General features: G+C 68.1%; 55 protein-coding genes (1 of these 55 only partly in view). 36 read left to right on the top strand and 19 right to left on the bottom strand.

The genetic code is table 11. The annotated features are described in order from the left end of the window. From AB0333_RS14455 to AB0333_RS14445, 3 genes are all read right to left on the bottom strand, one after another. Positions 1–377 carry the 5' portion of a transporter substrate-binding domain-containing protein gene (locus AB0333_RS14455; protein ID WP_366219394.1) on the bottom strand. The gene continues 124 nt to the left of window position 1, outside the view, so only the first 377 of its 501 coding nucleotides appear in the window; the start codon lies at positions 375–377; its stop codon lies beyond the left edge, outside the window. A 68-nt stretch (positions 378–445) separates the two neighbouring features. After that, positions 446–1,765: a histidine kinase gene (locus AB0333_RS14450; RefSeq protein WP_366219393.1), complete on the bottom strand. Its 1,320-nt coding sequence runs from the start codon at positions 1,763–1,765 to the stop codon at positions 446–448. Positions 1,766–1,770: 5 nt separating this feature from the next. Beyond that, positions 1,771–2,454 (bottom strand): sensor domain-containing protein, encoded by a 684-nt coding sequence (locus AB0333_RS14445; RefSeq protein ID WP_366219392.1) that lies wholly within the window; start codon positions 2,452–2,454, stop codon positions 1,771–1,773. A 101-nt stretch (positions 2,455–2,555) separates the two neighbouring features. Here AB0333_RS14445 and AB0333_RS14440 point away from each other — a divergent pair, with 101 nt between their 5' ends. Beyond that, positions 2,556–3,257 carry a response regulator transcription factor gene (locus AB0333_RS14440; protein ID WP_366219391.1) on the top strand — a complete coding sequence of 234 codons (702 nt, stop codon included), beginning with the start codon at positions 2,556–2,558 and terminating at the stop codon, positions 3,255–3,257. Between the two features lie 88 nt (positions 3,258–3,345). Here the strand turns inward: AB0333_RS14440 and AB0333_RS14435 are convergent, their stop codons facing one another. After that, positions 3,346–4,731, bottom strand: coding sequence for a M14 family zinc carboxypeptidase (locus AB0333_RS14435; RefSeq protein ID WP_366219390.1), 1,386 nt, complete (start codon positions 4,729–4,731; stop codon positions 3,346–3,348). A 137-nt stretch (positions 4,732–4,868) separates the two neighbouring features. Here AB0333_RS14435 and AB0333_RS14430 point away from each other — a divergent pair, with 137 nt between their 5' ends. The 5 genes from AB0333_RS14430 (at position 4,869) to mftF (ending at position 11,349) form a co-directional block, all read left to right on the top strand. Further along, the gene (locus AB0333_RS14430; protein ID WP_366219389.1) at positions 4,869–5,933 is read left to right on the top strand and encodes a hypothetical protein; all 1,065 of its coding nucleotides are present in this window, start codon (positions 4,869–4,871) and stop codon (positions 5,931–5,933) included. A gap of 229 nt (positions 5,934–6,162) precedes the next feature. Further along, entirely contained in the window at positions 6,163–6,444 is a 282-nt protein-coding gene (locus tag AB0333_RS14425; RefSeq protein ID WP_366219388.1) for a DUF4282 domain-containing protein, read from the top strand. Positions 6,445–6,614: 170 nt separating this feature from the next. Beyond that, on the top strand, positions 6,615–8,174 hold the full coding sequence (locus tag AB0333_RS14420; protein ID WP_366219386.1) for a DUF222 domain-containing protein: 1,560 nt from the start codon (positions 6,615–6,617) through the stop codon (positions 8,172–8,174). 29 nt (positions 8,175–8,203) lie between these two features. Beyond that, on the top strand, positions 8,204–9,832 hold the full coding sequence (locus AB0333_RS14415) for a GMC family oxidoreductase (protein ID WP_366219385.1): 1,629 nt from the start codon (positions 8,204–8,206) through the stop codon (positions 9,830–9,832). Further along, positions 9,829–11,349, top strand: coding sequence for a mycofactocin biosynthesis glycosyltransferase MftF (gene mftF, locus AB0333_RS14410; RefSeq protein WP_366219384.1), 1,521 nt, complete (start codon positions 9,829–9,831; stop codon positions 11,347–11,349). Before AB0333_RS14415 ends, mftF begins: the two co-directional genes overlap by 4 nt. A 28-nt stretch (positions 11,350–11,377) precedes the next feature. Here the strand turns inward: mftF and mftE are convergent, their stop codons facing one another. Beyond that, entirely contained in the window at positions 11,378–12,064 is a 687-nt protein-coding gene (gene mftE, locus AB0333_RS14405) for a mycofactocin biosynthesis peptidyl-dipeptidase MftE (RefSeq protein ID WP_366219383.1), read from the bottom strand. Further along, the gene (gene mftR / locus AB0333_RS14400) at positions 12,051–12,797 is read right to left on the bottom strand and encodes a mycofactocin system transcriptional regulator (RefSeq protein ID WP_366219382.1); all 747 of its coding nucleotides are present in this window, start codon (positions 12,795–12,797) and stop codon (positions 12,051–12,053) included. Before mftR ends, mftE begins: the two co-directional genes overlap by 14 nt. Positions 12,798–12,950: 153 nt before the next feature. On the opposite strand from mftR, the gene mftA reads away from it, so the two are divergent. The 18 genes from mftA to AB0333_RS14310 all read left to right on the top strand — a co-directional run bounded on the left by mftA (position 12,951) and on the right by AB0333_RS14310 (position 30,308). Continuing rightward, on the top strand, positions 12,951–13,052 hold the full coding sequence (mftA, locus tag AB0333_RS14395; RefSeq protein WP_366219381.1) for a mycofactocin precursor MftA: 102 nt from the start codon (positions 12,951–12,953) through the stop codon (positions 13,050–13,052). Positions 13,053–13,078: 26 nt separating this feature from the next. After that, positions 13,079–13,375, top strand: a complete 297-nt coding sequence (gene mftB / locus AB0333_RS14390; RefSeq protein ID WP_366219379.1) for a mycofactocin biosynthesis chaperone MftB — start codon at positions 13,079–13,081, stop codon at positions 13,373–13,375. Positions 13,376–13,391: 16 nt separating this feature from the next. Next, positions 13,392–14,648 carry a mycofactocin radical SAM maturase gene (gene mftC / locus AB0333_RS14385; RefSeq protein WP_366219378.1) on the top strand — a complete coding sequence of 419 codons (1,257 nt, stop codon included), beginning with the start codon at positions 13,392–13,394 and terminating at the stop codon, positions 14,646–14,648. A 108-nt stretch (positions 14,649–14,756) separates the two neighbouring features. Then, positions 14,757–15,593: a mycofactocin-coupled SDR family oxidoreductase gene (locus tag AB0333_RS14380; protein ID WP_366219377.1), complete on the top strand. Its 837-nt coding sequence runs from the start codon at positions 14,757–14,759 to the stop codon at positions 15,591–15,593. A gap of 18 nt (positions 15,594–15,611) precedes the next feature. Continuing rightward, on the top strand, positions 15,612–16,460 hold the full coding sequence (locus tag AB0333_RS14375; protein ID WP_366219376.1) for a mycofactocin-coupled SDR family oxidoreductase: 849 nt from the start codon (positions 15,612–15,614) through the stop codon (positions 16,458–16,460). 78 nt (positions 16,461–16,538) lie between these two features. Continuing rightward, a complete protein-coding gene (locus AB0333_RS14370; protein ID WP_366219375.1) occupies positions 16,539–17,369 on the top strand; it encodes a mycofactocin-coupled SDR family oxidoreductase in 831 nt (276 codons plus the stop codon). A gap of 7 nt (positions 17,370–17,376) precedes the next feature. Continuing rightward, positions 17,377–18,366, top strand: a complete 990-nt coding sequence (locus AB0333_RS14365) for a MoxR family ATPase (RefSeq protein ID WP_366219374.1) — start codon at positions 17,377–17,379, stop codon at positions 18,364–18,366. A 27-nt stretch (positions 18,367–18,393) separates the two neighbouring features. Then, positions 18,394–19,338: a VWA domain-containing protein gene (locus AB0333_RS14360; protein WP_366219373.1), complete on the top strand. Its 945-nt coding sequence runs from the start codon at positions 18,394–18,396 to the stop codon at positions 19,336–19,338. Positions 19,339–19,393: 55 nt separating this feature from the next. Next, on the top strand, positions 19,394–20,674 hold the full coding sequence (mftD, locus tag AB0333_RS14355) for a pre-mycofactocin synthase MftD (protein WP_366219372.1): 1,281 nt from the start codon (positions 19,394–19,396) through the stop codon (positions 20,672–20,674). Between the two features lie 121 nt (positions 20,675–20,795). Next, a complete protein-coding gene (locus AB0333_RS14350; RefSeq protein WP_366219371.1) occupies positions 20,796–21,536 on the top strand; it encodes an IclR family transcriptional regulator in 741 nt (246 codons plus the stop codon). A gap of 109 nt (positions 21,537–21,645) precedes the next feature. Continuing rightward, positions 21,646–22,719: an ABC transporter substrate-binding protein gene (locus AB0333_RS14345; RefSeq protein ID WP_366219370.1), complete on the top strand. Its 1,074-nt coding sequence runs from the start codon at positions 21,646–21,648 to the stop codon at positions 22,717–22,719. 26 nt (positions 22,720–22,745) lie between these two features. Continuing rightward, complete coding sequence (locus tag AB0333_RS14340; RefSeq protein WP_366219368.1) at positions 22,746–23,594, top strand: ABC transporter ATP-binding protein; 849 nt, start codon at positions 22,746–22,748, stop codon at positions 23,592–23,594. Continuing rightward, positions 23,584–24,378: an ABC transporter permease gene (locus tag AB0333_RS14335; protein ID WP_366219367.1), complete on the top strand. Its 795-nt coding sequence runs from the start codon at positions 23,584–23,586 to the stop codon at positions 24,376–24,378. The genes AB0333_RS14340 and AB0333_RS14335 overlap by 11 nt, the downstream gene beginning before the upstream one ends. Then, a complete protein-coding gene (ilvD, locus tag AB0333_RS14330; RefSeq protein WP_366219366.1) occupies positions 24,379–26,094 on the top strand; it encodes a dihydroxy-acid dehydratase in 1,716 nt (571 codons plus the stop codon). It abuts the gene before it with no gap. Further along, on the top strand, positions 26,094–27,473 hold the full coding sequence (locus tag AB0333_RS14325; RefSeq protein WP_366219365.1) for an FAD-dependent oxidoreductase: 1,380 nt from the start codon (positions 26,094–26,096) through the stop codon (positions 27,471–27,473). The genes ilvD and AB0333_RS14325 overlap by 1 nt, the downstream gene beginning before the upstream one ends. Then, on the top strand, positions 27,460–28,740 hold the full coding sequence (locus AB0333_RS14320; RefSeq protein WP_115931144.1) for an aconitase X catalytic domain-containing protein: 1,281 nt from the start codon (positions 27,460–27,462) through the stop codon (positions 28,738–28,740). Before AB0333_RS14325 ends, AB0333_RS14320 begins: the two co-directional genes overlap by 14 nt. Beyond that, a complete protein-coding gene (locus AB0333_RS14315) occupies positions 28,737–29,180 on the top strand; it encodes a DUF126 domain-containing protein (RefSeq protein WP_115931145.1) in 444 nt (147 codons plus the stop codon). Before AB0333_RS14320 ends, AB0333_RS14315 begins: the two co-directional genes overlap by 4 nt. Before the next feature lie 66 nt (positions 29,181–29,246). Further along, positions 29,247–30,308, top strand: coding sequence for an alcohol dehydrogenase catalytic domain-containing protein (locus AB0333_RS14310; protein ID WP_366219363.1), 1,062 nt, complete (start codon positions 29,247–29,249; stop codon positions 30,306–30,308). A 15-nt stretch (positions 30,309–30,323) separates the two neighbouring features. Here AB0333_RS14310 and AB0333_RS14305 read toward each other — a convergent pair whose 3' ends face one another. The 7 genes from AB0333_RS14305 to AB0333_RS14275 all read right to left on the bottom strand — a co-directional run bounded on the left by AB0333_RS14305 (position 30,324) and on the right by AB0333_RS14275 (position 37,242). Next, positions 30,324–30,842, bottom strand: a complete 519-nt coding sequence (locus tag AB0333_RS14305; RefSeq protein ID WP_366219362.1) for a GTP-binding protein — start codon at positions 30,840–30,842, stop codon at positions 30,324–30,326. A 166-nt stretch (positions 30,843–31,008) separates the two neighbouring features. Continuing rightward, positions 31,009–31,776: an ATP-binding protein gene (locus tag AB0333_RS14300; RefSeq protein ID WP_366219360.1), complete on the bottom strand. Its 768-nt coding sequence runs from the start codon at positions 31,774–31,776 to the stop codon at positions 31,009–31,011. Beyond that, positions 31,776–33,383, bottom strand: a complete 1,608-nt coding sequence (istA, locus tag AB0333_RS14295; protein ID WP_366219359.1) for an IS21 family transposase — start codon at positions 33,381–33,383, stop codon at positions 31,776–31,778. The genes AB0333_RS14300 and istA overlap by 1 nt, the downstream gene beginning before the upstream one ends. A gap of 128 nt (positions 33,384–33,511) precedes the next feature. Next, positions 33,512–34,021, bottom strand: a complete 510-nt coding sequence (locus AB0333_RS14290) for a hypothetical protein (protein WP_366219358.1) — start codon at positions 34,019–34,021, stop codon at positions 33,512–33,514. 101 nt (positions 34,022–34,122) lie between these two features. Beyond that, positions 34,123–35,628 carry a tripartite tricarboxylate transporter permease gene (locus AB0333_RS14285; protein ID WP_366219357.1) on the bottom strand — a complete coding sequence of 502 codons (1,506 nt, stop codon included), beginning with the start codon at positions 35,626–35,628 and terminating at the stop codon, positions 34,123–34,125. A gap of 1 nt (position 35,629) precedes the next feature. Beyond that, positions 35,630–36,235 (bottom strand): tripartite tricarboxylate transporter TctB family protein, encoded by a 606-nt coding sequence (locus AB0333_RS14280; protein WP_366219355.1) that lies wholly within the window; start codon positions 36,233–36,235, stop codon positions 35,630–35,632. Continuing rightward, positions 36,232–37,242, bottom strand: coding sequence for a tripartite tricarboxylate transporter substrate binding protein (locus AB0333_RS14275; protein ID WP_245952065.1), 1,011 nt, complete (start codon positions 37,240–37,242; stop codon positions 36,232–36,234). Before AB0333_RS14275 ends, AB0333_RS14280 begins: the two co-directional genes overlap by 4 nt. Before the next feature lie 133 nt (positions 37,243–37,375). Here AB0333_RS14275 and AB0333_RS14270 point away from each other — a divergent pair, with 133 nt between their 5' ends. Continuing rightward, positions 37,376–37,768 (top strand): universal stress protein, encoded by a 393-nt coding sequence (locus tag AB0333_RS14270; protein WP_366219353.1) that lies wholly within the window; start codon positions 37,376–37,378, stop codon positions 37,766–37,768. Between the two features lie 10 nt (positions 37,769–37,778). Here AB0333_RS14270 and AB0333_RS14265 read toward each other — a convergent pair whose 3' ends face one another. Next, positions 37,779–38,558, bottom strand: coding sequence for an ABC transporter permease (locus AB0333_RS14265; protein ID WP_115931150.1), 780 nt, complete (start codon positions 38,556–38,558; stop codon positions 37,779–37,781). Continuing rightward, a complete protein-coding gene (locus AB0333_RS14260) occupies positions 38,558–39,343 on the bottom strand; it encodes an ABC transporter ATP-binding protein (protein WP_366219352.1) in 786 nt (261 codons plus the stop codon). Before AB0333_RS14260 ends, AB0333_RS14265 begins: the two co-directional genes overlap by 1 nt. A gap of 121 nt (positions 39,344–39,464) precedes the next feature. Between AB0333_RS14260 and AB0333_RS14255 the strand changes: the two genes are divergently transcribed. Together AB0333_RS14255 and AB0333_RS14250 are read left to right on the top strand one after the other, a co-directional pair. After that, complete coding sequence (locus AB0333_RS14255; RefSeq protein ID WP_366219350.1) at positions 39,465–40,706, top strand: histidine kinase; 1,242 nt, start codon at positions 39,465–39,467, stop codon at positions 40,704–40,706. Next, the gene (locus AB0333_RS14250) at positions 40,703–41,347 is read left to right on the top strand and encodes a response regulator transcription factor (RefSeq protein WP_366219349.1); all 645 of its coding nucleotides are present in this window, start codon (positions 40,703–40,705) and stop codon (positions 41,345–41,347) included. Before AB0333_RS14255 ends, AB0333_RS14250 begins: the two co-directional genes overlap by 4 nt. A gap of 206 nt (positions 41,348–41,553) precedes the next feature. Here AB0333_RS14250 and AB0333_RS14245 read toward each other — a convergent pair whose 3' ends face one another. Continuing rightward, positions 41,554–42,942 (bottom strand): aromatic acid/H+ symport family MFS transporter, encoded by a 1,389-nt coding sequence (locus AB0333_RS14245; protein WP_366219348.1) that lies wholly within the window; start codon positions 42,940–42,942, stop codon positions 41,554–41,556. A 48-nt stretch (positions 42,943–42,990) separates the two neighbouring features. On the opposite strand from AB0333_RS14245, the gene AB0333_RS14240 reads away from it, so the two are divergent. From AB0333_RS14240 to AB0333_RS14230, 3 genes are all read left to right on the top strand, one after another. Then, positions 42,991–43,788: an IclR family transcriptional regulator gene (locus AB0333_RS14240; protein ID WP_366219347.1), complete on the top strand. Its 798-nt coding sequence runs from the start codon at positions 42,991–42,993 to the stop codon at positions 43,786–43,788. Positions 43,789–43,863: 75 nt separating this feature from the next. Beyond that, positions 43,864–45,152, top strand: a protein-coding gene (locus AB0333_RS14235; RefSeq protein WP_366219346.1) for an IS3 family transposase whose coding sequence is annotated in 2 segments (ribosomal slippage) — positions 43,864–44,137 and positions 44,137–45,152 — 1,290 coding nt in all. Because the reading frame shifts where the segments join, the coding sequence is not laid out codon by codon here. Between the two features lie 66 nt (positions 45,153–45,218). After that, entirely contained in the window at positions 45,219–45,326 is a 108-nt protein-coding gene (locus tag AB0333_RS14230) for a DUF4282 domain-containing protein (protein ID WP_245952067.1), read from the top strand. Between the two features lie 73 nt (positions 45,327–45,399). On the opposite strand, the gene AB0333_RS14225 is transcribed toward AB0333_RS14230, so the two are convergent. Both AB0333_RS14225 and poxB read right to left on the bottom strand, forming a co-directional pair. Continuing rightward, positions 45,400–45,651, bottom strand: coding sequence for a TM2 domain-containing protein (locus AB0333_RS14225; protein WP_366219344.1), 252 nt, complete (start codon positions 45,649–45,651; stop codon positions 45,400–45,402). A gap of 24 nt (positions 45,652–45,675) precedes the next feature. Beyond that, complete coding sequence (gene poxB, locus AB0333_RS14220; RefSeq protein ID WP_366219343.1) at positions 45,676–47,397, bottom strand: ubiquinone-dependent pyruvate dehydrogenase; 1,722 nt, start codon at positions 47,395–47,397, stop codon at positions 45,676–45,678. A gap of 130 nt (positions 47,398–47,527) precedes the next feature. On the opposite strand from poxB, the gene AB0333_RS14215 reads away from it, so the two are divergent. Continuing rightward, positions 47,528–49,120, top strand: a complete 1,593-nt coding sequence (locus AB0333_RS14215) for an NAD(P)/FAD-dependent oxidoreductase (RefSeq protein ID WP_366219342.1) — start codon at positions 47,528–47,530, stop codon at positions 49,118–49,120. Here AB0333_RS14215 and AB0333_RS14210 read toward each other — a convergent pair. After that, entirely contained in the window at positions 49,083–49,514 is a 432-nt protein-coding gene (locus AB0333_RS14210) for a cupin domain-containing protein (RefSeq protein ID WP_366219341.1), read from the bottom strand. The genes AB0333_RS14215 and AB0333_RS14210 overlap by 38 nt on opposite strands. Positions 49,515–50,073: 559 nt before the next feature. Here AB0333_RS14210 and nrdH point away from each other — a divergent pair. From nrdH to AB0333_RS14185, 5 genes are all read left to right on the top strand, one after another. Continuing rightward, positions 50,074–50,319 carry a glutaredoxin-like protein NrdH gene (nrdH, locus tag AB0333_RS14205; RefSeq protein WP_188806757.1) on the top strand — a complete coding sequence of 82 codons (246 nt, stop codon included), beginning with the start codon at positions 50,074–50,076 and terminating at the stop codon, positions 50,317–50,319. A 16-nt stretch (positions 50,320–50,335) separates the two neighbouring features. Further along, the gene (gene nrdI, locus AB0333_RS14200; protein WP_366219340.1) at positions 50,336–50,806 is read left to right on the top strand and encodes a class Ib ribonucleoside-diphosphate reductase assembly flavoprotein NrdI; all 471 of its coding nucleotides are present in this window, start codon (positions 50,336–50,338) and stop codon (positions 50,804–50,806) included. After that, positions 50,803–52,971, top strand: coding sequence for a class 1b ribonucleoside-diphosphate reductase subunit alpha (gene nrdE / locus AB0333_RS14195; RefSeq protein WP_366219339.1), 2,169 nt, complete (start codon positions 50,803–50,805; stop codon positions 52,969–52,971). The genes nrdI and nrdE overlap by 4 nt, the downstream gene beginning before the upstream one ends. 132 nt (positions 52,972–53,103) lie before the next feature. Further along, entirely contained in the window at positions 53,104–54,078 is a 975-nt protein-coding gene (gene nrdF / locus AB0333_RS14190; RefSeq protein ID WP_366219414.1) for a class 1b ribonucleoside-diphosphate reductase subunit beta, read from the top strand. 265 nt (positions 54,079–54,343) lie between these two features. Then, the coding region (locus AB0333_RS14185) for an N-acetylmuramoyl-L-alanine amidase (protein ID WP_366219338.1) at positions 54,344–56,626 on the top strand (2,283 nt) is incomplete at its 3' end.

Below are 56,626 nucleotides of genomic sequence, written 5' to 3'. Positions count from 1 at the left end.
GCATAGGAGCGGGTCAGGGCCGCCTGGGAGGACCAGGGCGACTGGTCGGTCAGCCCGCCGGCCATCAGGTCCACGTCCCCGGTCTCGAGGGCCGTGATGAGGGCCTCCTCGCCGGAGACGGTCCATTCGATCTCCGCGTCGATCTCCTCGGCGAACGCCTGGATGAGTTCCACCTCGCTGCCGGAGGGCTCGGCGCCGGTGGCGTCCACGTACGGGGGGTGGTGGACCACCCCCACGGACAGCGTGCCACCCGAGACATCGTCAAAGGTCCCGTCCGGGTCGGCCGGATAGGCCGAGGACGTGCAGCCGGTCACCGCCAGGGCCACCGCGGCCCCGAGGAAGCCGCTGGTCATGGCGGCTTTCCTGGACATGTTCATGGGTCCTCCTTCTCCTGGGCCCACTGTAAGGAGAACCGTCCCCCGGTGGCTAGTTCCGGCGCAGGCGGCTACAGCGGCAGCCGGGCCTTCACGGCGAAACCGCCCTCCGGCGTCGGGCCGGCCTTGACCGTGCCGCCCAGCGCGGTGACGCGCTCGCGGATGCCCTTCAGGCCGAGGCCGGCGCCCGGCGAGGCGACGAACCCGCCACGGGCGGCCGGTCCGTTGGCGATGCGGATCCCGATCTGGTCTCCCACCGAGACCTGCACGCGGATGGCGGCGCCGGGCGCGTGCCGGAGGGCGTTGCTGATCGCCTCCTGCACCACCCGGTAGGCGGTCAGGCCCGTGGCCGGAGGGACGACGGCGGACCAGTCACCGGCCGCGCTCGCCGCCCCGAGGACGCCGGTGCCGGGTTCCGCGGTCGCCCCGCCCTGCGGAAGGAGTTCCGGATCGATCTCCAGTCCCACCTGGGCCCCGGAGGAACGGGTGGTGGCCACCAGCCGGGGGATGTCTGCGATGGTCGGCTGGGGTGCGGTGTCGGCGGCATCGTCGCCGCGCAGGATGGCGAGCAGCCCGCGCATCTCGGTCAGCGCGCGGCGGGAGGAGTCGGCGATCGAGTCGAACTCGCCCCGCGTCGGCTCATCCATGCCGGGTAGACGGTAGGGGGCGGTGGTGGCCTGCACGGAGATCACGGACATGGAGTGGGCCACCACGTCATGCAGTTCCTGGGCGATGCGGTTGCGCTGCTGCAGTTCGCGGCGCTTGGTCTCCTCCTCGGCCGTGAGCTGGCGTTCATGGTCCAGTTGATTGCGGCTGGCCAAGAGGACCCGCAGGGCGCTGCCGACGGCCAGCGCGCCGCCGGTGAGGGAGGCCACCATCGTGACGTTGGAGAGCACCCTGCCGGGGGGAAGCCCTGTGTCCGGGATCAGTGCGAGTCCGAGCCCCCCGACCACAGCACCGGCGAGCCAGGCCGCGGCCCCGAGCCGCCAGGGATGGCGGAGCGCGAGCACTAGGACGAGCAAGACGTAGGCGATCAGGGTGGTGACGGGCCACGGCCACGGGCCGGAGTCCGGGTCCACAGCGGACATCGTGCCCAGGGCCGCCGCCAGTCCCACACCGATCGCGGGCAGGGGGCGCCGCACCGCGAGCGGGAGTGCGGCGGCCTGGGCTACGGCGAGCACCATGGCGATCGCCACGTGGGTGTGGTGGACGGCGGCGAGGACGGGCCAGCCCGTGGCGATCAGGATCACGGCGGCGCAGGACGTCAGCAGCCAGGCCCAGCCACTGCGCGAGAAGCTGGCCCGGGCGGGTGACGATCCAGGGGGACGTGCCTCACCCGAGAACGGCGTGGAGGAGACGGACGAGGGAGCAGACGGCTCGGCGGCGCGCATGGCGTTCACGCTACCCGGGCGCCGGACGGCATCGGATACCCCGACGTCGGCCCGGCGCCGAGTGCGGCCGTCGTCGTGGTGGCGTCCAGCAGGGCCAGCCCGCGCATGACGGCGGGCAGGGTGAGCAGGAAGAGCACGCCGACCAGGAAGTTGAAGACGGACTCGACCGCAAAGCTGGTGGCCACGGCATCCGGGATGGCCCCGCCGGTCAAGGCCTCGAGCATGCCGGCGGCCAGGGGATACTCCTGCTCGCCGCGGGGAAGGTAGTGGCCCCACAGGACGTAGGTGGTCCCTCCGAGGGCACCTGCCGTCCAGGTCACGGAGACCACGAAGGTGAAAGTGCGCACCGGGAAGGCGATGAGGGTCTCGAAGAGCAGGTCCAGCCAGCGCCGCGGGTCGGTGAGGTAGCGGAGGGAGCCGGTGACTCCGGAGCCGCCACGGCGGTAGTCGGGCTGGTCAATCCGGCCGCCCCAGACCCGCACCCTGCGGCGGGACAGCTCGGCGAATCCGGTGGCCATCAGCAGCGCGAGGGGCAGCAGCCAGACCCCGATCCAGATGACGGCGGTGCCGAGGGCGAGCGTGAACAGGGGAACGAGCAGGACGAAGGCGAACAGGGAGACGAAGAATCCGGGCAGGACGAAGGCGTAGTCACGGCCGAGGCGGGTAAGGACGGAGCGTGTGGTGTTCATGGTGGCGAAGCTACGGAGCCGGCCGTGCCGGGACATCACCCAGCAGGGTGAACGTGGGGGCTACGTGAGGGCTACGTCGGTGTGCCGGATACCCTGGTCGGGTGAGCCAGAGACCTGCGGAGCCGTTCTCCGCCAGACACCCGATCCGCATCCTCATTGTGGATGACCAGGCCATGGTCCGCCAGGGCTTCGGGGCCCTGCTGGACGCGCAGGAGGACATGACCGTCGTCGGGAGTGCACAGGACGGTGCTGAGGTGGTGGACCTGGTCAAGCGGTCCCGGCCGGATGTGGTGCTGATGGACATCCGGATGCCGGTGGTCAATGGGCTGGACGCCACGCGTGCGGTCTTCGCGATGCCGGGGGACACTCACCCGAAGGTGATCATGCTGACCACCTTCGACGCGGACGAGTACGTCTTCGCCGCCCTGCAGGCCGGCGCCAGCGGTTTCCTGCTGAAGGACGCCACCGCCGAGGACCTCGCGAACGCCGTGCGGGTGGTCGCGGCCGGGGAGGCCCTGCTGGCGCCGTCGATCACGCAGAAGCTGATCGCGGACTTTGTCAGCCGGCCGGTGGCGCGTCAGCCGGATGTGACCGTGCTGGGGGAGCTGACCGAGCGCGAACTGGAGGTCATGCGGCTCGTGGCCACCGGACGGTCCAATGCGGAGCTGGCCGGCGAGCTGTTCCTCTCGGAGCAGACCATCAAGACCCATGTCTCCCGGATCCTCGCCAAACTCGGCCTGCGGGACCGGACGCAGATCGTGGTCACCGCCTATGAGTCGGGGCTGGTCAACGCGGGGCAGTGAAGGACCGCAAGAACGGGTCCGCCCGATGCCGGCCACCCGGGTGGGTGGCCGGCATCGGGCGGCACTATCACCAGAGGACCGACTCGTCTCAGCAGTCGTCCAGCGGGGTGGCCTCCGTCAACCCGTACTCGGCGCGCTCATCGAGCAGCAGCGGGATGAGCGTCTTGCCGGGCTGCGCCATGGTGACGAAGGCGCCCTCGGCGTTCTCCTCCCACGCGATCTCGTGCAGGTCCAGGGTGGACCCCACCTCGGACAGCTGCGCCTCGGTCAGCTGATATCCGCACATGGGGTGGGGCTCCGCGCCGTCACTGGTGGTCGGGAGCATATTGTCCTGGCCGCTGAAGTAGACGACGCCGGCCTGGTCGGCACCGGCCTGGGTGGCACGTTCGGCGGCCTGGGCCGACTGGCGGGCGAGCCGGTTCCGGTTCTCCGAGATCATGGCCAGCGAGCCGACGGCGCTCGAGTACTGCACATCCACGGCACGGCGGTTCGCCAACAGGGGATCGTTCTCCTCCTCCGGGGTCACCGGGCCCTGCGCCGCCTCCGTCAATTGCCCGGTGATGTGCTTCAGGCCCGTGTAGTTGCGCAGGATCCTGGCCTGGTGGTCACCGGCCACCTGCTGGAACGGCTCACCGTCCTTGACCAGGAGGCCGTAGATTCCGCTGGTCATGCCATTGGCCTCGATCTGTGCCCCCGTGTAGTTGTTCACCATCCGCTCGGACAGATCATGGATGGTGGAGTCCACGTTCCGGTTCCGCGGCCACAGGATCAGGGCCTGCGTGTCATAGAACTCGCGCGGGCCGAACTCGTGGAGGTCGTTGAGGACGTCTGGGTTCCAGTCCCGCATGACCGTGGCCAAGGCCTGAGCCTCCGGTGTGGCCAGAGCAAGGAAGTCCCGGTTGATGTCCACATCGTCGGCGTTCTCCCGGGTGTCGGCCTCCCAGCCGTCCGGGTTGATGAAGGTGAAGCCCACCGTGGTCTTGTTCAGCAGCCGCTTCCACGCCGGATCCTTGGTGGTGCTCAGGTCCCGGGCCAGCTGGAGACACCCCTCCCGCCCGGAGGGCTCATCACCGTGGATCGAGCAGTTGAACAGGATCATGGAACCGTCGGCGACCTCCTCCTGCGAGGCCGGTGCCGGGGAGCCGACGGTGACGAGGTTGAGGGGCCGGCCCTCCACCGACTCGCCCACCTGCTGCAGGGCGACGCGCTTGCTGGCCGCATCGAGGTCCTCCAGGAAAGTCTGCGCCTCCTCGACCGTGGTCCAGTTCGCCCCGTTGCTGGCCTCGAACGGTGTCTGCAGGCCTCGTGATGGAGCCGCGGTCAACGACCGTTCCAGAGCTTGAGAGTCGGCCGTGGCGGCCGTTGCCGATGCCTCGGACGCGTCCGGTGCGGCGGCCGTTGGGCCGGCCACCAGTGCCGTGCCGGCCAGGGCCAGCACGCAGCCGACAGCGGTGAGTCTTTTCTTGTGTCCCATGGGAAATGCCCCCCTCCTTGGTTGAGCCCGGGCCCGGTAGGACGTCCTCGCCCCCGGGCTCAGCCTCTTGAACCCGGCCAGTAGATGTGACGCGTTCAGGGAACGTCAAGGTTTAGTCTGTGGCGAGGAGGCAGACCATGACCACGTTGTTCCTCATCCACGGGCGGGGCCAGCACACTGCTCCAGGTATCCCGCCTGGTCAGGTCGCAGAGCATGCGGAGGCCCTTCGCCGCCGGTGGCTGCAGGCCCTGAACACCGGCCTTCACGACGCCGGCCGGCCGCCGATCCCGGACCTCGCCCCGGTGCTGTTCCCCTTCTACGGCAATGCGTTCCGCGACGCGGTCGCCGAACGCGAGGGCTCCGGCCCGGGGCCGGACCTCGCCCGCTGGAGTACCGGCGAGCCGTTGCCCGCCGACGTGCAGGCGGTCTGCGAGGTCAAAGCCGGCTTGGTCCATGACGTCACCGAACACCTGCGGTTCGACCCGGACTCTGCATCCCTTCACACCGAGTACCTTCACTCCGAGTCCCTCCACCCCGCGGCCGGTGAGCCGACCGACCGGGGTGTCCCGGCCGGCGTCGGGCGTCCGTGGTGGGAACTGGACGAGCTGCTGAGGGTGCCGTGGTTGCGAGCGGCGCTGCAGTTCCTGGCCGAGAGGGCGGGGGTCTCCGCTCGGGTGATCGAGGAGTACTTCACGGACGTGGCCTACTATCTGGGCTGCGCCGAGGTGCGTCAGACCGTGCTGGCGATCGTGGAAAGGGCGCTCGCGGCTGTTCCACAGGGCGAGCCCGTGGTGATGGTCGGGCACAGTCTGGGCAGCGTGGTCGCCCACGACGCGCTGACCCGGGGCGCTCAGGGACGACCGATCACCCTGGTGGCGACCACCGGTAGTCCGCTCGGACTGCCAGTAGTACAACGGCATCTGCTCGGGGGTGCGGTCAGCGTGGACGAGGGACCCGCACCCGTGCCCGCGGTGGTCCCGGCCCGGCGTTCAGCCTGGGTGAACGGCTATGACGTGCGTGATGTGGTGGCGATCCTCAACCCGCTGGGCCCCCGCCTGCGGCAAGCCGTGGCCGGGCAGGTCCGGGACGTGCGGGTCAGCACCGGTGACGAGCCGCATGCGGTGATCGGGTACCTCGAAAATGCGGCGGTGGCGGAACCGATCGGCCGGGCCGTGCTCTCCGGATCGCCAGCTTCCCGGTGAGCGTCCACGGCGCCTTCACACTGCTGAACGGCAGTCCTAGGGTGAGGGTATGCGGTGCACCTGATGCACATGATCTCCCTGATCCGCCATGGTGCACCCGGTTCGTTACTGGAGGTGCGAGATGGTTGTCTCCCATGATTCGCGGCCGGCAGCTGGCCGGCAGGATCACACCAGCCACGTCAGTCCGTATCGCCACCCCGGGCAGGCTCCCCCAGAGACGCATGGGCCGATGACCCTGTTCCGGGCCCTCTTCGAACTGGACGGCGACCAGCGGATGTCGAGGGGTGTGGCCCGTGCCATCTATGCCGTGGTGGTGGTGGGGATCGTGGTGACCTGGGTGGCTGCGGTGGTCCTCGGGTTCAGCCAGGGGACCACGCTGGGGATCCTGGCCCTGCTGCTCGGCTGGGTTCCCGCCGTGCTCTGGATAGCGTGTGCCCGGATCATCCTGGAGTTCTCGACGGCCATGGACGCCCTGATCGAGCGGCCCGCCGGCGGCCGTGCCGCGCACTAGAAATCGCTCTCGATTCTGCGCCCTTCACGCGAGTCTGCGCCCTTCACGCGATTCTGCGCCCTTCACGCGAGGTCCATCACGTGGCGCCCATGAGCGACCAGAAGACGCGGATGTCCACAGGCCCGCCGGGTCCGGCTTAACGTGTCCGGGCCTACTCATAGGGTCAGAACATGGAAGAACTCCCGTGCATCGCCTCGACCCTCGGCTCCGCCGACGCGGACGTCGGTGACGCCTGCGCGAGTACCAGAAGCACCCGCAGCGAACCACCGGCGGAGGTGACCGGGACTCTGTTCGGGCAGGTGAAGAGTTCCGAACAACTCACAGAAATCCGGGAGACCCTCGCGGGGATGGCCTCTGCCGGAACCGAGGTTGAGGCCATAGACCGGATCCGGGTCCTGGAGTCCCTCAAGGCGACGTGCGCGGCACTCCAGGCCCGCGAGGCGGTGGCCTTGGACCGTCTGCGCCGGACCCGGGAATCGGCAGAAGGAATGCCGGCCGATCAACAGGGTCGCGGAGTCGGAGATGAGGTGGCACTCGCCCGGCGGGAACCGGCACAACGGGGCGGGCGCCACATCGGCCTGGCCCGGGCCCTCTGCCATGAGATGCCGCATACCCTCCGCGCCCTGACGGACGGTGAGATCTCCGAGGAACACGCCACGGCCATGGCACGCGAGACGGCGTGGCTGCCGGTGGAACACCGCCGGACCGTGGACGCGCTGATGTCCTGCCGCCTGGGTCCTATCGGCGTGAAGAAGCTGGCCGCTGAGGCCCGGGCCCATGCCCAGCGTCTGGACCAGGAGTCCGCCGTCGCCCAGCTGGAGCGGTGCAGGACCGAACGCCGGGTCTCCGTCCGTCCGGCCACCGGCGGCATGGCCTACCTGACGGCCTTGCTGCCGATGCCCCAGGCCGTGGCGGTGTACGCGAATCTCCACCGGGACGCCAGCACCGCCGTGGGGGTGGGCGATGAGGCGGGGCGGACGCGGGACCAGATCATGGCCGACCTCCTGGTGGAACGCGCCACCGGGCAGTCTTCGGCGCCGGCGATCCCCACGGAGATCCACCTGGTGATGACGGACGCCTCGTTGTTGGATGGTGACCCTACCTCCGGCTGGTTGCCCGGCCAGGGGCCGATCCCAGCGGAACAGGCCCGGCAGATGGTGGCTGACCCTGAAGCCGAGGTCTTCCTCCGTCGGCTGTTCACGGCACCGGAATCCGGGCAATTGGTGGCCATGGACTCGAAAGCCCGGGTGTTCCCGCCGCTCCTGCGCAGGATGCTCGTCCTGCGGGACGACGTCTGCCGCACGCCGTGGTGTGAGGCGCCCATCCGGCACGCCGACCATGTGAAGCCGCATAGCGAGGGCGGCCCGACGGGCTTCAACAATGGCTCGGGACTGTGCGCGCGGTGCAACTACACCAAGCAGAACGCCGGCTGGCGTCACGAGGCCACCCCTGACGGACTGGACGTCATCACCCCCACCGGCCACCGCTATGGGAACCGGACATCGCCCCTCCTCAGCCGAATGTATCGATCTCGTCATGAGAGACCAAGGCATTCGAGTGTCCCCGAGGCGCGTGCCGCTGCCGTCCTGTCCGGCTGGAACACCGCGAGGACACTGGCGCGACTCTCCATGGCGGCCGCCCTGTCCGGGCCTGACCATCGGCTGGAACTCCGTGGGGTCGGCTCCAACCCGACCGGGCACGATTTCTCGGGTAGGAGGCTGCGGTTCTGAGTCTCCTCCATGACTACGATGAACGCACTATGACATCACGTCCCGTGGGCGCTCGCGCTGGATCCCCTGACCCACCCGAGGCGGCACGTGGACTGACCGCCGATGTCATCGTGGTCGGTGCCGGCGCGGCCGGATGTGCGGCGGCCGCCGCCCTCGCTGAGGATCCGGACCTGCGGGTCCTGCTCGTGGAGGCCGGCCCGAGGAACCGCAACCCCCTGGTGGCCGTGCCGAAGGGCTTTGTGCGGACCATGTTCGACCCGCGGATCAGCCTCGAGTACCCGGCGCTCGCGGCCCAGGAACCAGGCCCCGCGGACGTGTGGCGGCGGGGCCGGGGCGTCGGCGGCTCCACGCTCATCAACGGCACCATGTACCTGCGCGGCGAGTCCCATCTCTACGGCGGCCTGGCGAAACGCCTCGGCCCAGACTGGTCCTGGTCTGCCTTCGGACGGGCCTTCGATCACCTGGAAGAAGCCCTGCCCGTCCCCGCGCCCCGGGCCGAACCGTCGTCTGGACCGCCGTCCGAGGTTCTGCGGGCCCTGATCGCCGGCCTCGGGGAGACCGGGGTGCCGTTCGTGCCGGACGTGCGCGCCGCCGTCGGGCCCCGGGTGGGACGCACCCCAGCCACCATCAGCGGCGGGATGCGGCGGAGTGCAGCCACGTTGTTGCGACCAGGACTCCGTGCGGGAAACCTGAGAGTGCTCACGGGGCAGACGACCGTGCGGGTGCTGACCGCCGGTGACCGCGCGGTCGGCGTGGAGACGGCCCTCGCAGACGGCAGTCGCATCCGTCACAGTGCCCGGCGTCAGGTGGTCCTCACCGCGGGGACGTTGGAGACACCGCCGCTCCTGGAGCGCTCGGGCATCGGGGACCCGGACCGGTTGCAGCACCTCGGGATCGACACTGTCGTCTCAGCGCCGCGGGTCGGTGAAGGTCTCAAGGAGCAACGCGGGGCCACCGTTAAGGCTCGGATCCGCCCCGGACTCGGGCTCAACGGCCGGCTCGGGACCACGCGAGGACTGCTCGGTGCCACTGCCCAATACCTGGTGACCCGATCGGGGCCCCTCGCCTCCGGCCCCTACCCCCTCGCCGCCTCTGTGGACTCGACCGGCGGGAACCGGCCGGATCTGCAACTGCTGCTGACTGACATCTCGACGGACGGCACGGGCCTGGCGCCCGCGGACCATGCCGGACTGATGATCCAGGCCTATGCCCTCAGCCCGTACTCCACCGGCTCGGTCCACGCGGTGAGCACCGACCCCCACCGGTCCCCGCACGTCCGTGCACCTTTGCTCGAGGATTCCCGCGACCGGGCGGCCGCCGCCCGTGCCCTGACGGCGGCCCGCGCCGTGCTCGCCGCACCGGCGCTCTCGGGCGTGGTCCTCGAGGAGGAGTTGCCGGGTGCCAGTGCCCCCGACGGTGACGACGAGGCCGCCGCCTCCTTCGTCCACACCTCCGGCGGCGGGATTTACCACGCCGTGGGGACCTGCGCGGCCGGTGGATCGGACGCGGTGGTGGATGAGCGCCTGCGCATCCGGGGCATCGACGGCCTGCACGTGGCCGACCTCTCCGCCGTGCCCACGCACCCGTCCGGGGGGACAGCCGCGGTGGCCATGGCACTGGGGCTCCTGGCCGGGATCCGGATCAGGGAGGGCCGATGACGGCCATCGTCCGGACCCAGGGCTCCTATACCCGCCGCCACGGCGAACTGGTGTTCGGCGGGTCGCCGTGGGGATTGGCCCGACTGTCCGCTCCGGCCCGTCCCTTCGCCAAGACGGTCCTGAGTCGCGGCTCGGGGGAGGCCGAGCCGGTCGACGATGTGGAACGTGCCACCGCACGACTGCTCGTGGACCGCGGTCTGGCCCTGCCTGTCCACCCGCCTCGGCGGCCCCGTCCGGACGAGGTGGAGGTGATCGTGCCGGTCCACGGTTCGGCCGTGCCCCTGGCGCGTCTCCTCCCGGCCGTGCACGGATATCGCGTGACCGTGGTGGATGACGCCTCGGCCGTGGCCGACGCCCGGGACATCGCACGGGTCTGTGCGGACCACGGCGTGCGCCTGGTGGTCCTGCCCGAGAACGTCGGACCCGGGGGCGCCCGCAACGCCGGTCTGGCCGCGTCCAACGATTCACCGGGGGCGCCGGCCGACTTCGTCGCGTTCCTGGACGCGGACACCGTGCCCACCGAGGGCTGGCTGGACGTCCTGCTTCCCCACTTCGACGACCCGGCGGTGGCCGTCGTCGCTCCCCGGGTCCGCGGCACCGTGACCGGGGCCGGCCGCGGCACCGTCCTGGAACGGTTCGAGTCCCGGCGCGGCGGACTCGACCTCGGGTCCCAGGCGCGGCGCGTCGCTCCCGGTGGCCAGATCGGCTATGTCCCCACCGCCGCCCTGCTCGTGCGGCGCTCGGCTCTGCCTGATCCGCCCTTCGAACCCGGGCTGCGAGTGGGGGAGGACGTCGACCTGATCTGGCGCCTCGTCGCAGCCGGCCACACCGTCCGGTACCTGCCAGCCGCCGAGGTCCATCATGGGGTCCGCTCTGGACTGGCGGAGTGGTCACAGCGTCATGCCGCCTACGGGACCTCGGCCGTCCCGCTCGAGGACCGGCACCCTGGCCGGCTCGCCCCAGTGACCTGGGGCTGGCCCGGCCTGGTGATGCTCCTTGGGAGCCTGGTGGCTGTTGGTGGTCGGGGGCCGGTGCGCCGGATGGGCGTGGTGGTCGCCGCGGGCGGTGCGGCGGTCCAGCTCGGCACCAGCGTCCGCCGCTTCCACCGCCAGGGTCTGCCCGTCTCCGGCGGCGCCGAGGTGGCCCTGCTCGGACTGCGGTCCGAGGTCACTGCCGTCGGCAACGCCCTGCGCCGCGAGTGGTGGCCGCTCGGGGCCGCAGCGCTCGTGGTGTCCGTGGCGCCGGCGAGCCGGGCGCGGCAGGTGGCGCGCGCCGTCGTCGTGCTGGCCCTGGTTCCGACGATGCCGGACACCCTGCAGGCCGCCCGGCACTGGGTTCATGACCGTGTCAGCCGGGACGGCACGGCGCGCGACGCCGGTGCAGCCCTCGATCCCGTGCGGCACCTGGTCCTCCGACTCGTGGCGGACGCGGCCTACGGTACCGGCGTGCTCCGCGCCGCGGTGCGGTCCCGGCGGTGGGCGGTGCTGCGCCCGCGGCTGCGCCAGCGGGCGACTTAGGCTCTGCTATCCCGGCGGCTGCTGCGGCCTATCCCGTGAGGCCGTCGAACGCGGCGAGGGCCCGGTCCCGGAGCCGGGCGAAGAGGTCCGCTCCCTCGATGGCGCTGGCTCCGGTCGGATCACCGAGCACGCCGTTCGGGCTGACGTCACGCACCCCGTGCGCCATCATCTCGGCGAGGAGCTCTCGCACGGGCGTGGTGTTGCCGGGTTCGGCGTGCTCCAGCCGCACCCGATCCGGGGTCAGGTGCAGCATCAGCGAGGTCTCCGTCCGTCCGGCGTGGGCGTCCATTCCCGGCAGGCCCAGATGGTGGGGGAGGAGTCTGCGCCCTTCGGCCGTGCACAGTTCGGCTGCGGACCGGAGGGCTTCCACATTGCCGCCGTGGCCGTTGACCACCATGACTGCTGAGAACGTCGGAGTGGAGCTGCGGACCGCCTCGACGATGAGCTGACGTAGGGCGTCGCTGCCGATGGACAGCGTGCCGGGGAAGTCGGCATGTTCCCCACTGGCGCCGATCGGGAGGGTCGGGGCGAGGGCCGCACGAGGCCGGGCAGCCGCCACGGCGGTGGCCACCGCCGTGGCGGTGACGGTATCCGTGTCCAGGGGAAGGTGCGGACCGTGCTGCTCCAGCGCTCCGACGGGGAGCACGAGCACCGGGGCCGCGCCGCCGAAGGTCTGTGGGTGGATGTCCGGCCAGGTGGCGTCAGCGAGTCTCATCGGCGTTCTCCTCGTGAAGGGTCGCGGTGCCCGTGGTGATCCGGTGCTGCTGTCCGTGGGCGGGTGTGCGTGCGGACGCGTGGACAGGCGTGGTGGAGAGGTGGGCGGTCAGTTGCGCGGCGACGCCCTGCTCCAGCCGGTCCAGGTCCACGATCGCGGCGAAGGCGGTGTCGATGAAGGTCGAGAGGTCGGTGTCGGGCGAGGGAATCCACTGTCGATAGGCGGCGACGGCCGCGCTCAAGGCGACCTCACCGACCAATTCTGGAACGAAGGACGTGGGATCCAGATCGAGGCGTCGAGCCGTGAACTCCGCGATGACCCGCCGCCAGTCCAGGAATTTCACGAGCGACCGGGCGATCAGCTCGGGCTCTGTGAGGATGAGTCCCAGGCGCGCGCGGTGCTGGTCGACGGCGTCCGGCGGGACGCGGTTGAAGTCCACGACGGCTTGGCGCACGGCGGCCATCAGGGGGATGTCATCCGGCATCAGGGCCAATTCTCCGCGCAGCCGTTCGACCTCCCGGCCGAAGTCGCCCCAGGGCAGGTCCGCCTTCGTTGGGAAATAGCGGAAGAAGGTCCGGCGGGACACTCCCGCCGCCTCGGCGATCTGTTGGACCGAGACGTTCTCATACCCGAGGCGGGTGAAGAGCTCCACGCCGATCTCGGCCAGCACGTCATGCGTGGTGGCACGGGGACGGCCCAGCGCACGGTCAGGCGTCTCGTGGTTCTCGGTCAAGGTCCCTCCTCTCACGTCCAGGAACTCTCACTTCCAGGAAGATTGTTCACCAGGTTGTGAACGATCCATTGCTTTGGCACCCAGTGTCATTTAGTCTCCCATCATGTGAGTGATTCAGCTCACATCTTTTCAGTACTTTCCCGGGAGGAATCTATGGATCAGTCCAGCACCCACGCCCAGAGCACTGACCCCGAGGTCACAGCGGACGACCTCGTCGAGGACGTCTCGATCGACGGCATGTGCGGGGTCTACTGACCTTGGCCACCACTACACACCCGGCTGTGGATCCGGGATCGGGGCTCGGCCTCGATCCCGGGAAGGCCTGGATCCTGAATCCTCGCGTGGCGGTGCGGCCTGAGCCCTTCGGGGCCCTGCTTTACCACTTCGGCACCCGCCGCCTCAGCTTCCTCAAGGACACCCGACTCGTCGACCTGGTCACGGCCTTGGCCGACTTCCCGAGCGTGGACGCGACGTTCACCGCCCTGGATATCGAGGAGAAGGCACGTCCCGGCTACGTGTCAGCCCTGCAACGACTCGCCGACACGGACATGCTGCTGCCGTCCACCGACCACGACTGAATCCCTGGAGTTTGCCTTGACCCTCGCGCCCGAGCGCCGCCCGACCCTCACCGACCACTTCGAACGCGGTCTCGATTCCCCGATCTGCCTGACCTGGGAACTGACCTACGCCTGCAACCTGAGCTGTTCGCACTGCCTCTCCGCCTCCGGGCGCCGCGATCCGAACGAGTTGTCCACCGAACAGTGCAAGGAGATCATCGACGAGCTCCAGCGGATGCAGGTCTTCTACGTCAACATCGGCGGCGGCGAGCCGACCGTCCGCTCCGACTTCTGGGAGATCGTCGAGTACGCCACCAGCCACGACGTGGGCGTGAAGTTCTCCACCAACGGGGTGCGCATCACGCCGGAGGCCGCGCAGCGGATCGCCGACAACGGCTACATCGACGTGCAGATCTCCCTCGACGGGGCCACCGCGGAGGTCAACGACGCCCTGCGGGGCAAGGGCTCCTTCGACCTCGCGGTCCGGGCGATGCAGAACCTGAAGGATGCCGGGGTCGAGGGGTTCAAGATCTCCGTGGTCATGACCCGGCACAACATCCCGCAGCTCGACGAGTTCAAGGCCCTGGCGGACGAGTACGGTGCCACGCTGCGCATCACCCGCCTGCGACCCTCCGGACGTGCGGTGGATGTCTGGGATGACATCCACCCGCGACCCGAGCAGCAGCGCGAGCTCTACGACTGGCTGGTGGCCCACGGCGAGGGGGTGCTGACCGGTGACTCGTTCTTCCATCTCTCGGCTTACGGACAGACCCTGCCGGGCCTGAACCTCTGCGGTGCCGGGCGCGTGGTGTGCCTGATCGACCCGGTCGGTGATGTCTATGCCTGCCCCTTCGCGATCCACGATGAGTTCAAGGCCGGCAACACGGTGACCGACGGCGGCTTCGCGGCCGTCTGGCGGGGTGCCGAGCTGTTCACCGAGCTGCGCGAGCCACAGACGGGCGGGGACTGCGCGGGGTGTGAGTTCATCGACACCTGCCGCGGCGGATGCATGGCCGCGAAGTTCTTCACCGGCCTGCCGCTCGACGGACCAGACCCTGAATGCGTGCGCGGTCTCGGCGAGGACCTCCTCCAAGGTCGGGAGGCGGACCTGGAGTTCCCACGGCCCAGCGTCGACCGGTCACACCGGACCTCACCGCCCCGCCCACGCTCGAAGTCCCGCCCGGTGCCGGTGAGCATCGGCATGGGCGCACCCGCACGCCCGCCAGTCAGTGCCTGCGAGATCGACCCCCTGGCCGGATTCGTGCCCCCTGCCTCCGAGGCCTCCTCGTCCTGACCGGATCCCCCTCCGCCATCACCGCACATCTGAATCACATCCAGCTCCATCCACCGTCACACCACCCCCACGGCAATCAGAACGGCAATCAGACTAAGGAGTCACATCATGGGTGCACGTCTCGAAGGCAAGGTCGCGTTCATTTCCGGAGGAGCACGGGGGCAGGGCAGAAGCCATGCCGTGCGTCTCGCGGAGGAGGGCGCCGACATCATCACGTTCGACATCTGTCAGGACGTGGAATCGAATCCCTATCCCGGCCCGCGTGCCGAGGACCTGGCGGAGACGGTCCGTCAGGTCGAGGCGCTGGACCGGCGCATCATCGCCCGCCAGGCCGACGTCCGCGACTTCGCGGCCGTCAAGGCCGTCGCGGACGAGGGTTTCGCTGAGTTTGGGCGACTCGATATCGTCTCCGGCAATGCTGGCATCCTGGGCGAGGTCAATCAACTGGCGGACCAGTCCGAAGACGGCTGGCAGGAGATGATCGACATCAACCTCACCGGCGTCCGCCACACGGTCAAAGCTGCCCTTCCGCACCTTCGTGTCGGTGGCAACGGCGGCGCGATCATCCTCACCAGCTCGACGGCGGGTATTAAGGGCTACGCCAATATGGCGCACTACGTCGCCGCCAAGCATGGCGTAGTCGGCCTGATGAAGACACTGGTGCTTGAACTGGGCAAGGAAAACATCCGCGTCAACACGATCCACCCCACCCAGGTGGACACGGACATGATCCAGAACGAGGCGATCTACAAACTGTTTGTCCCCGGTAAGGACAATCCCGGCCGGGAGGACTTCGCAGAGGTCTCCCGGACTATGCAGGCGCTGGACGTCGACTGGGTCGAGGCCCGGGACATCTCGAACGCGCTGCTATTCCTCGCCTCCGACGAGGCCCGCTACATCACCGGTCAGCAGCTCAAGGTCGACGCCGGCCAGACGAGCCTCTAAACAGAAGGGAAATTGATCATGGGTGCACGTCTCGAAGGCAAGGTCGCGTTCATTTCCGGAGGAGCACGGGGGCAGGGCAGAAGCCACGCAGTGCGTCTCGCGGAGGAGGGCGCCGACATCATCACGTTCGACATCTGCCAGGATGTCGAGCACGTCCCCTACGCGGGCCCCACCGCCGAGGACCTGGCGGAGACCGTCCGTCAGGTCGAGGCCCTGGACCGGCGCATCATCGCCCGCCAGGCCGACGTCCGCGACTTCGCGGCCGTCAAGGCCGTCGCGGACGAGGGCTTCGCCGAGTTCGGCCGTATCGACATCGTCTCGGCCAATGCCGGGATCTCTGGCGAGATGGCTGAAGCAGACGTCATGTCGGAAGGCGGCTGGCAGACGATGATCGACATCAACCTCACCGGGGTGTGGCACACGGCCAAGGCCGCGATCCCGCACCTCAAGGCCGGCGGCAACGGCGGCTCGATCGTCCTCACCAGTTCTCTGGCCGGCCTCAAGGGCATGGGCAACATCGCCCACTATGTCTCGGCCAAGCACGGAGTGGTCGGCTTGATGCGGACGCTCGCCCTCGAGCTGGCCCCGCACAGCATCCGCGTGAACTCCATCCACCCGACCCAGGTGGACACCCCCATGATCATGAACGAGGCCACGAAGAAGCTGTTCCGCCCCGACCTGGAGAACCCCACCGACGAGGATTTCGCCGCGACGTCCCAATCCATGAACTCGCTGCCCATCCCGTGGGTCGAGCCGGTGGACATCTCCAATGCCCTGCTCTTCCTCTCCTCTGAGGAAGGCCGCTACATCACCGGTGTCCCGCTGCCCGTGGATGCCGGCGCCGGCCTCAAGTCCGTTATCTTCTGAGCCCGTCGCCTCACCTTTTACCGCTCTCGGCACCATAACCGCATCACGAGACAGGAGTCATACACCATGACAGGACGTATGAAAGGCAAGGTCGCCTTCATCACCGGCGCTGCCCGCGGGCAGGGCAGGAGTCACGCCATCCGGCTGGCTGAGGAGGGCGCGGACATCATCGCCGTCGACCTCTGTGCCCCGGTGGACAGCCTTGACGGGTTCTACGAACTGCCGGGAGAGGACGAGCTTCAGGAAACCGCGCGACAAGTGGAGGCGCTGGACCGTCGCGTGGTGACGCGCGTCGCAGACGTGCGCGATCTCGACGCACTGAAGTCGGCGGTCAACGATGGCGTGGCTGAACTCGGGGCCGTCAACGTCATCGTCGCCAATGCGGGGATCTTCACCTTCGGGGCGAACACGCATGAGATCAGCGAGACGTCGTGGAAAGACATCCAGGACATCAATCTCACGGGCGTGTGGCACACCTACGCCGCGGCTGCCGAGCATCTGATCAAGGCCGGCAAGGGTGGTTCCGTCATCATCATCTCGTCTCTAGCCGGATTCAAGGGACTGGCGAACGTCGCTGCCTATACCACTGCGAAGCACGGCGTTGTCGGTCTGATGAAGGTCCTCGCGAATGAACTGGGACCACACGGCATTCGCGTCAACACCATCCATCCGAACTCGATCGACACGCCCATGGTCAAGAACGAGAGCGCGTACCGGCTCTTCCGGCCGGACCTGGACGAACCGAAGGCGTCTGACGCCGAAGCAGCATTTGCGGGCTTGAACCCCTTCGGGAAGGCCTGGATCGAGCCCATTCACGTGTCCAACGCGGTACTGTGGCTCGCTTCCGATGAGTCGTACTACGTCTCCGGCGGCCAGATTCCGGTCGACGGAGGCGCGGCGATCAAGTAGGAAGAGCATGAGCATCCAGTCAACGGGCCTGCGGGACAGCAGCCACGTGACCCGCGTCCGTGAGAGCCTCGGCCACCGCGTCGTCGGCCGCGAACGTGAACTCGACCTGGTCCTCGCCGCGGTGGCGGCCGGGCGGGACATCCTGCTGGAAGGCCCCCCGGGGACGTCCAAGTCCACGATCCTGCGAGCCATCGCCGAGGAATGGGGCATCCCCTTCGTCCTGGTCGAGGGCAACGCGGACCTGACCCCGTCGAAGCTCCTCGGCGGGCATGACCCCGCCCGTGTCCTGCGGGAGGGGTACCGGGATGAGAATTTCGTGGACGGCCCACTCGTGCGGGCCATGCGCGAGGGCGGCTTCCTCTACATCGAGGAATTCAACCGCGCGCCGGATGACACGCTCAACACGCTGCTGACGGCCATGGCGGAGCGCCAGGTCACGATCCCGCGGATCGGAACCATCACGGCGCAGCCGACCTTCCGCATCATCGGATCGATGAATCCCTACGACAACGTCGGGACCACCCGATTGTCCACCTCGGTGCATGACCGGTTCAACCGCCTTGTCCTCGGGTACCAGGATGCCGCGGCGGAGCACCGGATCGTGGCTTTGCGCACCGGCTTCGGGCCCGACGGCGGCCAGGAGGTCCCAACGCGGCTCGCCTCGGCGTTGGTCTCGGACGCCGTCGCCCTGACCCGGGCCACCCGGGAGCACGAGGACACCCGCCAGGGCAGTTCGGTGCGGGGAGCCATCGACCTGGCCCTGGTGGCCGCCCAACTGCTGAAGCTGCATGGCCTGGACACCCCGGGTGAGGGGCGGGTGAGCGCGGAGGACACCCCGCGACGCCGCTATGCGGACGTCCTCCTGGACGCCGCCATGGTCTCCCTGTCCGGGCGCCTCCACGTGGACGAGGCCGCGGGGACAACCCCGGAGCGGGTGCTGCGGGAGATCTGGGAGGACCACTTCATCCTGAGACCCGCGGCGGCTGAGCCAGGTTGAAGGCAGATCGAGGACGAAGCTCCCATCGTGCGCCGGACGCAGGAGGCACCGGGCCGGCGTCGCAGGCCGAAGTTGCTCGAGGAGGACCCGACGGTCTTCGAGCCGGCCACCGGCGAGGGTGGGGGGCAGGTGCTGACGGCCAGCGGTGCGGGCAAAGACGCCACCGCCCGGGTCCGGGGAACGGCCGCACCGGGGGAGACCGGCGAGGACAGCAGGGTCATCGACCTGGAGGACCTGGACGAGCACGCGGACCGGGAAGCACTGCGTCGGGCACGCGAAATCGCCCTGTCCTTGGCGATTCCCCAGCCGCCGCGGCGGGCGACGGCGCGGCGTGGACTGGGCGACCTGGAGCAGCTCCCGTTCCGGGGCAGTGCCGAGGACATCGACCTGGAGGCGACGGTGGAGAACCTCGTGGCCAAGCCGGTCCCGGAACCCTCGGACATCGTGGTGCGCGAGCGCATCCGGCAACGCCGGGCGATGGTGCTGCTCCTCGATGTCTCGGGCTCGATGCGCGGGGAGAGGGTCCGCTCGGCCGCGGCTGCCGTGGGCGCCATCGTGGGGGAGTTCGCCCGGGACGACCTGGCCGTGATCGCGTTCTGGTCCGATGCCGCCCGCATCGCACCGATGGGCCAGGCCGGCACCCCGGGTGGGATCCTCGAGACGCTCGTGCGCATCCCGGCACGCGGGCTGACCAATGTGGAGCATCCCCTGCGCCTGGCCCGGGACGAACTCGCCAGGGTTCCCGCGGCGGAGGGCCGTGTGCTGCTGCTGTCCGACTGCGTCCACAACGCCGGACCGGACCCCCGCTCTGCGGCCGCCAGCCTGCCCCGGCTGGACGTCCTCCTCGACACGTCGGGGGAGAAAGACGTGGACCTCGGGCGCGACCTGGCCCGGCTCGGGCGAGGACGGCTGGAGACCGTGCGTACCTTTCGGGACCTGCCGCGGGCCCTGTCGAGGATCCTGAGCCCGTGAAGTTCATCCTGATCAACAACGACCAACGATACCCAACAGTGAGGACGGCATCACCATGACCAATCCGTGGTTCGAGAGCGTGGCGGAGGCCCAGCGCCGGGCGAAGAAGCGCCTTCCGGCGTCCGTGTACATGGCCCTGGTGGCCGGTTCGGAGCGCGGCATGACCGTGCAGAACAACATCGACGCCTTCGCCGAGCTCGGCTTCGCGCCCAAGATCACGGGCAACCCGCTCGCACAGGACACCCGAACCACCATCATGGGAGTGCCCGTCGAGTCGCCGGTGATGATCTCTCCCACCGGGGTCCAGGCTGTGCATCCCGAGGGTGAGATCGCGGTCGCCCGGGCGGCGAACAACCGGGGCGCGGCCATGGGGCTCGGGGCGTACTCCTCCAAGGCCATGGAGGATGTGATCCCCGAGAACCCGGGCCGGACCTTCTTCCAGCTGTACTGGTCGGGTGGCCGTGACCAGATGCTGGCGCTCGCGCAGCGTGCCAAGGACGCCGGGGCGGCCGGACTGATCATCACCCTCGATTGGACGAACGGTTACGGCCGGGACTGGGGCAGCCCGGAGATTCCGCAGGAGATGAACCTCAAGGCCATCCTCAAGTACGCCCCGGAGATCATCGCCGGCGGCAAGTTCGGCTACGCCCTGGACTGGGCCAGAACCCTGCGCCCGCCGGAGCTCTCCGTGCCGAATGCCGTGCCGAAGGGTGAGCCGGCGCCCGGATTCTTCGAGGCCATGGGCTGGTGGCGCCAGACCGAGATCCCCTCGTGGGATGACATCGCCTGGTTGCGCCGGCAGTGGGACGGGCCGTTCATGGTCAAGGGCATCACCCGGGTGGACGACGCCAAGGCCGCCCGGGACGCCGGTGTCACCGCCGTCTCCGTGTCCAACCACGGCGGCAACAACCTCGATACGACGCCGGCCACCATCCGGCTGCTGCCCGCCGTCGCGGAGGCCATTGGCGAGGACGTCGAGGTGTACCTCGACGGCGGCATCCGCCGCGGCTCCCACGTGTACAAGGCCCTGGCCCTCGGAGCCCGCGGGGTGCTGATCGGCCGGGCCTACCTGTGGGGCATGAGCGCCAACGGGCAGGCCGGGGTGGAGAACGTCCTGGACATCATGAAGGACGGCCTGAAGGCGGCCATGATGGGCAACGGCCATGCGACCCTGACCGAGATCTCCGCCCAGGACCTGCTCATCCCGCCGGGCTTCGCCATCACCGCCGGCGGCGACGAGGGCCACGTCTGGGGCGCTCCGGCCCTGGGCTCCTCCGCCATCGAAGGGGCTGCCGGCGGGCTGGGTCCAGCCACCCGTCCACGCCTGAGCTTCTGACCCCCGCAGTACTTCTGAGCTGGGCGTTTGCCCCGGGGCGCTGGCGATCCGCCTCGGCGACTATCGTGTGATGGGAGGCACACGAGGAGGAGGAGTCCTGGCTGGCGAGGATCAACGAAGCATGCTGTCCAGGATGGCGTCCATCCTCCGAGCCTTCGAGCGGGGCGCGGAGGAACTGACCGCCACCGAAGTCAGCCGCCGAACCGGGCTTCCGGCCTCCACCTGCCACCGGATCATGCGTTCCCTGGCCGAGGAGGGAGTGCTGGAGATCGGCGAGGGGCACCGCTATCACGTGGGCCTCTGGTTGTGGGAGGTGGCCGCCCACGCGCCACGGTCCGGCGGTATGCAGCAGGCGGCACTGCCGTTCATGCAGGACCTCATGGACATCACCGGCCACCCGGTCCACCTGGCCGTGCGCGACGGCTCGCAGGCCGTCTTCATCGAGCGGATGTCCCATTGGCGCGCGCGGAACTCCCGGCCCTACATCGGAAGCCACTACCCGCTGCACCTGACCTCGGTGGGCCTGATGCTGCTGGCCCACGCGCCCACGGAAGTCCAGGAGGACTACCTGACGGGCCGTCTGGAGCAGCGGACGCCCTTGACCGTCACCAGTCCTCAGGAACTGCGGCGGATGCTGGCCTCGATCAGGTCACGCGGCTTCGCCGTCAGTGACCGCCAGGTCGTCATGGACGCCATCTCCGTGGCAGCGCCGATCCGTGACACCCACGGCCAGGTCATCGCGGCCCTGTCCGTCAACACGCCCCTGGGGAGCCTGAAGGAGCAGACCATGGCCCATGCCGTCCAGACGACCGCCTTGGCCATCACGAGGTCCATGGCACTGAACGTCCAGATGAACCGCTAGATTCGGCACATTGTGTGACTCAGATCTCACTGACTGAGATCTCCGTAGAGCTGGATCGCCCCCGTTGGCAAAGTCGTGTTCGGCGATCCATCCGAACAAGGAGTCAACGATGTCCCTGCAATCCCCACTCGTCCGATCCCAGGTCAACCGACGCGGTTTCCTCGCCGGCACCCTGGGTCTGTCTGCACTCGGCATGACCGGACTTCTCAGCAGCTGCGGTACCGCATCCTCCAGTGCCGCGGGCGGCGCTGAAGGCGGAACCGCACCGTTCACCTACCTGAGCTACTTGCCGATGGAGACGCTTTCGGTCGCTCCCGAACTGCTGGCGGACGCCGGAGGCCACTTCGAGAACCACGGCCTGAAGGTCACGTTCCAGTCCACCAAGGGCTCCCCCCAGGCCATCCAGACGCTCGTGGCCGGGGCAGGCCCGCTGACCCGTGTGGGGGCCATCGACCTGATCACGGCAGCCGCGGACGGTCAGCCCCTCGTCAACGTGGGCAGCATCGTTCGCGGCTCGTCGATCCGCATCCTCAACTCCACGGCGAATCCACTGGAGAAGCCCGAGGACTTCCTCGGCAAGACCATCGGGGTGCCCTCCGAGGGCGGTACCAGCGACAAGTCGCTGTCCCTGATGCTGCACAAGGCCGGCTTGAACCCCGACGACGTCGCACGCCAGGTCGTCGGCCTGGGCCCCGGGACCTTTGAACTGGTCAAGCGTGGGGACATCGCGGGGTACATGGTCAGCATCGACCAGTCCATCGTCACCCAGCAGCAGTTCGCGGGCGAGGCACAGGCGTTCGACGCCGGCGATGCCGTGCGCGCCGACTCCCAGATCTACACCGCCACCCAGCAGTCCCTGGAGGAGCACGGTGAACACATCACGGCGTACATGGCCGCCATCCGGGATGCCGTCCAGGAGATCGTCGACGACGAATCACTGGAATCGGTCATTGAGACGATGCGGTCGAAGTACTCCTTCGGGTCCCTGGATGACGACGCCGTCGCCACGGAATCCCTGAGCCAGAGTAGGGACCTCTGGACCGCGAAGGGGACCCAGCCGCTGCTCACCACGGATGAGAGCTACTGGGCCGAAGGATACGAGGAGCTCGTGGCTGCCGGGATGGTCGAGGCCGGCTCGGACCCGTTGGAGTGGTTGGACAACAGCTACCTGCCCGCCTCCTGAGTCCCGCCCATCCCCGAGGAGCAATCATGAGCATGCAAACCCAGCCCTCCGTGGCAACGCCTGAGCCTGCGGCGCCGGACTCGAGTCCGGAGATCCGGATCTCCGGACTCGGCAAGACCTACAAGACCGAACGCGGGACCACCCACGCGCTCTCCGACATCAACCTGGACATCCGCAAGGAGGAGTTCGTCTCCCTGATCGGCCGTTCCGGTTGCGGGAAGACGACGCTGCTGCGCATCATGGCCGGACTGGTCCCGCCCACCGCCGGTCACGTCGAGATCGGCGGACGCGCCCTGTGGCACCACGAGACGGTCGACTCATCCGTCATCCGGCGTCTCGGCGTCGTGTTCCAGGATTCGAATCTCTTCCCCTGGTACAACATCGAGGACAACATCGCCCTGCCCCTGCGCCTGCGCGGGGTCAAGAAGAACGAGCGGCGGGACCGGGTCCGGGAACTGGCCGAACTGGTGGGGCTGCAGAACTTCCTCCCCAACTATCCCCGCGAGCTCTCCGGCGGCATGCGCCAGCGGGTGGCCATCGCCCGGGCACTCAGCGACAACCCCGAGCTCCTCCTGATGGACGAGCCGTTTGGCGCCCTGGACGCGCTGACCCGCGAAAAGATGAACATGGAGATCCAGCGCATCGCCCTGGCCACCCGCGCCACCGTCGTCTTCGTCACCCATGACATCGACGAGGCCGTGGCCCTGGGGGACCGGGTCGTCCACCTCACTCCGCGCCCCGGTCGCATCAAGGACGTCGTCGAGGTCCCCCTGGCCCGGCCCCGCGGACTCGAGATCAAGAAGGACGCCGCCTTCCACGGGCTGGTCGGGAACCTGCACACCTCACTGAACGAAGAGGACGACCATGAATCGTAAGAAGCTGCTGAAAGTCCTGCCGTGGATCACCACTCCCGGACTCCTCGTGGTGCTGTTCGTGATCTGGGAACTGAGCGTCAAGGCGCTGGACGTCTCCCCGTTGATTCTGCCTCCACCGAGCATGATCTTCGAGAACCTCGGGGAACTCCTCGCGCAGCCCACCACCTGGGACAACGTGCGGGTGACCGTCATCGAGATCGTCCTGGGCTTCGTGGCCGGTGTGCTGGCCGGTGTGATCGTGGGGGTCATCCTGGGGAAGCTACCCCTGGTGGAGGCCAGCGTCAGGCCCTTGATCATCGCCCTGGAGGTGGTGCCGAAGGTCGCCCTCATCCCGCTGTTCGTCATCTGGTTCGGGTTCGGCATGACCACCAAGGTCATCATCGCCGGCCTCCTGGCCTTCTTCCCCGTCATGCTCAACGTCCTGCTGGGCGTGCGCTCCGTGGACCGGGGGCACCGGGACCTGATGCAGAGCATCAACGCCAGCCGGTGGCAGACCTTCCGGCATCTGGAGTACAAGAGCATGATGCCGCACGTCTTCGCCGGCATGGAGACGGCCATCGTGCTGGCGGTGATCGGCACCATCGTGGGCGAGTACCTGGGTGGCAACGAGGGACTGGGCTACATGGTGGTGAAGACCCTCAACGAGCTCAATGCACCGGCGTTGTTTGCGGTCATCCTGATGCTGGCCACCGTGGGACTGATCATGTACTTCATCGTGACCTCCTTCAAGCGCGTGGCGATCCCCTGGCACGAATCCGTCTATGGGCGAAAGGATGTGGGCTGAATGGAACTGCGCAGCAACTTCCCGGTTGGCTCTCCCCGGTGGGCGACCCGCCGGACGCAATGGAAGGCACTCGGCCTCAGTGACGAGGATGTGGTCAAGCCGAAGATCGCCGTGGTCAACTCCTCCTCGAAGCTCTCTCCCTGCTTCAGCCATCTTGACGTCATCGCCGACCAGGTGGTCGAGGCCATCCGGGAGGCCGGGGCCGTGGGCTTCGAGATCAGGACGGTGGCACCCACCGACTTCATCATGGCCGCCGGTGGCCGGGGCGGCTACGTGCTGTCCAGCAGGGACCTGCTGGCCAATGACATCGAGGCGGCCGTGGAGGGCGGCCAATTGGACGGCATGATCTGTCTGGCCTCGTGCGACAAGACGACACCGGGCCAGCTGATGGCGGCCGGACGGATCAACGTGCCCACCATCGTGGTGCCCTGCGGATACCAGCCCTGCGGAATCCTGGACAACGGCGAGCCTGCGGACATCGAGGAGGTCTTCATGAAGGCCGGCCACGTGGCCACCGGGGGCATCACCATCGAGGACCTCTGCACGATCAGCGACCGGGCCATCGCCGGCCCCGGCGTCTGCACCGGCATGGGAACCGCCAACACCATGCACATCATGGCCGAGGCACTCGGCATGAGTCTGCCGGGATCGGCACCCGTGGCGGCCAACAGCACGGCGATGTGGGAGAACGCGCGTGCCTCCGCCCGGACCATCGTTGAGGCGGTGTTGGCCCAGCGTCGTCCCCGGGACATCTTGACCCCGGGCGCCTTCCGCAACGCCGTCGCGGCCGTGCTGGCCGTGAGCGGATCGATCAACAGTGTCAAGCACCTGCAGGCCATCGCCGTGGAATCCGGTGTGGACGTGGACATCAGTGCACTGTTCGCCGAGCTCGGCCGCGAGGTGGGCCCGCTCACGGCCATCCGGCCGAGTGGCCCGGACAGCATTGAAGACCTGGAGGCCGCCGGGGGAGCACTCGGCGTCCTCTTGCAACTGCGACCTGTCCTGGACCTCGAGGTCGCCACCATCGGCGGATGCACGCTGCGCGAGGTCCTGCAGCGGGCACCGGAGCCGGACGCCAGCATCATCCGCCCCCTGCACGAGCCGCGTGCCACACACGCCACCATCCAGATCCTGTACGGGTCCCTGGCGCCGGCCGGTTCGATCGTCAAACTCTCCGCCACCGAACGCCGCCAGGACAGCTTCGAGGGCCCTGCCCTGGTCTTCGAGGATGCGGCAGAGGCCATCTCGGCCATCAACGCTCATCAGGTCGAGGCGGGGTCCGTGCTGGTCCTGCGCGGCCTGGGACCCTCCGGCACTCCGGGAATGGGGATGGCGTCCAATGTCGTGTTCGCCCTCAACGGTGCCGGACTCACCGGTCAGGTGGCGGTGGTGACCGACGGCCAGCTCTCCGGGCTCGTGAACCAGGGCATCGTCGTCGGCGAGGTCAAGCCGGAAGGAGCCCTGGAGGGGCCCCTCGGGCTGGTCCACGACGGCGACCGGATCCGTGCCGACATCCCGGCCAGGACCGTCGACCTGCTCGTCTCCGGGGAGGAGCTCGAGCGACGCCGGCTGACCCGGCCGGCCCGCGAGCCCGCCACGACCGGTGGCTGGTTGGGCGTCTATGCCCGGACGGTCACGCCGCTCGAACGCGGCGCCACCCTGGTCCCCGACACTGCCCCCGCACTGCAGCACCACCACTACGCCAAGGACTCCTGATGCCCCACAAACTGACCGACGTGAAGATCCACACCGTCACGAAACCACCGAGCGGACCGCTGGAGGAACTGCGCGGAGACCTGTGCGTTGTCGGTGCCGGCATCGCCGGCGTCTCCGCCGCCCTGACCGCGGCGGGCCTGGGCCGGCGGGTGATCCTCGTGGACGCCCTGCCCATGCTCGGCGGGCAATGCGCGAACTCCCTGATCGGACTGTTCTGCGGTGTCTACGGCAACGGACCGGAGTACCGCCAGCTCACGCACGGGCTCTTCGACCGGATGTTCCCCGCCCTGGAGAAGACGGGCGACCTCTCCTACAACCACCGCCACACCATCACGGTGAACTATGACGAGCACGCCGTGGGCCGCTGGATGGAACGAGAGATCGTCCAGGCGGGAGTGGTCCCCGTGACCGGAGCCTCCATCCTCTCGGTGGACAACGACGCCGGCCACCTGCGGTCTGTGACGTTCGCGACCCGCTACGGACTGCTGAAGGTCGAGGCGGACGCCTTCATCGACGCCTCCGGAGACGCCGCCCTGACCTGGGAGGCCGGCCTCGAATGCCGCGTCCCGGAACGGACCATCTGGGGATCGCAGCAGGTGCGCGTCGAGGGACTCGTCCCCTCCGCCGCGCCGGACCCCCAAGACCTGGCGCAGAGTGTGTACGACCACGCCGAGGAGTACGGGCTGATCCGTCGGGACGGCCTGGCCTTCTTCTTCCCCGGCCGGGACACGGCGGTGCTGAACATGACCCACATCGAATCCCCCCTCGAGGCTGTCGGGGCCGCTGAAGCCCAACTGCGCGGCAAGGACCAGGCCGATCGCGTCATCCGATTCCTCCGGGACCACCATCCGGCGGCCTTCGGCCAGGCCTCCGTCCGCTTCTATGGTCTTCCGGGCCGGCGCCAGACCCGATGGATCGCCGGTGAACACCAGCTCACCGAACACGAGGTGCGCTCAGGGTTCCGGTTCGAGGATTCGATCGCCCGGACCTCCTGGCCCATCGAACTTCATGACCAGCCCGAGGGATACGTCTGGGAGCAATTCGACGGCGAACACGTGCACTATGTGCCCCTGGGGAGCATCACCCCCCGGGGTGCCGTCAACCTGCTGGCTGCCGGACGGTGCGTGGACGGCGACGCGGCCGCCCTCTCCAGCATCCGCGTGATGGGCCCCTGTGCGGCCATGGGCGAGGCCGCGGCCCACGCGCTCGACCTGGCCGACGGCGGTCCCGTGGCCGAGATCGACCTGCCCCAGTTACGCGAACGCATCCGGGCCAATATCGGTCCGGACGAGGCCGGAGACGGCGCGGTCCCGGCAGGCGTGCCGTCCAACAACCGTCAGGACGAAGAAGAGAAGGAGCACCTCCATGCAGCTCACTGACGAGGACCGGGCCATGCGGGACGGGCGGGACGGTGATGCCGTGGCGGCAGCCATGGACCTGCTGCTCCGCTACGGGGAGGGACTGGGGGCCGAGAGGCTGTGCAGTGTCCGCAATGTGGCCGGAACGTCGACCCAACCCACCCCCGCGAAGGAGAAGATCGCCGCCGAGGGCGGCTGGAACAAGGCGTACGCCGTCATCAACCTCGACTGCGATGACGAGATCGAGATTCCCAAGATGCGGGTCCCCACGTGCCAACTGCAGCACGGCTTCAGTGCCGATGCCCTCAACGTCACCCCCTACAACCCTCACCTGGTCGAGCTGCAGGCCGAGGCAGAGGCCTTCGCCAGTGATCGGGGCATCAACATCCTGGCCACGTGCACGCCGTACCAGGTGGGAAACCTGCCCGTGCGCGGAGAGCACATCGCCTGGATGGAGTCCTCCGCGGTGGTCTACGCGAACTCGGTCATCGGGGCCAAGTCCAATTGCGAGGGCACTGCGTCGACAGGAGCGGCCGGACTGACCGGCCGCATCCCCTATTGGGGCAATCACCTGGACGAGAACCGTCACGGATCCCACCTGATCCGCGCGGACGTGCCCATCGACTCGTTCCTGGACTGGGGACTGTTCGGGTACTTCGCGGGGCAGGTGGTCCAGGAGGAGCGGCCCGTCCTGACGGGGGAGCTGGCCCTGCCCAGCCAAGCCGACCTGAAGCACCTCGGGGCGGCCCTGGCCACCACCGGGGGCGTGGAGATCTTCCACCTGCCTGGTGTCACACCGGAGGCACCCTCGGTGGAAGCCGCCTTCGGCCCGCACCGGATCCCGGATCCAGTGGCGTTCACCGCCTCGGATCGACGCGACATGTACGAACTGCTCAACAACCAGGGTGACACCGAGGACGTCGACTTCGTGCTGCTGGGCTGTCCTCACGCCTCCCTGGACCAGCTGGGGGAGATCGCCGCCCTCTTGGACGGGCGGACCCTGCATCCCGGGACGGAGTTGTGGATCATGACACCGCGGGCTCTGCGGGCCGTGGCAGACCGCAACGGTTACACGGAGGTCATCCACCGTGCCGGTGGACGGTTGTTGACGGACTCCTGTCCGGCCATGTCCCGGACGGCGCCGACGGGGACGCGGGTATTCGCCACCGACAGCGCCAAGCAGGCCCACTATCTGCCTGCCATCCTGGGGATCGAGGCCTGGTTCGGCACCACGGCCGATTGCGTGCAGGCCGCGATCACTGGAACCTGGACTGGAGAGCTGTCATGAGCGTGCCGTCCGCAGAAGCCCACGCCGTGGTATCCGGAACGGTGCTGAGGGGTAGGGGGATCGTTCCCGGAATCGTCCGGGCCGAAGCCCTCGTCTCGCCGGAGACCATCTCCGGCTGGGGTGGCATCGACCCGGCCCAGGGCACCATCATCGAACGGCGTCACGCCTTGTTCGGGGTGTGCTTCACCGGCAAGGTCCTCGTCTTCCCCGGGGCCAAGGGCTCGTCCGGCTGGTCAGGCTTCTTCCAGAGCACACGGTTGCTGGGAACGGCTCCGGCAGCGATGGTGTTCACCACGGTGACCACCAAGGCCGTGCTCGGCGCCGTGGTGACTCGTGTACCGACCGTCAGCGAGTTCGACCGTGATCCGGTCCAGGTCATCCGCACCGGAGACATCGTGGAGGTCGATGCCGACGCTGGAACCGTCACCATCGTGGGGTAGGGCCTCGCCGGAGGCGGGCCGGCGAGCGGAACGTTCGGCCAGGAGACTGCCGGTAGCGTGGAGACCATGAAAGCGACCTTCATGTACGGTGCCGGAGACGTCCGCGTCGAGACCATTCCCGCCCCGAGCCTGATCGAGGCGACGGACGCCGTCATCCGCACGGTGCGTTCCTGCGTGTGCGGCTCGGACCTGCATCCCTATCACTCGATGGAGGCCTCGGAGCAGGGCAGCCCGATGGGCCACGAAGTGATGGGCGTGGTGGAGGAGGTCGGCGCGGCCGTGACCTCGCTGCGCCCGGGCGACCTGGTGATCTCCTCCTTCACCTACCAGGACAACACCTGCGAGTTCTGCCGTGAGGGATTCCACGTCTCCTGCCTGCATGGAGGGTTCTTCGGTGGCCAGGGGATCGGCCTGCAGGCCGAGTTCGTCCGCGTCCCGCTGGCTGACGGCACCCTGGTGGCTGTCCGGGCCGCCGACGGTTCTGCCGTCGATGAGACGGGCAACGGCTCCGAGGAGCTGCTCGCGAGCCTGTTGAGTCTCTCGGACGTCTACCTCACCGGATACCACGCCGCGACGATGGGCCAGGTGGGCCCCGGGCAGACCGTGACCGTGATCGGTGACGGTGCCGTGGGTCTCTCCGCCGTTTTGGCGTCCCGCCAGCTCGGCGCGGACCGGATCATCCTCATGGGCCGGCACGCCTCACGCACGGACCTGGGCCGTGAGTTCGGTGCCACGGACGTCGTGGCCGAACGCGGTGAGGAGGGCATCGAGCTGGTGCGGGACCTCACCGGTGGCCACGGTTCCCACGTGGTGCTCGAGGCTGTGGGCCATCGTCCGGCCTACGAGCAGGCGGCTGGGGTGGTGCGCGCCGGCGGGACGATCTCCCGCGTGGGCGTTCCCCAGTACCGGGAGGCTCCGATCGGCGGCAGCCTGTTTCTGAACAACATCACGCTCACGGGAGGCACGGCTCCCGTGCGCCGTTACCTCGAGTCCGCCACGGCACAGGTCGTCGCCGGAGAGATCAACCCCGGGCGGGTCTTCGACGTCGCCATGCCGCTCACGCAGGCACCGGCCGCCTATGCCGCCATGGACCGCCGCGAGGCCCTCAAGGTGATGCTGGTCCCCTGAGCCAGGTGACCAGAGCTATGGGAGCCGCTTCACCTGTTCGGCCCACGCGGAGGGTCCTGCGAGGAATTCATCGTCCGTCAGCACGGCCCGGTCGAGGGCGCTGATCAGCCCCTCGCGGTCCAGGTCCAGGCCGATGAAGGCCAGGCTCTGGCCGACGGTCAGGGGGTCCGTGTCCGCCCAGGGGTCCAGCAACAGCTCGAGGTCGTCGTCGAGACTGACCGGGCTGAGCGCGATCACTTTGCCCACGTGGTTCCAATGGCCGGTGACGTTGGCGCTGCTGGCCACCCGGCAGTAGCCGGCGGAGCGGACCACGGTGCCGAACCGCTCAGGGGTCATCAGCTCGTGGACCAGCTCATGCATCCGCACGGGATGGAACGGCCGGGCGCAGTCGTAGTGGAGGGCCGCCACGCGGTCATCATGGATGAAGGTCTCGAACTCGTTGGCCAGCACGTTGACCCAGCCGGGGCGGTCCAGGTGTGCGTCATAGCCCGGGGCCGCGGGGAGAGCCGGCAGGGTGTCCCGGATGTCTGCCAAGTCCTCCAGCAGGCGCACTCGTGCGCGCGGACTGAGGTGGTGGACCAGTGTGGCAGATAGCCCCAGTTGGTACGGGTGGTCTGGGTAGTTGGTACTGGTGTTCTGGGGGCTTGGTACCGGCTGTTCGCTTTTCTGCTCTGGGCCGGCACCAAGCCCCTAGAGAGGCCTACTCCCAGTGTTCCGGCTGTGCCCGGGCGCTATCGTCGCGGAGTCGGCGCATGTCCACTTCTCCGAGGTTGAGCTGGCGGGCGTTGTTCGCCAGCCGGTTCACGATCGAGTCGGCCGCGACCCGGTCCGGCAGGGCCTCAACCCAGTAGGCCGGCCCGGACTGCGAGGCGATCAGCGTCGGCAGGCGGTGTTCCCGGTTGGCCAGGACCGCGAAGAGGTCGTTGGCCGCTTCCGGGTCGATACCGACGGTCAGGAAGTCGTCGATGACCAACAGGTCCACGTCCGAGAGCTCGTTGAGCACCTTCTGGTGGCCGATGCCGTCGCCGCGGGCGATGACCAGCCGGCGGGCCAGCTCGTCCATCCGGGTGAAGGTGACGGTGTGTCCACTCTGGCAGGCGGCGATCCCGATAGCGCAGGCCAGGTAGGTCTTGCCGCCACCGGTGGGTGAGATGACCAGCAGGTTCGTGGGGTCCTGGCGCCATTGGTGAGCGGCGTAGCGTTTCATTCGCACCGGGGTGATCCCGCGTCCTTCCTGGTAGTGGATCTCGGCGACCGAGGCCTGCGGGATTGGGAACCTCGCGGCCCGGATCAGCTTCTCGATCCGGTTGGCCTGTCGTTGGGCCAGGGCGTCGTCTACCGCGGTGAGGAAGATCTGCTCGGGGGTGAGCCCGTCATTGGCCTCGTCGGTGACGAGTTCCTCGAACCTGTCCGCCAGGTGCGCGATACGCAGTGCCTTGAACTTCTCATGGTCAACACTGGTGAACATCAGCCCTGAACCTCCTGGCCGCCGCGCCGGTAATGATCGGCCGAACGCACATGCACCGCAGCAGCGGGCCCAGGGTCGGTGCCGGCGGCGGGTTTGCGGGTGGCCGCCGCCGGTATGACCGTTCTGGGCTTCTTGGTGTCGGAGTCGATGGTGGCCATGATCCGCTTGATCGTGCTGTAGGTCCCCGGCCCCTGCCCCGTGTCGAGTAGGACTTGGCAGGCGGCCTCCAGACGTTGCTTGTTCCGCTTGCCCAACGACTCCAGGATGTTCTGGCAGTCCAGATAGCCCTGGGCCTCGATGACGTGCCGGTCGATGATGCCGGCGATGACGGCTTCGGTAGCCGGCCCGAAGCCCCTGGCCCGGTCCGTGAACCACCGCTTGGACCACAGCCCGTCGATGCCCCGGTGCCGGGTCGGGGCATGGGCTGCCTCCGTGGAGTACTGTCCTTTCCGGCCCTGTCTGCGGGTGTGCTCGCAGATGACCTGGTCCCCGTCGAACACGGTCACCGTCGTGGAGGTCAGCCGGACCCGCAGCAGCTGCCCGGCATAGGTGTAGGGCACCGAGTAGTGCTGGGAGTCACAGCTGACGTGGTAGTTCCGCCCGACCTTGAGCTGCTTCCACTCCACCGTGTCGAACGCGTCCTCCGGCAGGGGTTGAAGCAGGTGGGCCTCATCGGTGGTGAACCTCTCCCACCGGGTCGAGCCATCCGCCCGCGGGATGCCCTCGTTGATCTCGACCACCCGGGCACTGATCGCCTCGTTCAGCCCCTGCACCGTGGTGAAGAACTCCTCGGCCAGATATCCGATCACCCGCGTGTTGACCACGTTCACCGCAGCCTCGGCCGCAGCCTTGTCGCGCGGACGTTTCGCTCTGGCCGGCACGATCCCCGTCGAATAGTGCTCGGCCAGCTGCTGGTACCTGGCGTTGAGCACCCGGGCCGTCTCGCCCCGCTTCGGCCGGTAGGTCGAGGTCGCGGGATTGTCCGGGACCACCAGTTGCGGGACCCCACCGTAGAACGAGAAGGCCGCCACGTGGGCGGCGATCCACGACGGCGACTTCATGTCCGTGTACCCCCGGCAGAACACCGCCCCGGAATACGGCAGCACCGCCACGAACAGGTAGACCCGCGTCACCTCCCCGGTGACCGCGTCCACGACGTCCAGGGTGTCCCCGGCCCAGTCCACCAGCATCGCCCGCCCCGGTTCGTGGTGCAGGGTGGCCACCACATCCGTCTTGCGGGCGTGCTCGGCGAACAAGGCACAGTACTGCGAGTACCCGTACTTCTTCGCGCTGTTCGCGGTGCTCGAGGCCAGATACCTGCTCCAGGCCTGCTGGAGCGTGAAGTGCCGGTTCTCCCTCATCGATGCCAGCACCCGATCGAAGTCCGGACGCTCGTAGGACTCCGTGACCCGCTTACGGCCATCAGGAAACAGCCGGGCGATCTCCTCGCCGGACAACGTCGCGATCTGTCCGGCGGTGAAGCCGTAGGCGGCGATCGTCTTCTTCGCCGTCGCCACATCTCGGCGTGAACATCCTGCCGCGGCGACGATCTCGTCATAGCTGTGACCGGAAACCGCCATGGTCATGATGGCCTTGAAATCGGCCATGCTGCCTCCTCGAATAGGAAGAGACGGTGCCCCATGCACCGCCTCACAAGCAGCACACCCTCCCGAGGCCACAGCAGTACCAACTCCGCGGAACGGCGGTACCAACAACTCGGACTAGCCGTACCAACTCACGCTATCTGCCAGACCAGTGCCAGCAGGGTACGGAGCTCGTCCGTGGGGACATCCTCCCAGTTGACCAGGACGATCAGGGAGGCATACTCCACATGGGTGATGGATACGAGGGACCGAGCCGTGGCCGTCGACGGGTGACCGCTCCGGGGGACCAGGTAATCCTCGCGGAACAAGTCCTGCACGCCATATGCGGCGTCCACCACGCAGATCACGTCCTCCAGCCGCGCGGCGGACGCGGTCGAGGACAGTTCGGCGGTGAGATCTGCCGTGGACACCCGGTCGGGGATCTCCACCACGGCACCGGCCGGAGTCTCCACCCGGGCAGTCAGCCGACTCGCCTCAGACGCGGGCTCCTCGGCGCCCCGCAGCTGGAAGGAAGTCACCAGCTGCCGGCCCAGGGTCCGGGCCAACTCGGTGGCATATTCCAGCCGCGCGTCCGGGCGGGTGCCCACCACGGCGAGCACGGGCACACCGGCGGGACGCTGTGCGTTGTCCTGCGAGATCATGATGACTTTCCCCTCATTGGTAAGGTGAACCTAACCTAAAGTGCCTGAGGTGTGGAGTGTGAATTCATGCCGCCGCCCGCGTCACACTCTGACGCGGTAGGTCAGGTGTCCTTCCGTGCCTTCGACCGGACGCGGCCCACGATGGAGATCGCCAGGGACAGGGCGAGGAGTGCATAGATGGCCACCGGGATCGGCCCATCGACGAAGACGCCGTAGCTCTGGTTGGAGCTGGCCAGGGCGTCCCGCATGCTCGTCTCGAAGAGGGGGCCGAGGACCATGCCGATCATCAGGGGGGCCAGCGGCACACCGAACCGGCGCAGCGCGAATCCCAGCAGGCCGATGCCCAAGAGCATCAACAGGTCGAAGGTGGAGCCCGAGGTCGCGTAGACGCCCATGCCGCAGAAGACCGTGATCCCGGCGTACAGATAGGGGCGGGGGATCGCCAGCAGCTTGGCCCAGAGCGGTGCGAAGGGCAGGTTGAGGATCAGCAGCACGACCATCGCGATGAAGAAACTGGCCAGCAGAGCCCAGACCAGATCGGGTGACCGGTCGAACATCAGCGGGCCGGGCTGCAGTCCGTACTGCTCGAAGGCGGCGAGCATGATGGCCGCGGTGGCGGAGATGGGCAGGCCCAGGGACAGCAGCGCACCCATGGCGGTCCCCGTGGTGGCGTTTCCGGCGGCCTCCGGGGCAGCGAGCCCACGGATGGCTCCCTTGCCGAACTGGGGTTTCTTGCGCCGACGGTCGAGCTGGCGCTCCAGGCCGTAGGCCACGAAGGTCGGGACATCGGCACCACCGGCGGGGATGACGCCGAAGGGCAGGCCGATGCCGGTGCCTCGGAGCCAGGCAGGCAGGGCCTCGCGGAACTCCCGACCGGACAGGAACGGCCGGCCCTTGGCCTGGATGACGCGATTGGTGGGATCGCGGCGCACCCTCGAGGCGATGTGGAAGACCTCCCCGAGGGCCAGGATCGCGACAGTCACGGTCACTAGGGAGATGCCGTCGAAGAGCTGGGGAACGCCGAAGCTGAACCGCTCGGCCCCCGAGGTCTGGTCAATGCCGACCACGGCGATGCCCAGTCCGATGATCAGCGAGCACAGGCCCTTCAGGATCGAGTCGGCCACCACGGACGACGTGGCCACGAAGGCGAACAGCGCAAGCGCGAAGAACTCCTGGGGGCCGAAATTGGCCGAGAAGTCCGCCAGCGCCGGGGCCAGGAAGACCACGACGATGGAGCCGATCATGCCGCCGATGAACGCCCCGATGGCGGCGGTGGCCAGGGCCTGGGGTGCCCGCCCGGCCTTCGCCATGCGATGCCCCTCGAACGTGGAGGCGATCGCGGAGGCCTGGCCCGGAGTGTTCATGAGGATGGCCATGGTGGAATCGCCGAAGAGTCCACCGAAGTAGACGCCGGCGAACATGATGAAGGCGCCCGTGGGGTCCAGGGCGAAGGTCATGGGCAACAGCAGTGCCACGGCCATCGAGGAGCCCAATCCGGGCAGGACGCCGACCGCGGTGCCGAGCAGGCAGCCGACGACGACCCACAGGAGGTTCATGGGGGAGAGCGCCAAGCCGAAGCCCTCCATGAGGTTCATGATGGATTCCATCTCAGAACACCCCTCCCAGCAGGCCGGAGGGCAGGGACAGGCCCAGCCCGACGTCGAAGGCCAGATAGATGAAACTGCTCAGCAGCAGGCCCAGGCTGGCGACGAAGAGGTGGCGTCGGCTGCCGATCCCGTGCGCCACGCACCAGAAGAGCAGTGCCGCGCCGAGGATCCAGCCGAGCACGTTCAGGAACAGTGCGAAGGCCAGGAACCCGGCGACGCTCCAGCCCACGGCGTACCAGTCCGAGAAGGTCCGGTACTGCACGGTCGCGGCGGCCTCTGCCGCGCGCCGCTCCTCCTCCGTCGCATCGTCCTCGGCGGTGAAGGTGGGGGTGACCGCCGGTTCGGGCGTGCGGATGTAGTGAACGGCCAGCAAGACGGCGAGGATGTACCCGGCCACCGTGATGATCAGGGGGACGAACTGCGGTCCGGGGGCATCGGCGCCGTCCGGGACGGCCATGGTGAGAATGCCGACCAGCAGGTACGTGGAGAAGGCCGCCATGAAGGCGGCGAGGAAGAGGCCGCTGCGTCCGTGCCACCAACCGCGGGCGGCGGGGGAGCCGGCGTCGCCCACGGGGTGCGAGGGGGCGCTGGGCTGGGACTGACTCACAGGTCCAACTCCTCGATCAGGGCGGCGATCTTCTCCTGGTCCTCGGCGATGAACTGTTCGAACTCCTCGCCGATCATGAAGGAGTCGGTCCACTGGTTGTCCTCGAGGGCCTGACGCCACTCGGGCGTCTGGGTGGTCTCCGTGACGATGGCCTCGAGCTCCTCGAACTGCTCATCGGTGATGCCCGGAGCGGCGAGCATGCCGCGCCAATTGGCCATCACCACGTCATACCCCTGCTCGGTGATGGTGGGGACGTCCACGCCGTCGAGCCGCTCAGGACTGGAGATGCCCAAGGCCCTGATCCGGCCGGCTTCGATCTGGTCCGCGAACTCGTTGTATCCGGAGGTCGCCGCCTTCGCGGTGCCGGAGGCGATGGTCTGGATCGCCTCCCCGCCGGAGGTCTTCGGGATGTAGGTGATCTCGGCCGGATCGATGCCTGCCTCCAGGGCCAGCTCGGCGATGATCAGGTGATCGATGGAGCCGACCGAACCGCCGGTCCACGGGAAGGACGCGGGATCCTTCCGCCAGTCCGCCACCAGGTCGTCGATCGTCTCATAGGGTGAATCGGCCGGGACGACGATCGCATCGAAGTCGTCTGAGAGTCGGGCGATGGGCCGCACGTCTGAGAGGTCCACGGGGGAGTTGTTCAGTTCGATCCCCCCGAGCATCACCGAGCCGGTGGCCATGAGGGTGTCGGCCTGGCCGTGCATGGTGCTGAACCGGCCGAGGCCGATGGTGCCGCCGGCGCCCGGGATGTTGACGACCTGGGCGTTGTTGACGATCCCGTTGACGCGCATCGCGGACTGCTGGGAGCGGGTGAACCCATCCCAGCCGCCGCCGGCGCCCGCCGGCGCGATCAGGGTCAGATTGCTGCGAAGGTCCGCCCCGGCGGTGGCCGACTGGATCGAGAAGAACGACGCCGCCCCGATCACCAGGGCGGCTATCACGCCATAGATGATCATGCCGATGCCGGGTTTACCTGATGTGGCGTGATGGTCAGCTGCCATGCTGGACGTCCCCCTCTGGACTGGCTCATGGGCTGGTGCTCCCCTTGTCTACAGGGAAATGTATCCTGAGTCACATTCGTGGACGAAGGGCGGGACGTCGCGGTGACGCGTCCGCACACCGGAGGGAGTCGGCATGTCGGTATTGGTGGGGCGGACGGGTAGCCCGGAGGGCCGGGCGGCCGTGGATTTCGCGGGGGCCGAGGCCACGCGCCGGGGTGAGGATCTCATCATCTTCGACCTCGACGGCGGCGAGGGTGGGTCCGGAGCCTCAGACTCCGTTGCCGGACTGGCCGACCATCCTGCGCTGGCGGGCCTCGCGATCACGCACCGTCAGCCGGATGCCCGCGGTCGAGATGCCGCCGGTGACCTGCTGGACGTGGCCGAGGAACTGAACGCGTCCGTGATCGTGGTCGGTATCAAGCACCGCAGTCCGGTGGGCAAGCTGCTGCTCGGCTCGAACGCCCAGGAGATCCTATTGGGCGCCTCCGTCCCGGTGATCGCGGTCAAGGTTCCCAGGAGTCCCTGACGCTGCCGTCCTACTCCCAGCGGAACAGCCAGATCGCCACCCCGGTGCCGATCACCGTGGTGGTGGCCAGGCTGACGAGGTGCGTCATCTCAACGGCCACGCCGGCCCACGCCGATCCCAACGACTGGACCGCGGCCCCGAACGGCAGCCAGTCGGCCAGCGGCGCCAGCGCGTCAGGCAGCATCTGCACCCCACCGAACAACCCTCCCAGGGCGCCGAAGGCGAAGAACAGGACCAGGCCGATGGCGACGGCCGAGTTCGGCGTCGGGGCAACGGCGGCCACCATCATCCCCAGCGCATACATCGCGGCCAGGGCCAGCAGGAAGATCCCGACGCCGGCCCACAGGTGAGCGGGCGGGTTCGCCCCGAACCCCCAGAACGCCACGGCCAGGGCCAAGGCCAGTCCGAGCACGGCCTGCAGGAGGCTCACCACCGCCTGTGCCACCAGCACCATCGCCGGAGACGCCGGGGTGACGGCCAGTCGGCGCAGGATTCCAGAGCGGCGGTAGTAGGCCAAGAAGCTGGGCATGTTGATGATGCCGATGGTCGCGATGATGACGGTCAGCACCAGCGGAAGCACGAACAGGTCCAGCGCAGTGCGTCCGTTGACGATGACTTCTTGGGAGGCCGGTGCGGCGCTCATGACCAGGATCAGCAGGGGGAGGCCCAACGGGATGATGAGTCCGGAGGTGTCCCGGGTGACCATCTTCGCCTCGGCTCCCACCAGGGCCAGCCAGGACTTCGGGCCGGGACGTCGTGCCGTGGGCGGATGAAGGGTGGCGGTTGTCATCAGTGGGCCTCGGCTTCCGTGGTGGATTTCTCTGTCGAGCCGTCGTCGTCCTCGTCGAGATCCCGCCCGGTCAGGGCCAGGAAGGCCTCCTCCAGTGAGGGCATCCCAGTGGCGGAGGTGATCTCGCCAGGGGTGCCGCGGGCGATGACGCGTCCGGCGTCGAGGACGACGAGCCGGTCACACAGGTGCTCCACCTCATCCATGGCATGGCTGACGAGTAGCACGGTCACGCCGTCATCGCACATCTGCTCGACCAGGGACCACAGCCGGCGGCGCGCCCGCGGGTCCAGTCCCGTGGTCAACTCGTCCAGGATCACGACGCGCGGGCGGCCGGCCAGCGCGAGCGCGATGGAGACCCGCTGTTGCTGGCCGCCGGAGAGCTTCTCGAACCGGGTCCGGCGCTGTGCGCCGAGGCCCACGCGGTCGACGAGCTCCTCCGCCGGGACCGGGTCGGGGTAGAAGCTGCGGTACAGGTCCACGAGCTCGGCCACGGTCAGCGCCCCGTGCAGGTAGGACTGTTGCAATTGAACGCCGAGGACCTGACGTACCGCACCGCGATCATGCCGGGGGTCGAGCCCGAGGACCCGGACGGTGCCGGCCTCCGGCGTGCGCAGTCCGGCGATCATCTCCACGGTGGTGGTCTTGCCGGCGCCGTTGGCCCCGAGGACTCCCATCACCTCACCGGGTTGAACGGACAGGGTGATGCCGTCCACGGCTCTCCTGCCGCGGTAGGACTTGCGCAGGTTCTCGGCAAGGATGGCCGGTGCTGGGGCTGGAATGGTCATGGTCCTGACGCTAGGCATCACGGGCCGTGCGCACAGGTGCCGCCCGTCATCACCGTGCTGGGCGACCACCCATGACCATCGGCACGGGTGCCGGCACCCCATGCCCTTCTAGACTCTGGGGATGAGCCAGCGGTACGGGTACGAGATCTGGTCGGGACTGGCGATGCTCGTCGTGGCCATCGCCGTAGCGTCCCCGGTCCTGTTCGGAGCGGCCGAGCCGTCGATCCACCGCACCCTGTGGACCAGCCTGTTTATCGTCTTCCTGCTCAGCCTCATCGCGGCGGTCTCCGGCCTGGGGCGGCGAGTGGACCTGATCGGGTTCATGGCCGCCGTCGTGTTCTCCTGGGTGCTGGTGCTGACCGCCCCGGGGATGGGACTGCTGAATATCCTCCTCGTACTGACCGCCGCCATCAGCGCCTACCTGGTACCCGTAGGGGGCGGGCTCGTTCTGGTCGGGCTCAACACAGTGGTGCTCACGGTGGATGCCGTGCAGGAGGCCGCGCCCCAGGGGGACGGCGACCTCACGGAATCCGCCCTGATGGAGCTCGGGCTGTTCCTGGGGTTCTACCTGATGATCCAGGTCGCGACCCTGCTGAGTACCGTGACCCTGATCCGTGAACAACGGCAGCGCCGTGAGCTGGCCCGGGCCCACGTGGACCTGCGGGCCGCCTCCGCCGTGTTGGCGGTGAACGCCCGCGCCGCCGAACGGCTGCGGATCTCGCGGGACCTGCATGACACTATCGGTCACCAGCTCACGGTCCTCGCCCTCGAATTGGAGGCGGCCAGGCACCGGACCCCGGAGCCGGGGAGGGAGCACGTTGAGCGGGCCGGCACCGTGGCCCGGGAGCTGCTCGCGGATCTGCGCGCGACCGTGGATCAGCTGCGCACCGAGCCGACCGACCTGGCCGATGCCTTGGAAGGAGTGGTGGCAGGCCTGCCGGGCCTGCACGTGGAACTCGAGGTGGAGCCGGGTCTGAGCCGGGACGAGGCACGGACCGAGGCCCTGGTACGCACCGTGCAGGAGGTCACGACCAACACCCTCCGCCACGCTGATGCCACCCGATTGTGGATCACCGTGGGGCTGGACGGCGAAGATGAGCGTCTCAACAGCGTCGTGGTGCTCACGGCCGAGGACGATGGGTGTGGGCCCCTGAACTCGGCCGCAGCTGGGAACGGACTGCGGGGGATCGCCGAACGGTTCGAGATGCTGGGCGGCACGGCGGAGTTCGGCTTCACAGTGGACAGTGCAGACAGCACAGGCGGCGACAGTCGAGGACGCACCATGCCCGTGAGACCTACGGCCAGCGTCCGCGGCACCCCGGGCCAGGGGTTCCGCGTCGTCGCCCGGGTGCCGTCCGCATGACCCGCGTTGTGGTCGTCGACGACCAGACCCTCGTGCGGCACGGGATCCGCACTCTGTTGGACATCGCGCACGTCGAGGTGGTGGGGGAGGCGGACGACGGCGCTGCGGCACTGGATGTGATCGCCCGGGAGGCGCCCGACGTCGTGCTCCTGGATTTGCGGATGCCTCGCTACGACGGGCTGTGGACCCTGCGGCAACTTCGGAACCGGGGGATCGAGGTTCCCGTGCTGGTACTGACGACCTTCGACGATGACACCCTGGTGCTGGACGCCCTCCAGTCCGGCGCTCGCGGATATCTGCTCAAGGACGTGACGGTCGAACAGCTCACCCATGCGGTGCAGACCCTGGCCGACGGCGGAACCCTCATCGCCCCGTCCATCACCGATCGGTTGCTGCGGGCGATCCGCACTGGGACTGTCCCCACGCCGGAGGCTGCGGTGCCCGCCCAGGACCTCACCGAACGGGAACAGGAGGTGCTGCGGCTGATGGCCGAGGGATACCCCAACCGGCAGATCGCCCAAGCACTGTTTCTCGCCGAGGGCACGGTGAAGAACCACGTCTCCACCATCCTCCTGAAACTGGGAGCGCGGGACCGGACGAATGCGGTACTCCGCGCCCTGCGTGACGGTCTGCTGCGGTAGGCCGGGCCGCCGTGAACATCTGGGTTCTGGTCGTGCAGTCTCTCAGCGACCGCACCGGTCCCAGCGCGTCCAGGGCCAGTCGGCGGCGATCCACTCGATGAGTGCATCGGCCAGTCGGATCGAGCACAGTGAAGATGAATCCCTGGCCCGCGGAGAAATCGGCGGAATGGCTGGACTGTACCGGACGGTGGAAGTCCTGCCCACGGCTACGGTGCTATCCGCACCTGCTCGACCCGCTCCTGAGCGGCAGGCTCCGGGGCAACTGACCCACGGGCCGCCGTGCGGCCACCGTTGCCCTGAGCGATGATGACGGCCAACAACACCGCTGCCACCAGGGCCGCCACCCCGAACGCGACGAAGATCGAGCCGGCGCCGAAGCCGCCGTCGAGCAGGAATCCGGCCACCAGCGGGGCCGTCACGGCACCCAGGCGCCCCACGCCCAGGGCCCAGCCGAGGGCCGTGCCGCGCAGGTGCCCCGGGTAGTGGTTGGCCACGGCCGCGATGATCAGGCACTGTGTGCCGTGCGTCCCGACGCCGGCCACCATCAGGATCACGTACACGAGCCACACCGGCGGCGAGAGCAGCAGGCTCAGCAGGGCCACGCCGGCCAGGGCGGCGGCGATGACGCCGGAACGGACAGCGCCGAAGCGGTCGCCGGCCCAGGCGGTGACGATCGAGCCGAGCACGGCACCGATGTTCAGGGACAGCGAGAAGGTCAGGGCGGAACCGAGGTCATAGCCCTGGGCTTCCATGGCGCGCGGCAGCCACGTGCCGAGTCCATACCACGCGAACAGCGTGGCCAGGGTGGCCAGGGCGAACATGATGGAGGCCAAAAGGAAGGGATCACGGAGCAACAGGGAGAAACCGCCGGCCTTCGCCGCACCGCCAGTGGCCTGAGAGGCTTCGGGACGATCCCGGTCCGCGGCTTCGGACGGCAGGGTCTCGGGGAGGTAGGCCAAACCCATCGGGACCACGATGACGAGGGCCAGGACGGCCACGAGGAACATCGACTGCCAGCCCAGGGCCGGGATCAGGGGGATGCCGATGAGGGCGGCCAGGGAACCGCCGATCGGGACGCCGGACATCATCAAGGTGGCGATGGAGGAGCGCCAGCGTTCGGGGACCAGCTCGGCCACCATGGCGTTGGCCGAGGGCACCAGGCCGCCGAGGCCGATCCCGGCCAGCAGCCGGAAAACGCCGAAGACCCAGGCGCTCGGAGCGAAGGCGCAGAGGATGGTGAAGATCGAGAACGTGACGGCGCACGCCAGGATGGTGCGGCGCCGGCCCCAGGAATCGGCCATCCGCCCGGCCAGCAGGGCGCCGATCATCATCCCGACGAACGCCATGGATCCCATGAGCCCGAGGGAGGTGTTGTCCAGTCCCCAGCCGGTGTCCTCCAGCAGCGAGGTCTGGACGGTGCCGAAGACGATGAGGTCGTAGCCGTCGAAGACCACGAGGAGCCAGCAGACCACCACGGCCAGGGTGGCCTGGCGGCGGGACAGTCCGCTGCCCTGCGGTGAGCCCTGGACGGTGGTGTCGGCCTGTCGGCGGGACGCCGTGGAGGGCGCGCCCGAGGCGGATGTGCGCTGGATCATAGATCTACTGTGAACCTCCGCACACGAACGGTGCCAGAATGATCTACTGTGCAGAAAACGTCGTCCCTGCGGCAGCCGCCGAGGTATCCCGTCGAGTCTGTGGACCACGCCCTGACCCTGATGGAGATGGTGCGTGACTACGGCCGGATACGTATCAGTGTTGCCGCCCGGCTATTGGGAGTCTCCGTCTCCACGGCACACCGCCTCATGGCGATGCTCGTCTACCGCGGGTACGCCGTCCAGGATGCCTCCCGGCGCTACATCCCGGGCCCGGCACTGGGCCTGCCGCCGGTGGGGGTTCCCTGGACGGCTGAGCTGCGTCACCGAAGCTACCCGCACCTGGAGATGCTGGCCGGTCGGCTGCGGGAGACGGCCAACCTGATGGTGCGTGCGGGGACCGAAGTGCGTTTCCTGGCCTCCGTGGAGGGAGGCAAATCTGTTCGAGTGGGTGACCGCCAGGGCGTGGCCCTGCCGGCCGCCGCGGCCTCGGGTGGGAAGGCCCTGCTCGCGTCGATGGACTCGGCGGCGGTCGAACAGCTGTACCGCCAGCAGGCCGAGCTGGTCGGCAGCCCCTTCGACGCGAAATCCCACACGCGGCTCGCCGCCGAGCTGGCAATGATCCGGATCCGCGGCTTCGCCGTCAACGACCAGGGCACCGAGGAGGGCGTCGGGGCAGTCGGCGTGGCCGTCCGGGACAGTTCGGGCGCAGCGGTGGCCGGGATGACCGTCTCCGTGCCCCGGGACCGGTTGCGTAGTGCGCTCGACGCCGGCCTGGTCGCCGAGCTGATGCGCTCACGGATTGAGCTGGAGGCCGACCTGCACGGCTTCGTCGCCGCCACCTGGTGACGGGCGCAGGCTAACGCTGGGTGAACCGCCCCAGGTTTGATGCCGCTGCTGTTTGAGTCCGGAAGGATGGACAGCATGCCGAAGAAGATCGATGCCCAGCTGCGCGCGAGGTGCGTGCGCTTGGTGCGTGAGCACCAGCAGGAGTACCCCACTCAGACCGCCGCGGTCACCGCGGTCGCCCGCCAGGAGGGCGTCTCGCGTGAGTCCGTGCGGCGCTGGCTCGCGCAGGCCGAGGTCGACGACGGAACCCGACCTGGTGTCACCAGTGAGGAGTCTGCCGAGGTCAAGCGGCTCAAGGCCGAGAACCGGCGGTTGCGGGAGGATAACGAGATCCTGCGCCGGGCCTCGATTTTCTTCGCGGGGGAGCTCGACCCCCGCAACCGTTGATCATCGCGTTCATCGACGAGATGAGAGCCGAGGGCCACGCAGTCGAGTCGATCCTCCGGGTCCTGCGCCAGCAGGGCCTGCAGATCGCTGCACGGACCTACCGGGCCTGGAAGAACCCCGCCCGTATCGCCGACCGCACCGTCACCGACGCCCTGGTCGAAGACAAGATCCGTGAGCTCGCCTGGGAGTTCAACGAGGTCACCGGTTGTCGTCAGATGACCCCGGAGGGACTCTATGGGCGACGCAAGATGCTCGCCCTGATCCGACGCCAACCGGGCTTCGTAGGTGCTTCTCGGGGTGCGGTCGACCGGGCCATGCGCACCCTTGGCCTCGAGGGCATCGTCCGGGCGAAGAAGCTGCGCACCACCATCCCCGGAGCAGATGGAAAGCGTGCTGGTGACATGCTCAATCGTGACTTCACGGCCCCGGCGCCGAACCTGGTGTGGGTCACCGACTTCACCTACGTGCGGACCTGGGCGGGGTTCGTCTACGTCGCGTTCGTCCTGGACGTGTTCGCCCAGCGGATCGTGGGCTGGCACGCATCGACCAGCATGCGCGTGGACCTGGTCATGACCCCGCTGGGGATCGCGCTGTGGCAACGCGACCGGGAAGGACACCCCGTCTCACCGGGGGATTTGATCCATCACAGCGACGCCGGATCGCAATACACCGCGATCCGATACACCGAGCACCTCGACCTCGAGGGCATCGCCCCGTCGATCGGAACCGTGGGCGATGCATACGATAACGCCCTCATGGAGACGGTCAACGGCTTGTACAAGACCGAGTGCATCCGCACCACGGTCTTCCATTCCGGCCCGTTCAGGACCCTCTCGGACGTCGAGTTTGCAACGGCCGGCTGGGTCGACTGGTACAACAACAGGCGCCTCCACGGCACCCTGGGAATGATCACCCCAGTAGAGTTCGAGACGCTCCACTACGAGGCCCTCACCCGAGAGCCCGAACCCGCAAAGTAGCGGCAGAGAACCCGGGACGGTTCAGGGTGCCGCCGGCGACTCCCCGGTTTCATCATGCTGGTGCTGATGCGGGTCACCATCGAGTTCTACATCGCCATGGTGCGGACCTCGCAGAACACGGCCGCCACGGTGGCCGAGCTGCAGTCATTGCGTCAGGACAACCAGCGCCGCTGATCTTCGGGATCGGGGAGCCGGCGCACCACCCGGTACTTCACCGTTCGGTACTCACCGGGATGGCCGGAGCTGCCTAGTTGAGTCCGCCGTCGGCCCGCCGGACGAGTCCGGGCAGGCGCACCAGGTCGAGTAGGCACAGCAGGAGCACCAACCCGCCGAACACGAACCCGATGCCCCACGGAGCACTGGCGAGGCCGGCCACGGTCAGTATCGGGTACACCACCCCGAGAGCACGATGCCCCAGGTAGAACCGGTGCGCCCCCACCAACCCGAGTGTCACACACAGGACGTAGGTGAGCAGGAGGTTCTTCGGCGTGCGGTCCACGCGGCAACCCTAGCCGGGACGGGACTAGAACAACCGCCGCAGATTGGTCTTCGCCAGGTCGAACAGCTCGTCGCCGCGGCCCGAGAGGACGGTGCGGAGGGAGTACAGCGCGAAACCCTTGGCCTGCTCGAACTGGATGGCCGGCGGAATGGTGAGTTCCTGCGGGTCGGTCACCACGTCCACGAGAGCCGGGCCGTCGTGCGCGAAGGCCTCCGTGAGGGCCGCATCCACGTCACCTGAGTCCTCCACCCGGATGCCCTTGATGCCCATCGCCCGGGCCACGGCGGCGAAGTCGGGGTTCTCCAGGCTCGTGGCGAAGGGCAGCTGCCCGGCGGCCTTCATCTCAAGCTCGACGAAATTCAGGGATGAGTTGTTGAACACCACCACCTTCGCCGGCAGCTTCATCTGCACCAGCGTGAGCAGGTCACCCAGCAGCATGGTCAACCCGCCGTCGCCGGAGAGCGTGACGGTCTGCCGGGCGCGGTCCTGGGCCAGCACCCCGATCGCCTGCGGGACCGCGTTCGCCATGGAGCCGTGCGAGAACGAGCCGAGCAGCCGGCGTCGTCCGTTCATCTCGAGGTAGCGGGCGGCGTAGACCACGGGGGAGCCGACGTCGGGGATGAACACGGCGTCCTCGGCCGCCAGCGCGCTGATCCGCCGTGCCAGGTACTGCGGGTGGACCGCTGCGCCCTTCCGTGCCGGGGTGGCGAGGTCGTCCAGCTTCGCGCGCGTCTTGGCGTAGTGCTTCCGCGCGTCCGCGAGGTGCTTGTCCTTCTTCTGCTCCAGCAGCGGGACCAACGCGGCCGCCGTCTCCCGCACCCCACCCACCAGGGCCACGTCCACGGGGTGCCGGCGCCCGATCTGCTCGCCACGGATGTCGACCTGGATCACTTGGGCATCGTCCGGATAGAACTGCGGGTAGGGGAAGTCCGTGCCCAGCATGAGGATGGCGTCCGCCTCGCACATGGCCTTGTACCCGCTGGCGAAGCCGAGCAGGCCTGTCATGCCGACGTCATAGGGGCTGTCGTACTCCAGGTGTTCCTTGCCGCGCATCGCGTGTACGATCGGCGAGGCCAGCCGCTCGGCCAGCTGCATCACCTCGGCGTGGGCTCCCGTGGTCCCCGCACCGCCCAGGATGGTGACGCTCCGTGCCGCGTTGAGGACGTCGGCGGCCTCCTGCAACTGGTCCGGCAGGGGCACGACGGCGGAGCGGGCCTTCCGCACGAGGGTGCGGCGATCATCGTGGGCGGCCGCCGAGGCGACATCACCGGGGATCACCAGGACGGCCACGCCGCGTTGCTCGATGGCGGTGCGCAGGGCGATCTCCAGCAGTCGGGGCATCTGCTTCGGATCGGCCACGTACTCCACATAGACGGAGCACTCCCGGAACAGCTCCTGCGGGTGCGTCTCCTGGAAGTAGGTGGTGCCGATCTCCTCCGTGGGGATGTGGGCGGCGAGCGCGAGCATCGGGACGCGGCTGCGCTGGGCATCGTAGAGACCATTGATCAGGTGCAGGTTCCCGGGGCCGCAACTGCCCGCACAGACCGTCACGTCCCCGGTCATCTCCGCCTCCGCCCCGGCGGCGAAGGCGGCGGTCTCCTCGTGGCGCACGTGCACCCACTCGATCTCGGGGTGGGTCCGGAGGGACTCTGTGATGGCATTGAGCGAATCGCCGGGCAGGCCGTAGATGCGCTTGACGCCATGGATGGACAGGGTCTGAATGAGGTTCTCGGCAACGGTGACCATGCGCTCAGCGTAGGGGCGGGGGTGCGTCCGGGGGGAGGGTGTCCGGTCGCTGAGCCCGGGCCCGCGCCTGCGGCCCACGCCGGGGGCCCGTCCCTCGCCACCCGGGGTGCGCTGATGGAAGGGTGGTCCCATGACTTCCCCCTCCACCCCAGCGTCTACCCCGGTTCCGACGTCGATCCCCGCCCCGATCCCCGCCCCGATCCCCACGCGCGACCCGCTGTCCGCTGCCACGTCCCTTGCCGCGCCCCGGACGGTCGACGCCGTCGTGATCGGGCTCGGGCCCGGCGGGGAGGACGTCGCCGCACGGTTGGCGCGCGGAGGCTGGTCGGTGCTGGCGGTGGACGAGCACCTGGTGGGCGGGGAGTGCCCGTACTACGGCTGTATCCCGTCCAAGATGATGCTGCACGAGTCCCGGCGGGCGGACGCCTCGTGGGCGAGGGTGGCGCAGCGCATCCGGGAGGAGGCCACCGACCAGTGGGATGACCGGGTGGCCGTGGAGCGGCTGCTCGGCACCGGCGCCGACTTCGTCCACGGGCGGGCCGAGATCGAGGGCGGCCCCGCCGCGGCCCCGGTTTCAGAGGGCACCAGGGTCACCGTCACCCCGAACGACGGCGGCGCGGCGCAGACCTGGACGGCCCGCCGTGCGGTGGTCCTGAACACCGGCTCGGAATCGGTGCGGATCCCGGTGCGCGGTCTGCCGGAGGCCGTGACCTGGACCCACCGGGACGTGGTGACGGCCGAGACGCTCCCGGACTCCCTCGCCATCGTGGGCGGTGGTCCCGTGGGGTGTGAGCTGGCGCAGGCGTTGGCTGGATTCGGGGTCCGTGTCAGCCTGCTGGTGCGCGGGGACCGGCTGCTCTCAGGCGAGACCCCGGAGGCCGGCGAGCTCGTGGCGGAGCGGTTCCGGGCCGAAGGGATCGACGTCCGCACGGGGACGGAGATCAGGGACGTGCAGGCCGGTGAGGCCTCCCGCTATGAGACGTCCCATGGCATCCCGGCCTCGGCGGGCCCCGTGGACCTGGAGCTGACCACGGGGGACCGGATCACCGTGGACCGGGTGCTGCTGGCCACCGGCCGGGCCCCGCGGGACCCCGTCGAAGTGGATGACTGGAGCCGCGTCCTGGACGGCGCGGCCACGGAGGGCGGGCAGCCCGTGCGGGGCCGGTACGCCATCGGGGACATGACCGGGGCGGGCCCGTTCACCCACACGTCCATGGCTCAGGCGGCAGTGGTGGCGGATCAGCTCCTGGCCGGAGCGTCCCCGCATCCCCTCCCCCGCCAGGCCGTACCCCGGGTGACGTACACGGATCCGGAAGTGGCCGCCGTCGGGCTCTCGGAGGGTCAGGCCCGGAAGGCCGCGGAGCAGCAGGGCCGCGACGCCTCGGAGGTCCACGTGGCGAGAGTGGACCTGGGGGCCTCGAGCCGGGGCTGGATCGACGAGGTCCGAGGGCACCTCACCCTGGTGGCTCGGGCGGAAGGGACGGCGGAAGAGAAGGGGACCGGGGCGCGTGGGGGAGTGCTCGTCGGCGCGGCGGTGGTGGGCCCCCATGCCGGGGAGATCCTCGGGGCGCTCACGGTGGCCGTCCATGCCCGGGTGCCGCTGGCCGAGCTGGTCCGGATCCCGTGGGCCTATCCCACCCTGCACCGGTCCATCGGGGACGCCATCGCACAGTTCGGCAGTGAGGTCATCGGCGCAGCGTCGGCAGCAGGCCCGGCTTCCTGACGTGGACCGTGTGGTAGATCAGGCCGGAACCGCCCGCGGTGAAGCGGCGCATCGAACGCCGGGGCATCCACAGGAGGTCTCCGGGCCGTAGGGCCAGGTCTCCGTCTTCGGTCCCGAGCGTGCCGGAGCCGCCGAGGACATGGATCATCACGTCGTTGTCCGGACCCGGGTGCGCGTCGATTCCGTCACCGGCCGGCAGCGAGATGATGTTCGAGTCGAGCTCCCGGACCGGCTCCTCGAGTTTCCAGATCGCGCCCGCGGGGCCGGTGGTGTCTGGGGTGTCTGGGGTGTTTGGGCTGCCGGGGGTGCCTGGGGTGTCTGTGGTGGTCGCTGTCACCCGAGCGGCGAGGTCCTGGGTGTTGACCAGGCGGCGGGGTATCTCTGGTGTGGGCATGGGGAGTCCGTTCTGTGGTGCCTCCGGTGGTTCCACGAGGCTAACCCTGTCCTGTCGTTGAGGCCGGAGGCCTGCACGAGGTCGGACGCCGGAGGCCGGCACGGTGCCGACACGCCGCTGCCATGAACGGGACACGCCGCCGTGCGTGACCGAAAGAATCTGTGCACAACACCGGGCCTCTTCGTCCACACCCTGTGGACGTTCTCCGGCCCGCCACCGTCGATCGGCGTGTTTCCGGCGTTCCGGGCGGGTGCGTTCATGAGGAGTTCATCCACACCACCTGTGGACGAGCTGGGGGAAACTAATCTCAACCATGTAAGACAGGATCTTGTGGTTGTTCCATACGGTCACCACTAGATGTAGTATTGATGTCAGCAGTTCGGACCGCGCAGGTTTTCACGCCGGAGAGTCCGGGCGGACCCGGAATCTACGGTATCGGGACCTGTTGAACAGGTCCTAGACGGATTTCGCGGCCATGACGCAAGAACACAGACCACAGAGCAGAAACGCCCGCCGGTCCGGCAATCCGGACGCGGTAACCGAGGACAGGGGAATGACCATGACCGTCACCGTTTACTCCAAGCCGGCTTGCGTGCAGTGCAATGCCACCTACCGCGCCCTGGACAAGAAGGGTATCGCCTACGAGACCGTGGACATGTCCCAGGACGCCGAGGCGCTGGAGCGCGTCCGGTCGTTGGGCTACATGCAGGCCCCGGTCGTCATCTCGGGTGCCGAGCACTGGTCCGGCTTCCGTCCGGACAAGATCGAGGAGCTGGCCACCGCCGCTGCCGCCTCGGTGGCCTGAGGTTCCCGAGGTCACCATGACGAGCGTGGTCAGCGAGAGCAGACCGACAGGTGTTGTGGGGTCCCAGACCCCACAACAGACGGCTGCACGCCTGATCTACTTCTCCTCCGCCTCCGGCTACACCCACCGCTTCGTTTCCAAGCTGGAGCTGCCGGACGGTGAAGCGGCGCGGTTGCCGATCATCACCAAGGAGCCGACCCTCCTGGCCATGGAACCCTTCGTTCTCATCCTGCCGACCTATGGCGGGGGAGACGGCAACGGAGCCGTGCCGAAGCAGGTCATCAAATTCCTCAACGTCAAGGCGAACCGGGAACTGATCCGGGGCGTCATTGCCGCAGGGAATACCAACTTCTACGAGGCCTACTGCCTCGCCGGGGACATCGTGGCGCGCAAGTGCGAGGTGACCCTGATGTACAGATTCGAACTCATGGGCACGCCGGAGGACGTCACGGCCGTGCGCGAAGGATTGGAAAGGTTTTGGGGATGACTATCACCGAGCAGGACATGATCAGGTCGGCCAAGGAGCTGCCGGCGGCATGGCAGAACCTGGGCTACCACGAGCTGAACGCCATGCTGAACCTCTACAGTGCGGACGGCAAGATCCAGTTCGAGGCGGACCACGCCGCAGCCCGTCAGTACTTCCTGCAGCATGTCAACAACAACACCGTCTTCTTCCACGACCTGAACGAGAAGCTGACCTACCTCGTGGAGCACGACTACTACGAGGCCGAGACGCTGGAGCAGTACTCCGCGGAGTTCCGGACGAGTCTCTGGGACCGCGCCTACGGGCTGAAGTTCCGTTTCCCCACCTTCCTGGGTGCCTTCAAGTTCTACACGTCCTACGCGCTGAAGACTTTCGACGGCAAGCGCTACCTGGAGCGCTATGAGGACCGCGTCTGCATGGTGGCCCTGCACCTGGCCCAGGGCGATGAGCAGCTCGCCATCGACCTGGTGGAGGAGATGGTGGGCGGACGCTTCCAGCCCGCCACCCCGACCTTCCTCAACGCCGGCAAGGCCCAGCGCGGCGAGCTCGTCTCCTGCTTCCTGCTGCGTATCGAGGACAACATGGAGTCCATCGCGCGCAGCATCAACTCCTCCCTGCAGCTGTCCAAGCGCGGCGGCGGCGTGGCGCTGTCCCTCACCAACATCCGTGAGCACGGCGCCCCGATCAAGCAGATCGAGAACCAGTCCTCCGGCGTCATCCCGGTGATGAAGCTCCTCGAAGACTCCTTCTCCTATGCGAACCAGCTCGGTGCCCGCCAGGGCGCCGGCGCCGTGTACCTGCACGCCCACCACCCGGACATCTACCGGTTCCTGGACACCAAGCGGGAGAACGCGGACGAGAAGGTCCGCATCAAGACCCTGTCCCTGGGCGTCGTCATCCCGGACATCACGTTCGAGCTGGCCAAGAAGAACGAGGACATGTACCTCTTCAGCCCGTACGACGTGCAGCGCGTCTACGGCAAGCCGTTCACCGAGATCTCGGTGTCGGAGAAGTACTACGAGATGGTCGACGACGCGCGGATCAAGAAGACCAAGATCAACGCCCGCGAGTTCTTCCAGACCCTCGCCGAGATCCAGTTCGAGTCCGGCTACCCGTACATCGTGTTCGAGGACACGGTGAACCAGGCCAACCCGATCAAGGGCCGGATCACCATGTCCAACCTGTGCTCCGAGATCCTCCAGGTATCCGAGGCCTCGGAGTTCAACGAGGACCTGACCTACGCCTCCGTGGGCAAGGACATCTCCTGCAACCTCGGGTCCATGAACATCGCCAAGACCATGGACTCGCCGGACTTCGGCAAGTCCATCGAGACGGCCATCCGGGCGCTCACCGCGGTGTCCACCATGTCTGAGATCAACTCGGTGCCGTCCATCGTCCAGGGCAACAACTCCTCGCACGCCATCGGCCTGGGCCAGATGAACCTGCACGGCTACCTGGCCCGCGAGCGGGTGCACTACGGCTCCGAAGAGGGCATCGACTTCACGAACATCTACTTCTACACGGTGCTGTTCCACGCTCTGCGGTCCTCCAACCGCCTCGCGATGGAGACCGGGTCGACGTTCGGCGGCTTCGAGGACTCCACGTACGCCTCCGGGACGTTCTTCGACAAGTACACCGAACAGGTCTGGGAGCCGGCCACCCCGCGGGTCGCCGAGCTGTTCTCCGGTGCCAACGTGTCCATCCCCACCCAGGCCGACTGGCGCGAGCTGAAGGCCTCCGTCATGGAGCACGGCATCTTCAACCAGAACCTGCAGGCCGTGCCTCCGACCGGTTCGATCTCCTACATCAACAACTCGACCTCCTCGATCCACCCGGTCGCCTCGAAGATCGAGATCCGCAAGGAAGGCAAGCTGGGCCGCGTCTACTACCCGGCTCCCTACCTGACGAACGAGAACCTCGAGTACTACGACGATGCGTACGAGATCGGCTACGAGAAGGTCATCGACACCTACGCAGCCGCCACCCAGCACGTGGACCAGGGCCTGTCCCTGACCCTGTTCTTCAAGGACACGGCCACCACCCGTGACCTGAACAAGGCCCAGATCTACGCCTGGCGCAAGGGCATCAAGACCATCTACTACATCCGGTTGCGCCAGCTCGCGCTGGAAGGCACCGAGGTCGAGGGCTGCGTCTCCTGCATGCTCTGACCCGTCAGGCTTCCGGGCCCGACGCCGGCCACTAGCCTTGGTCGGGCGGGTCGCCTTCCCGGCGGCCCGCCCGACTGAACCACGAACCACCCACAGCACTGCACCCTTGAAGTGAGGACGACACCTGAGATGATGGCCGACGCTGTCAAGACCCTCGAGACCGTCGAGGCAATCAACTGGAACCGTATCCAGGATGACAAGGACGTGGAGGTCTGGAACCGCCTGACGTCCAACTTCTGGCTTCCGGAGAAGGTGCCGCTGTCCAATGACATCCAGTCCTGGGCCACGCTGTCCGAGGACGAGAAGACCCTCACCATGCGGGTCTTCGCCGGGCTGACCTTGCTGGACACCATCCAGGGCACAGTGGGCGCCGTCTCCCTCATTGCGGACTCGCTGACCACCCACGAGGAGGCCGTCTACACGAACATCGCGTTCATGGAGTCGGTGCACGCCAAGAGCTACTCCTCGATCTTCTCCACGCTCTCCAACACCAAGGAGATCGACGACGCGTTCCGTTGGTCCCAGGAGAACGCCAACCTGCAGAAGAAGGCCCGGATCATCCTGGACTACTACCATGGTGACGATCCGCTGAAGAAGAAGGTGGCCTCCACCATTCTGGAGTCCTTCCTCTTCTACTCGGGCTTCTACCTGCCCATGTACTGGTCCTCCCGCGCCAAGCTGACCAACACTGCGGACCTGATCCGTCTGATCATCCGCGACGAGGCCGTGCACGGGTACTACATCGGCTACAAGTACCAGCGCGGGTTGGAGAACGAGTCGGCGGAGCGCCAGCAGGAGCTCAAGGACTACACCTTCGAGCTCATGTTCGAACTGTACGAGAACGAGGTCCAGTACACCCATGATCTCTACGACTCGGTCGGCCTGGCCGAGGACGTGAAGAAGTTCCTGAACTACAACGCCAACAAGGCCCTGATGAACCTCGGCTATGAGGGGATGTTCCCGTCCGCCGTCACCGACGTGAATCCGGCCATCCTCTCAGCGCTGTCCCCGAATGCGGATGAGAACCATGACTTCTTCTCCGGCTCCGGCTCCTCCTACGTGATCGGCAAGGCCGAAACCACGGAAGACGATGACTGGGATTTCTAAGATCGACGGAGAGCTCTGACAGCCGTCCGCCGACGACGCGCATAGGGACACCGGGTCCACCCTCGAGGGCGACCCGGTGTCCCTTTGTCTTGTCTTGGCTTGGCCTGTCATCAGCGCCAACCGCAGAGTGAACTCTGTGTTAAAGCTGAGACCAAAGGGACAAAAGTGATTACAAGTCAATAAACGCTTGATAACCTATCTGTGGCGTGGAGGGGAAACCCACGTCCACGTCCATCGCTCTGCACCACTTGAGGGAAAAACTGATATGTCCCGGACGCTCCACCCTGTCCTGAAGGCCGGCGCCGCCACTGCCCTGGCCCTCACGCTCACCGCCACCACCGTCCTTCCGGCCACGGCCATGCCCGTGGTGCCGGACACCGCTGCTGCTCCGGCGGTGACCACCGCCACCAGCGAGAGTGCCGTTGACCCGGCCGTCGAGTCAGGTGAGGTGGCCTCCGAGGTCAAGGGCGACGAGGAGCAGTCCATCGCCCTCGGCGGCATCGACCCCGAGGCGCTCCCCGAGGTGGCGGATACCCCTGAGTCGACACCGGCTCCTGACGCCACGGAAGCCCCTGACACACCAGGTCTTGAGAGCACCGAGACGCCTGACGGCACCCAGACGCCTGACAGCACGCCGGCTCCCTCGGTCACGGACACCCCTGACCTCGCCGAACCGTCGGCAACCTCGGCACCAGAGGCCAGCGAAGCCGCGGCCGCTGAGTCCGAGGCCGCCGAGCCCGAGGTCTCGCTGATGTCCTCGACGCTCTCGGCCCTGTCGACGCCCGTGTCCGGCACCCCGTCACAGGCGACGGGCAGCGAGTCCCAGCCCTCCGACGTCGTGATCCGGGACCTTCGGGCCAAGGCTGACGGCAACGCCGCCGCCACTGACACCGCCGCCGACGCTCCAGTCGCCCCCGAGGCAGAGGAACTGACCGACACCGTCTTCAACGGCGCCATCTCGTCCACGCAGGAGGTCGAGGTCGAGCGGATCGCAACCCTGACCCAGCCGGTGGAGACCATGGACTTCATCGTCGCGGGCGTGACGTGGGACATCGCAGAGGTGGACCAGGTCACTGACGTGTCCCTGCGCGTACGTGAAGCGGGGGAGTGGACCGACTGGAACAGCATGGAGATCCACGACGGCGATGAGGCGCCCCATGCGGACCGCGTGGGCACCGAGCCGTTGATCTCCAGCGGTGGCGATGCCATCCAGGTCCGGGTGACCACGGCGGACGGCGAGGTTCCGGCCGGCCTGGAGCTGGAACTGATCGACCCGGGCACGGCCGAGACCGACGGCAAGCTGGAGGCCGCATCCTCCGCCTCAGAGGATCTGGCGGAGATCGAGCAGCAGGCCGGCCTGGCCAGCCAGGAATCGGCGCAGTCCGCCCAGGGCTCCGCCGCTGAGCCGGCCGCCTCTCTGGGCGCGGGCCAGGCCACGACCTTCGCCCCGGCCATCCACGAACAGCAGGGACTGATCACGGGGACAGCGCAGGCCACCGCCACAGCCAACACGAACGCCTCGGCCGATGCGATCAAGCCGAAGATCATCACCCGCGCGCAGTGGGGAGCCGATGAGAGCAAGGTCAAGGACTGGGGGACCCCGTCGACGGACCTCCAGGCGATGTACGTGCACCACACGGCAGGATCGAACAACTACACCGAGTCCGGTGCTTACGCCCAGATCCGCGGCATCTACAGTTACCATGCCCGCAGCCTGGCGTGGGGTGACATCGGCTACCAATTCCTGGTGGACAAGTACGGCAACATCTTCCAGGGTCGCCGCGGATCGATTGAGAAGCCCGTCCAAGGCGCTCAGGCCGGTGGGTTCAACTCGGACACCATCGGCATCTCCGCCATGGGCAACTACGACGTCGCCTCGGCCCCGGCACCCATGGTGCGGGCCATCGAGAAGGTGCTCGCCTGGCAGGCCTACCGGTATGACGTGGACCCGACGGCCAATGTCACGTTGACCCAGCGGGGCAAGGGCACCGCCCGGTGGAGTGACGGCACCAGGGTGACCGTCCCCACGATCCTGGGGCACAAGGTCACCAACTCCACGGCCTGCCCGGGCCGGTATCTGGACGCCCAATTGCCGACCATCCGCAAGAACGTGGACCGCCTGGTGGCCGCCGCGAAGAGTCAATACGGCGAGCCGCAATTGCCGGGGTTTGTGACGCCGTTGACCAAGGTGTGGGAGAACGGCCGGTTGACGGTGACGTGGCGGGCCGGGGCGAATGTGGATCGGTACCGGATCATGCGGCGGGTGGCGCCTGCGGGGACCACGAATTACGGGCCGTGGAAGCAGACGGCCACCTACGGTGGGCAGAACACTCGGGGCCGGTTCGATGTGGCCGAGGGCACTACCACCCAGTGGGGTCTGCGGACGGAGAACGCCCACGGGCTGACCGGCACCAAGACCATCGCGACCTGGACCCGGAAGGAGAACCGGGCACCGGGGTTTGTGACGCCGTTGACCAAGGTGTGGGAGAACGGCCGGTTGACGGTGACGTGGCGGGCCGGGGCGAATGTGGATCGGTACCGGATCATG

Origin of the sequence: Citricoccus sp. NPDC079358 (assembly GCF_040702545.1) — a bacterium.
In the GTDB taxonomy this organism is placed as follows: domain Bacteria; phylum Actinomycetota; class Actinomycetes; order Actinomycetales; family Micrococcaceae; genus Citricoccus.
Note: the sequence above shows the minus strand (reverse complement) of the source record. Positions and strands in the feature narration are given on the sequence as shown.

Coding starts and splice junctions, on each gene's coding strand:
- istA (WP_366219359.1), bottom strand. CDS start 33,383: ATGGCCGATTTCAAGGCCATCATGACCATGGCGGTTTCCGGTCACAGC.
- nrdF (WP_366219414.1), top strand. CDS start 53,104: ATGGCCGACGCTGTCAAGACCCTCGAGACCGTCGAGGCAATCAACTGG.
- AB0333_RS14450 (WP_366219393.1), bottom strand. CDS start 1,765: ATGCGCGCCGCCGAGCCGTCTGCTCCCTCGTCCGTCTCCTCCACGCCG.
- AB0333_RS14335 (WP_366219367.1), top strand. CDS start 23,584: ATGAATCGTAAGAAGCTGCTGAAAGTCCTGCCGTGGATCACCACTCCC.
- AB0333_RS14425 (WP_366219388.1), top strand. CDS start 6,163: ATGACCCTGTTCCGGGCCCTCTTCGAACTGGACGGCGACCAGCGGATG.
- AB0333_RS14255 (WP_366219350.1), top strand. CDS start 39,465: ATGAGCCAGCGGTACGGGTACGAGATCTGGTCGGGACTGGCGATGCTC.
- AB0333_RS14380 (WP_366219377.1), top strand. CDS start 14,757: ATGGGTGCACGTCTCGAAGGCAAGGTCGCGTTCATTTCCGGAGGAGCA.
- AB0333_RS14285 (WP_366219357.1), bottom strand. CDS start 35,628: ATGGAATCCATCATGAACCTCATGGAGGGCTTCGGCTTGGCGCTCTCC.
- AB0333_RS14250 (WP_366219349.1), top strand. CDS start 40,703: ATGACCCGCGTTGTGGTCGTCGACGACCAGACCCTCGTGCGGCACGGG.
- AB0333_RS14215 (WP_366219342.1), top strand. CDS start 47,528: ATGACTTCCCCCTCCACCCCAGCGTCTACCCCGGTTCCGACGTCGATC.
- AB0333_RS14230 (WP_245952067.1), top strand. CDS start 45,219: ATGCGGGTCACCATCGAGTTCTACATCGCCATGGTGCGGACCTCGCAG.
- AB0333_RS14260 (WP_366219352.1), bottom strand. CDS start 39,343: ATGACCATTCCAGCCCCAGCACCGGCCATCCTTGCCGAGAACCTGCGC.
- AB0333_RS14365 (WP_366219374.1), top strand. CDS start 17,377: ATGAGCATCCAGTCAACGGGCCTGCGGGACAGCAGCCACGTGACCCGC.
- mftA (WP_366219381.1), top strand. CDS start 12,951: ATGGATCAGTCCAGCACCCACGCCCAGAGCACTGACCCCGAGGTCACA.
- AB0333_RS14210 (WP_366219341.1), bottom strand. CDS start 49,514: ATGCCCACACCAGAGATACCCCGCCGCCTGGTCAACACCCAGGACCTC.
- AB0333_RS14245 (WP_366219348.1), bottom strand. CDS start 42,942: ATGATCCAGCGCACATCCGCCTCGGGCGCGCCCTCCACGGCGTCCCGC.
- AB0333_RS14430 (WP_366219389.1), top strand. CDS start 4,869: ATGACCACGTTGTTCCTCATCCACGGGCGGGGCCAGCACACTGCTCCA.
- AB0333_RS14325 (WP_366219365.1), top strand. CDS start 26,094: ATGCCCCACAAACTGACCGACGTGAAGATCCACACCGTCACGAAACCA.
- AB0333_RS14415 (WP_366219385.1), top strand. CDS start 8,204: ATGACATCACGTCCCGTGGGCGCTCGCGCTGGATCCCCTGACCCACCC.
- AB0333_RS14320 (WP_115931144.1), top strand. CDS start 27,460: ATGCAGCTCACTGACGAGGACCGGGCCATGCGGGACGGGCGGGACGGT.
- AB0333_RS14345 (WP_366219370.1), top strand. CDS start 21,646: ATGTCCCTGCAATCCCCACTCGTCCGATCCCAGGTCAACCGACGCGGT.
- AB0333_RS14275 (WP_245952065.1), bottom strand. CDS start 37,242: ATGGCAGCTGACCATCACGCCACATCAGGTAAACCCGGCATCGGCATG.
- AB0333_RS14420 (WP_366219386.1), top strand. CDS start 6,615: ATGGAAGAACTCCCGTGCATCGCCTCGACCCTCGGCTCCGCCGACGCG.
- AB0333_RS14300 (WP_366219360.1), bottom strand. CDS start 31,776: ATGTTCACCAGTGTTGACCATGAGAAGTTCAAGGCACTGCGTATCGCG.
- mftF (WP_366219384.1), top strand. CDS start 9,829: ATGACGGCCATCGTCCGGACCCAGGGCTCCTATACCCGCCGCCACGGC.
- AB0333_RS14445 (WP_366219392.1), bottom strand. CDS start 2,454: ATGAACACCACACGCTCCGTCCTTACCCGCCTCGGCCGTGACTACGCC.
- AB0333_RS14310 (WP_366219363.1), top strand. CDS start 29,247: ATGAAAGCGACCTTCATGTACGGTGCCGGAGACGTCCGCGTCGAGACC.
- AB0333_RS14290 (WP_366219358.1), bottom strand. CDS start 34,021: ATGATCTCGCAGGACAACGCACAGCGTCCCGCCGGTGTGCCCGTGCTC.
- ilvD (WP_366219366.1), top strand. CDS start 24,379: ATGGAACTGCGCAGCAACTTCCCGGTTGGCTCTCCCCGGTGGGCGACC.
- AB0333_RS14435 (WP_366219390.1), bottom strand. CDS start 4,731: ATGGGACACAAGAAAAGACTCACCGCTGTCGGCTGCGTGCTGGCCCTG.
- mftE (WP_366219383.1), bottom strand. CDS start 12,064: ATGAGACTCGCTGACGCCACCTGGCCGGACATCCACCCACAGACCTTC.
- poxB (WP_366219343.1), bottom strand. CDS start 47,397: ATGGTCACCGTTGCCGAGAACCTCATTCAGACCCTGTCCATCCATGGC.
- AB0333_RS14350 (WP_366219371.1), top strand. CDS start 20,796: ATGCTGTCCAGGATGGCGTCCATCCTCCGAGCCTTCGAGCGGGGCGCG.
- AB0333_RS14340 (WP_366219368.1), top strand. CDS start 22,746: ATGAGCATGCAAACCCAGCCCTCCGTGGCAACGCCTGAGCCTGCGGCG.
- AB0333_RS14375 (WP_366219376.1), top strand. CDS start 15,612: ATGGGTGCACGTCTCGAAGGCAAGGTCGCGTTCATTTCCGGAGGAGCA.
- AB0333_RS14370 (WP_366219375.1), top strand. CDS start 16,539: ATGAAAGGCAAGGTCGCCTTCATCACCGGCGCTGCCCGCGGGCAGGGC.
- AB0333_RS14265 (WP_115931150.1), bottom strand. CDS start 38,558: ATGACAACCGCCACCCTTCATCCGCCCACGGCACGACGTCCCGGCCCG.
- mftD (WP_366219372.1), top strand. CDS start 19,394: ATGACCAATCCGTGGTTCGAGAGCGTGGCGGAGGCCCAGCGCCGGGCG.
- AB0333_RS14315 (WP_115931145.1), top strand. CDS start 28,737: ATGAGCGTGCCGTCCGCAGAAGCCCACGCCGTGGTATCCGGAACGGTG.
- nrdE (WP_366219339.1), top strand. CDS start 50,803: ATGACTATCACCGAGCAGGACATGATCAGGTCGGCCAAGGAGCTGCCG.
- AB0333_RS14270 (WP_366219353.1), top strand. CDS start 37,376: ATGTCGGTATTGGTGGGGCGGACGGGTAGCCCGGAGGGCCGGGCGGCC.
- nrdH (WP_188806757.1), top strand. CDS start 50,074: ATGACCGTCACCGTTTACTCCAAGCCGGCTTGCGTGCAGTGCAATGCC.
- nrdI (WP_366219340.1), top strand. CDS start 50,336: ATGACGAGCGTGGTCAGCGAGAGCAGACCGACAGGTGTTGTGGGGTCC.